Annotated in this window: 51 protein-coding genes, 1 tRNA gene and 4 pseudogenes (2 of these 56 only partly in view); 35 read left to right on the top strand and 21 right to left on the bottom strand. The window is 56.7% G+C overall.

The annotated features are described in order from the left end of the window. A protein-coding gene (dsdC, locus tag ACHH0Z_RS17765; protein WP_039267106.1) for a DNA-binding transcriptional regulator DsdC crosses the window boundary here: on the top strand, positions 1-471 show its 3' portion. The gene continues 456 nt to the left of window position 1, outside the view; the window shows 471 of its 927 coding nt (coding positions 457-927); its start codon lies off the left edge, out of view; it ends in the stop codon at positions 469-471. Between the two features lie 84 nt (positions 472-555). Beyond that, positions 556-1,644, top strand: a complete 1,089-nt coding sequence (locus ACHH0Z_RS17760; RefSeq protein WP_045372109.1) for a cellulase family glycosylhydrolase — start codon at positions 556-558, stop codon at positions 1,642-1,644. On the opposite strand, the gene emrD is transcribed toward ACHH0Z_RS17760, so the two are convergent. The 4 genes from emrD to tisB all read right to left on the bottom strand — a co-directional run bounded on the left by emrD (position 1,547) and on the right by tisB (position 4,403). Then, positions 1,547-2,731 carry a multidrug efflux MFS transporter EmrD gene (gene emrD, locus ACHH0Z_RS17755; RefSeq protein ID WP_045353354.1) on the bottom strand — a complete coding sequence of 395 codons (1,185 nt, stop codon included), beginning with the start codon at positions 2,729-2,731 and terminating at the stop codon, positions 1,547-1,549. The two genes, ACHH0Z_RS17760 and emrD, sit on opposite strands and share 98 nt — an antisense overlap. A gap of 175 nt (positions 2,732-2,906) precedes the next feature. Further along, a complete protein-coding gene (locus tag ACHH0Z_RS17750) occupies positions 2,907-3,740 on the bottom strand; it encodes an EamA family transporter (protein ID WP_045406871.1) in 834 nt (277 codons plus the stop codon). A 62-nt stretch (positions 3,741-3,802) separates the two neighbouring features. Further along, positions 3,803-4,249: a GNAT family N-acetyltransferase gene (locus ACHH0Z_RS17745; RefSeq protein ID WP_025910712.1), complete on the bottom strand. Its 447-nt coding sequence runs from the start codon at positions 4,247-4,249 to the stop codon at positions 3,803-3,805. A 64-nt stretch (positions 4,250-4,313) separates the two neighbouring features. Continuing rightward, a complete protein-coding gene (gene tisB / locus ACHH0Z_RS17740; protein WP_008500146.1) occupies positions 4,314-4,403 on the bottom strand; it encodes a type I toxin-antitoxin system toxin TisB in 90 nt (29 codons plus the stop codon). A gap of 521 nt (positions 4,404-4,924) precedes the next feature. On the opposite strand from tisB, the gene ivbL reads away from it, so the two are divergent. The 9 genes from ivbL (at position 4,925) to nepI (ending at position 14,044) form a co-directional block, all read left to right on the top strand. Beyond that, positions 4,925-5,023 (top strand): ilvB operon leader peptide IvbL, encoded by a 99-nt coding sequence (ivbL, locus tag ACHH0Z_RS17735; protein ID WP_057979964.1) that lies wholly within the window; start codon positions 4,925-4,927, stop codon positions 5,021-5,023. 106 nt (positions 5,024-5,129) lie between these two features. Next, entirely contained in the window at positions 5,130-6,818 is a 1,689-nt protein-coding gene (ilvB, locus tag ACHH0Z_RS17730) for an acetolactate synthase large subunit (protein ID WP_008500145.1), read from the top strand. A 3-nt stretch (positions 6,819-6,821) separates the two neighbouring features. After that, positions 6,822-7,109 carry an acetolactate synthase small subunit gene (ilvN, locus tag ACHH0Z_RS17725; RefSeq protein WP_008500144.1) on the top strand — a complete coding sequence of 96 codons (288 nt, stop codon included), beginning with the start codon at positions 6,822-6,824 and terminating at the stop codon, positions 7,107-7,109. 82 nt (positions 7,110-7,191) lie between these two features. After that, entirely contained in the window at positions 7,192-7,785 is a 594-nt protein-coding gene (gene uhpA / locus ACHH0Z_RS17720; RefSeq protein ID WP_008500143.1) for a transcriptional regulator UhpA, read from the top strand. Continuing rightward, a complete protein-coding gene (gene uhpB, locus ACHH0Z_RS17715) occupies positions 7,782-9,287 on the top strand; it encodes a signal transduction histidine-protein kinase/phosphatase UhpB (RefSeq protein WP_045406873.1) in 1,506 nt (501 codons plus the stop codon). Before uhpA ends, uhpB begins: the two co-directional genes overlap by 4 nt. Continuing rightward, a complete protein-coding gene (locus ACHH0Z_RS17710) occupies positions 9,280-10,599 on the top strand; it encodes an MFS transporter (RefSeq protein ID WP_045406875.1) in 1,320 nt (439 codons plus the stop codon). Before uhpB ends, ACHH0Z_RS17710 begins: the two co-directional genes overlap by 8 nt. 132 nt (positions 10,600-10,731) lie before the next feature. After that, a complete protein-coding gene (uhpT, locus tag ACHH0Z_RS17705) occupies positions 10,732-12,123 on the top strand; it encodes a hexose-6-phosphate:phosphate antiporter (protein ID WP_023345165.1) in 1,392 nt (463 codons plus the stop codon). A gap of 175 nt (positions 12,124-12,298) precedes the next feature. Continuing rightward, positions 12,299-12,751 carry a DUF1198 domain-containing protein gene (locus ACHH0Z_RS17700; RefSeq protein WP_014830062.1) on the top strand — a complete coding sequence of 151 codons (453 nt, stop codon included), beginning with the start codon at positions 12,299-12,301 and terminating at the stop codon, positions 12,749-12,751. 102 nt (positions 12,752-12,853) lie between these two features. Further along, the gene (gene nepI, locus ACHH0Z_RS17695; RefSeq protein WP_045406878.1) at positions 12,854-14,044 is read left to right on the top strand and encodes a purine ribonucleoside efflux pump NepI; all 1,191 of its coding nucleotides are present in this window, start codon (positions 12,854-12,856) and stop codon (positions 14,042-14,044) included. A 48-nt stretch (positions 14,045-14,092) separates the two neighbouring features. Here nepI and ACHH0Z_RS17690 read toward each other — a convergent pair whose 3' ends face one another. The 6 genes from ACHH0Z_RS17690 to ACHH0Z_RS17665 all read right to left on the bottom strand — a co-directional run bounded on the left by ACHH0Z_RS17690 (position 14,093) and on the right by ACHH0Z_RS17665 (position 20,007). After that, positions 14,093-14,998, bottom strand: coding sequence for a DMT family transporter (locus tag ACHH0Z_RS17690; protein WP_045406881.1), 906 nt, complete (start codon positions 14,996-14,998; stop codon positions 14,093-14,095). Positions 14,999-15,132: 134 nt separating this feature from the next. Beyond that, a complete protein-coding gene (locus ACHH0Z_RS17685) occupies positions 15,133-16,512 on the bottom strand; it encodes a carbohydrate porin (protein WP_023326394.1) in 1,380 nt (459 codons plus the stop codon). A 138-nt stretch (positions 16,513-16,650) separates the two neighbouring features. Continuing rightward, positions 16,651-16,953: a PTS lactose/cellobiose transporter subunit IIA gene (locus ACHH0Z_RS17680; RefSeq protein WP_029741865.1), complete on the bottom strand. Its 303-nt coding sequence runs from the start codon at positions 16,951-16,953 to the stop codon at positions 16,651-16,653. A gap of 5 nt (positions 16,954-16,958) precedes the next feature. Next, positions 16,959-18,335, bottom strand: coding sequence for a glycoside hydrolase family 1 protein (locus ACHH0Z_RS17675; RefSeq protein WP_021242701.1), 1,377 nt, complete (start codon positions 18,333-18,335; stop codon positions 16,959-16,961). 17 nt (positions 18,336-18,352) lie between these two features. After that, entirely contained in the window at positions 18,353-19,681 is a 1,329-nt protein-coding gene (locus ACHH0Z_RS17670; protein WP_025910681.1) for a PTS sugar transporter subunit IIC, read from the bottom strand. An 11-nt stretch (positions 19,682-19,692) separates the two neighbouring features. Then, positions 19,693-20,007, bottom strand: a complete 315-nt coding sequence (locus ACHH0Z_RS17665; RefSeq protein WP_008500132.1) for a PTS sugar transporter subunit IIB — start codon at positions 20,005-20,007, stop codon at positions 19,693-19,695. A 293-nt stretch (positions 20,008-20,300) separates the two neighbouring features. Here ACHH0Z_RS17665 and ACHH0Z_RS17660 point away from each other — a divergent pair, with 293 nt between their 5' ends. Next, entirely contained in the window at positions 20,301-21,251 is a 951-nt protein-coding gene (locus tag ACHH0Z_RS17660) for a LacI family DNA-binding transcriptional regulator (protein ID WP_023293714.1), read from the top strand. A gap of 50 nt (positions 21,252-21,301) precedes the next feature. Here ACHH0Z_RS17660 and ACHH0Z_RS17655 read toward each other — a convergent pair whose 3' ends face one another. Beyond that, on the bottom strand, positions 21,302-21,598 hold the full coding sequence (locus tag ACHH0Z_RS17655; RefSeq protein ID WP_023326396.1) for a YicS family protein: 297 nt from the start codon (positions 21,596-21,598) through the stop codon (positions 21,302-21,304). Between the two features lie 140 nt (positions 21,599-21,738). Between ACHH0Z_RS17655 and ACHH0Z_RS17650 the strand changes: the two genes are divergently transcribed. The 11 genes and pseudogenes from ACHH0Z_RS17650 to ACHH0Z_RS17600 all read left to right on the top strand — a co-directional run bounded on the left by ACHH0Z_RS17650 (position 21,739) and on the right by ACHH0Z_RS17600 (position 41,269). Beyond that, complete coding sequence (locus ACHH0Z_RS17650) at positions 21,739-22,158, top strand: GNAT family N-acetyltransferase (RefSeq protein ID WP_045406884.1); 420 nt, start codon at positions 21,739-21,741, stop codon at positions 22,156-22,158. 147 nt (positions 22,159-22,305) lie between these two features. Further along, positions 22,306-23,106 carry a lipoprotein NlpA gene (gene nlpA, locus ACHH0Z_RS17645; protein ID WP_008500128.1) on the top strand — a complete coding sequence of 267 codons (801 nt, stop codon included), beginning with the start codon at positions 22,306-22,308 and terminating at the stop codon, positions 23,104-23,106. Positions 23,107-23,228: 122 nt separating this feature from the next. Further along, the gene (locus ACHH0Z_RS17640) at positions 23,229-24,008 is read left to right on the top strand and encodes an MBL fold metallo-hydrolase (RefSeq protein ID WP_045406886.1); all 780 of its coding nucleotides are present in this window, start codon (positions 23,229-23,231) and stop codon (positions 24,006-24,008) included. A 26-nt stretch (positions 24,009-24,034) separates the two neighbouring features. After that, a complete protein-coding gene (locus ACHH0Z_RS17635) occupies positions 24,035-24,988 on the top strand; it encodes a GlxA family transcriptional regulator (protein ID WP_021242706.1) in 954 nt (317 codons plus the stop codon). A 182-nt stretch (positions 24,989-25,170) separates the two neighbouring features. After that, positions 25,171-26,868, top strand: coding sequence for a ShlB/FhaC/HecB family hemolysin secretion/activation protein (locus ACHH0Z_RS17630; RefSeq protein ID WP_239519685.1), 1,698 nt, complete (start codon positions 25,171-25,173; stop codon positions 26,866-26,868). Between the two features lie 14 nt (positions 26,869-26,882). Next, positions 26,883-27,692, top strand: a pseudogene (locus tag ACHH0Z_RS17625) (filamentous hemagglutinin N-terminal domain-containing protein); the annotation flags it as partial. A 678-nt stretch (positions 27,693-28,370) separates the two neighbouring features. Further along, positions 28,371-39,512, top strand: a complete 11,142-nt coding sequence (locus ACHH0Z_RS17620) for a hemagglutinin repeat-containing protein (RefSeq protein WP_395149557.1) — start codon at positions 28,371-28,373, stop codon at positions 39,510-39,512. Further along, complete coding sequence (locus ACHH0Z_RS17615; RefSeq protein WP_021242709.1) at positions 39,502-39,903, top strand: DUF6911 family protein; 402 nt, start codon at positions 39,502-39,504, stop codon at positions 39,901-39,903. Before ACHH0Z_RS17620 ends, ACHH0Z_RS17615 begins: the two co-directional genes overlap by 11 nt. Before the next feature lie 31 nt (positions 39,904-39,934). Continuing rightward, a pseudogene (locus ACHH0Z_RS17610) lies at positions 39,935-40,612 on the top strand (hypothetical protein); the annotation flags it as partial. Then, a complete protein-coding gene (locus ACHH0Z_RS17605; RefSeq protein ID WP_021242712.1) occupies positions 40,609-40,842 on the top strand; it encodes a hypothetical protein in 234 nt (77 codons plus the stop codon). The pseudogene ACHH0Z_RS17610 and the gene ACHH0Z_RS17605, both read left to right, overlap by 4 nt. Positions 40,843-40,972: 130 nt before the next feature. Continuing rightward, a complete protein-coding gene (locus ACHH0Z_RS17600) occupies positions 40,973-41,269 on the top strand; it encodes a hypothetical protein (protein ID WP_225828743.1) in 297 nt (98 codons plus the stop codon). Positions 41,270-41,307: 38 nt separating this feature from the next. Here the strand turns inward: ACHH0Z_RS17600 and ACHH0Z_RS17595 are convergent. Continuing rightward, positions 41,308-41,483, bottom strand: a pseudogene (locus tag ACHH0Z_RS17595) (AAA family ATPase); the annotation flags it as partial. Between the two features lie 86 nt (positions 41,484-41,569). On the opposite strand from ACHH0Z_RS17595, the pseudogene ACHH0Z_RS17590 reads away from it, so the two are divergent. From ACHH0Z_RS17590 to ACHH0Z_RS17570, 5 genes and pseudogenes are all read left to right on the top strand, one after another. Continuing rightward, positions 41,570-42,439: pseudogene (locus ACHH0Z_RS17590) on the top strand (VENN motif pre-toxin domain-containing protein); the annotation flags it as partial. A 736-nt stretch (positions 42,440-43,175) separates the two neighbouring features. Beyond that, positions 43,176-43,733: a hypothetical protein gene (locus ACHH0Z_RS17585; protein ID WP_023326410.1), complete on the top strand. Its 558-nt coding sequence runs from the start codon at positions 43,176-43,178 to the stop codon at positions 43,731-43,733. A gap of 445 nt (positions 43,734-44,178) precedes the next feature. Continuing rightward, positions 44,179-44,430: a MafI family immunity protein gene (locus tag ACHH0Z_RS17580; protein WP_023326411.1), complete on the top strand. Its 252-nt coding sequence runs from the start codon at positions 44,179-44,181 to the stop codon at positions 44,428-44,430. Positions 44,431-44,913: 483 nt separating this feature from the next. Further along, on the top strand, positions 44,914-45,285 hold the full coding sequence (locus tag ACHH0Z_RS17575; RefSeq protein WP_023326412.1) for a hypothetical protein: 372 nt from the start codon (positions 44,914-44,916) through the stop codon (positions 45,283-45,285). Positions 45,286-45,710: 425 nt separating this feature from the next. Then, on the top strand, positions 45,711-46,166 hold the full coding sequence (locus ACHH0Z_RS17570) for a hypothetical protein (protein WP_023326413.1): 456 nt from the start codon (positions 45,711-45,713) through the stop codon (positions 46,164-46,166). A gap of 38 nt (positions 46,167-46,204) precedes the next feature. Here the strand turns inward: ACHH0Z_RS17570 and ACHH0Z_RS17565 are convergent, their stop codons facing one another. The 4 genes from ACHH0Z_RS17565 to ACHH0Z_RS17550 form a co-directional block, all read right to left on the bottom strand. Beyond that, entirely contained in the window at positions 46,205-47,293 is a 1,089-nt protein-coding gene (locus tag ACHH0Z_RS17565; RefSeq protein WP_045406889.1) for an AAA family ATPase, read from the bottom strand. Between the two features lie 145 nt (positions 47,294-47,438). After that, on the bottom strand, positions 47,439-48,398 hold the full coding sequence (locus tag ACHH0Z_RS17560) for a DUF523 and DUF1722 domain-containing protein (protein ID WP_008500118.1): 960 nt from the start codon (positions 48,396-48,398) through the stop codon (positions 47,439-47,441). Between the two features lie 102 nt (positions 48,399-48,500). Beyond that, entirely contained in the window at positions 48,501-48,911 is a 411-nt protein-coding gene (gene uraH / locus ACHH0Z_RS17555) for a hydroxyisourate hydrolase (RefSeq protein WP_008500117.1), read from the bottom strand. Between the two features lie 99 nt (positions 48,912-49,010). Beyond that, complete coding sequence (locus ACHH0Z_RS17550) at positions 49,011-49,736, bottom strand: MerR family transcriptional regulator (protein WP_008500116.1); 726 nt, start codon at positions 49,734-49,736, stop codon at positions 49,011-49,013. A 117-nt stretch (positions 49,737-49,853) separates the two neighbouring features. Between ACHH0Z_RS17550 and ACHH0Z_RS17545 the strand changes: the two genes are divergently transcribed. The 3 genes from ACHH0Z_RS17545 to ACHH0Z_RS17535 all read left to right on the top strand — a co-directional run bounded on the left by ACHH0Z_RS17545 (position 49,854) and on the right by ACHH0Z_RS17535 (position 52,007). Continuing rightward, on the top strand, positions 49,854-50,378 hold the full coding sequence (locus ACHH0Z_RS17545) for a lipocalin family protein (protein ID WP_008500115.1): 525 nt from the start codon (positions 49,854-49,856) through the stop codon (positions 50,376-50,378). Between the two features lie 78 nt (positions 50,379-50,456). Then, positions 50,457-51,503 carry a class I SAM-dependent methyltransferase gene (locus ACHH0Z_RS17540; RefSeq protein WP_045406891.1) on the top strand — a complete coding sequence of 349 codons (1,047 nt, stop codon included), beginning with the start codon at positions 50,457-50,459 and terminating at the stop codon, positions 51,501-51,503. A gap of 66 nt (positions 51,504-51,569) precedes the next feature. Further along, complete coding sequence (locus ACHH0Z_RS17535; protein ID WP_045406894.1) at positions 51,570-52,007, top strand: acetyltransferase; 438 nt, start codon at positions 51,570-51,572, stop codon at positions 52,005-52,007. Between the two features lie 29 nt (positions 52,008-52,036). On the opposite strand, the gene ACHH0Z_RS17530 is transcribed toward ACHH0Z_RS17535, so the two are convergent. The 3 genes from ACHH0Z_RS17530 to ACHH0Z_RS17520 all read right to left on the bottom strand — a co-directional run bounded on the left by ACHH0Z_RS17530 (position 52,037) and on the right by ACHH0Z_RS17520 (position 53,453). Continuing rightward, a complete protein-coding gene (locus ACHH0Z_RS17530) occupies positions 52,037-52,336 on the bottom strand; it encodes a helix-turn-helix domain-containing protein (RefSeq protein WP_045352829.1) in 300 nt (99 codons plus the stop codon). Next, positions 52,333-52,644 carry a type II toxin-antitoxin system RelE/ParE family toxin gene (locus ACHH0Z_RS17525; RefSeq protein ID WP_239519699.1) on the bottom strand — a complete coding sequence of 104 codons (312 nt, stop codon included), beginning with the start codon at positions 52,642-52,644 and terminating at the stop codon, positions 52,333-52,335. The genes ACHH0Z_RS17530 and ACHH0Z_RS17525 overlap by 4 nt, the downstream gene beginning before the upstream one ends. A 467-nt stretch (positions 52,645-53,111) precedes the next feature. Further along, entirely contained in the window at positions 53,112-53,453 is a 342-nt protein-coding gene (locus ACHH0Z_RS17520) for a SymE family type I addiction module toxin (RefSeq protein WP_045406896.1), read from the bottom strand. A gap of 84 nt (positions 53,454-53,537) precedes the next feature. On the opposite strand from ACHH0Z_RS17520, the gene ACHH0Z_RS17515 reads away from it, so the two are divergent. After that, positions 53,538-53,735, top strand: coding sequence for a toxin-antitoxin system HicB family antitoxin (locus ACHH0Z_RS17515; RefSeq protein WP_045352823.1), 198 nt, complete (start codon positions 53,538-53,540; stop codon positions 53,733-53,735). Between the two features lie 12 nt (positions 53,736-53,747). Here the strand turns inward: ACHH0Z_RS17515 and ACHH0Z_RS17510 are convergent, their stop codons facing one another. Then, positions 53,748-54,605, bottom strand: a complete 858-nt coding sequence (locus ACHH0Z_RS17510) for a WYL domain-containing protein (RefSeq protein WP_045406904.1) — start codon at positions 54,603-54,605, stop codon at positions 53,748-53,750. Between the two features lie 179 nt (positions 54,606-54,784). Between ACHH0Z_RS17510 and ACHH0Z_RS17505 the strand changes: the two genes are divergently transcribed. Continuing rightward, positions 54,785-54,955, top strand: a complete 171-nt coding sequence (locus tag ACHH0Z_RS17505; RefSeq protein ID WP_164725120.1) for a hypothetical protein — start codon at positions 54,785-54,787, stop codon at positions 54,953-54,955. 360 nt (positions 54,956-55,315) lie between these two features. On the opposite strand, the gene ACHH0Z_RS17500 is transcribed toward ACHH0Z_RS17505, so the two are convergent. Beyond that, positions 55,316-55,410: transfer RNA gene (locus ACHH0Z_RS17500), tRNA-Sec, on the bottom strand. A 290-nt stretch (positions 55,411-55,700) separates the two neighbouring features. On the opposite strand from ACHH0Z_RS17500, the gene ACHH0Z_RS17495 reads away from it, so the two are divergent. Both ACHH0Z_RS17495 and yicI read left to right on the top strand, forming a co-directional pair. Further along, positions 55,701-57,092: a glycoside-pentoside-hexuronide family transporter gene (locus ACHH0Z_RS17495; protein ID WP_045406906.1), complete on the top strand. Its 1,392-nt coding sequence runs from the start codon at positions 55,701-55,703 to the stop codon at positions 57,090-57,092. 12 nt (positions 57,093-57,104) lie between these two features. Continuing rightward, a protein-coding gene (yicI, locus tag ACHH0Z_RS17490) for an alpha-xylosidase (RefSeq protein WP_045406913.1) crosses the window boundary here: on the top strand, positions 57,105-57,200 show its 5' portion. The gene runs 2,223 nt beyond the window's last position; only the first 96 of its 2,319 coding nucleotides appear in the window; its start codon is at positions 57,105-57,107; its stop codon lies beyond the right edge, outside the window.

Here is a 57,200-nt window from a genome sequence, read left to right as displayed (position 1 = left end):
GCGCTCTATTTCGACGATAAGCCGCCAAACCATCTGTCTCATCACTTCCTGATGGACGAAGAGATTTTGCCCGTCTGCTCGCCGCAGTATGCCCGCGAGCATGAGCTGCTGAAAAACCCCGATAACCTTAGCCACTGCACGCTGCTGCATGACCGTCAGGCCTGGAGCAATGATTCCGGTACGGATGAGTGGCTGAGCTGGGCGCAGCACTTTGCGGTGAATATGCCGCCATCGTCGGGCATTGGTTTCGATCGTTCGGACTTAGCGATTATTGCGGCCATCAACCACGTCGGCGTCGCGATGGGCAGAAAGCGGCTGGTGCAAAAACGGCTTGAACGGGGCGAACTGATCGCCCCGTTTGGTGACAAGACCCTGAAATGCCATCAGCACTACTATGTTTCGACGCTTTCGGGCCGACAGTGGCCGAAAATAGACGCCTTTATCGGCTGGCTGAGAGAACTGGCAGGTTGAAGAATTATTACGCTTTCGCGCTACACCAAATGTGAAAAAGCGTGCTAAATACAGGTAATGCTTTCGATTTATCCAGGGTAAACCGTGTTAAAGCCTCTTATAGCGACCGCGTTACTGATCTCTTCCGGCTGGGCCATTGCCGCTGAGCCGCCGCTGACGGCTGCCCGTTATGCGCAGCAGCTTGGCGTCGGTATGGATGTGGACTGGGCGCGCACCGAGCGCGGCATACGCGAATTCGACCCGCTGGTGGTCCGCGATTTTCGGGCTAAAGGCATTACCCACGTGCGCATCCGCGTGGCCGACGAGCCGACGGAAGCTCGGCTGATCCACCTGCGCAAGCTGGTAGAAGCCTGTGAGCAGTATGGCGTGATCCCGATAGTCGCGTATCAGGCTGATGAATATAAAAACGACCCGAAAGCCGATAACGAGAAAGAGACGGTCAACTGGTGGATTGCCGTGGCGCACTATTTCGGTCAAAGCTACCCGTTGCTGGGTTTTGATCTCATTTATGAGCCGGCCGACAAGCTCAACCACAATCTGGCGTCGCTAAACCGCGTGTATGAAAAAACCGTTAAAGCGATCCACGACATCGACCCGCAGCGCATGATCTTCATTGCGCCACGCCTGCGTGCCGCGCCGGAGGAGTTATCCAGCCTGAAGCTGCCCGCGCACAGCCAAACCTATCTGCTGGCGGAGTGGCATATTTTCCCGTGGGGGCCGCTGAAAAATGGCGGTAAATACCCGTGGACGTCCGGCACGGCGGCGGAGAAAGCGGCTATCCGTAACCGCATCAATGCCGCGCTGCACTGGCAGCAAAAAACCGGGCACGTTAGCTGGGTCGGGGGCTGGGGCGTGGGGGAGTCAAGTCGCTTAACGCCAACCGCCTCGCAAATGGCCTTTGCCACCTATATGGCCTGCGAGCTGCAAAAGGCGAAAATTCCGTATGCGCTTAACGCGGACTTCCAGTTTTACGACGGGGAAGAGGGGGCCTGGCGGCCAGCGCCAGAGCCGTTACTGCAGGCGATGATTGCGCCCGTCTGTGAAAAGCCCGGCGAGAAGCCGGGCCATCATGCGGTTAAACCGGCTGCTCGTGATGCGGGACACGCGACGCCAGCGGCAGCCAGCACAGTAAAATCAGCAGCCCCATCAGCGTCATCAGCAGGCCCAAACTAGCCTGCCCGGTCTGCGGCATCATCGCCGAGAGCCAGGCCAGCGCGCCGGAACCGATGTTCTGCAAACCGCCCACCAGCGCGCCCGCCGTACCTGCAAGGAACGGGAACGGCTCCATCGCGCCGCTGGTGGCGAGCGGGAACAGCATCCCCGCGCCAAAGAAGAACAGCGCCGCCGGGATGAGCAGCGTCCAGACGGTCATCACGCCAAACAGCCCCGGGATCCACATCATCAGACCCGCCAGCAGACAGCTGATCACCGACTGCCACATCAGGGTGGAGAAGCGTTTGTTTGGTCGACCGGCAAACCACGCGCCGAAGAACGCCGCCGGGATCGGCAGAATAAACAGAATGCTCACCACCATGCTGCTCAGGCCCAGCCCCGCGCCCAGCAGCACGCCGGAGCAGGCTTCGAACACCGCGATGCCCGCCAGGCCGCCGATGAGCATCAGCAGGTAGCAGGTAAACGCGCCGTTGCCGAACAGCGTTTTATAGCTGGCGAGCAGCTTCGTGCGCGGCGCGTCCTGCGGACGCGTTTCCGGCATCCAGCGCGCCATGCTGAAGGTGACAATGATGCACAGCACCAGCAGGAAGGCGTAGCAGGCGCGCCAGGACCACATCGTGTCCAGCAGGCCGCCGATCAGCGGGGCCAGCAGCGGGCTGACCAGAATCCCCATATTCAACAGACTGTTGGCATGACGGAGCTGGGTGCCCTGATACATATCGCGCGGTAAGGTTCGCGCCATCACCCCGCCAACGCCGGTCCCCACGCCCTGCAGGGCGCTGGCGGCAATCAGTACGGTCAGGCTGTGGGTGGTAATGGCAATTACCGTCGCCACCATGAAAATGCTCATGCCCACCAGGATCACCGGGCGACGCCCGACGCGGTCGGAGAGCGGGCCGTAGAAGAGCTGCGAAACGCCATAGGTCAGCAGGTAGGCCGCCATTACGCTCTGTACCGCGCCCTCGCGGACGTTCAATTCCTTTGCCATGTCGGCAATCGCCGGAATGTAGATGGTTTGCGCCATCTGACCGACGGCCACCAGTAACACCAGCATCAACAATAAGTTAACGTTCCGTTGCTTTTTCATGTCGCTGAATACTTTTGCCAAAAGAGAAAAATGAAGAATAAGTGACTGCGCATTCCCATAAATGCGCGAGGAATCTACCACAGAGAGATGACAATTTAAGCATTGTCGCGGTGAATGAAAAAACCGGTAAAGGCAGGATTTGTAAACAAGAACGGCAACTAATGTTGCCAGTGCTTTACGCCAGGCGCAGCAGAATGGCGCCGCCGGCGATACCCAGCGCTGCTGCAATGCGCAGGCCCGCAACCTTCTCTTTTAAAAGCAAAAAAGCGATCAGCGCGCCAAAGAGTATGGAGGTTTCACGCAGCGCCGCGACCACCGCCAGCGGCGCCTGCGTCATCGCCCACAGCGCCAGACCGTAAGAGCCCATAGTCCCCACCCCGCCAAGCAGCCCCTTTTTCCAGTGCAGACGCAGGTAGCCGGACGCCTCGCGCCGACGCGCGACCATCGCCCAGCTCAGCAGGCAGAAGCCGTTCATAAAGAAGGTCCACAGCGTATAGCCCAGCGCGGTCTCCGACAGCCGCACGCCGGTGCCGTCCACCAGCGTATATCCCGCAATAAAGCAGGCGTTCAGCAGCGCCAGCCAGATCCCCTTGCGTGACTTCATGCGCCCGTTCATTGCCATCGCCAGAATCGACAGGCAAATTACCCCGATGCCGGACCAGGCGAGCCAGGAGAGACGATCGCCAAGCGCCAGCACGCCGATCAGCGCCACCAGCAGCGGGGCGGTGCCGCGCATCAGCGGGTAGGTCTGGCTCATATCGGAAACCTGATAGGTCTTCGCGACCAGCACGGTGTAGACCACCTGTAAGGCACAGGAGACGATCAAAAACGGCCAGCTTTCGGCAGAGGGCTGGGGAGAGAAGGGGAGCAGCACCAGAGCAATCAGCGTGGCGGACCCGCTGACGCTAATCGCGGAATAGAGCTTGTCCGTTCCGGCTTTAACGATGGCATTCCAGCTGGCATGCAGCAGGGCGGCAAACAGCAAAATACAGAATACGGTGAGGGTCATGGCGTGTCGGGTGGTGAATTGTCACTCAACTGTAACATTCACGCCCTGAAGCTGCCAGCCGCTTATACCGCACAAAAAAGGCGGTGCGTCACCCGCGGTTCGTCCGAGACCAGCGTAAACCCTGCCCGGCGATAAAACCCGTAGGCAGCGTCCGGCGCATGGGTATTGAGGAAATCAAACCAGATGCTGGCATCGGCCATCACAACGGTTAAAAGCTGCTTGCCAATCCCCAGCCCGCGGCACTTCTCGCTGACGTAGAGATGGCGAATACGCCCTGCGCGCGGCTGCTGGCTGAACGGATCGCGGTTGAGGCCACACACGCCCACCAGCTTGCCGTTGAGAAACGCCCCCAGCAGCTTTTCACCCGGCGCGTTAAAGCGGTTCTCACCCCGCTGCCAGCTCTCTTCCAGCCTGCGTAGCATGTTGAAATTCAGTGCAATACTTTCCGCCTTCAGGGCGATATACCCCGGCTCATCCGGTGTGACGGGCTCAATTAACAGACGCGACATAGCATTCCCTCGTTATTAAAGAGGGGCGGTTGCCCGCCCCTCTCAGGTGCGACTTGAACCTGAATTACCGAACGAATTTCAGGACAGCATCAAGCAGTTGCAGTACAGCAACAATGAGTTTGAGGATAAGTATCACCATATCCACTACGCTCATACGCGTCTCCTTTTGGTTAAAAGGAGCACGATGCTGGCGTACCTTTCCGCCGCCTGTTGCCAGCACCTGGATTGACGTAACACAGTGTGCTCACTTCAGGGGTTAAGGCACTGACGGCACCACCCGTTTCAGCCAGGACTTCGTTGCGCCGGTAGAACTGCGGCCCCCTCGCTCACTGCGAACACCCTCAGTATAGATAAATACTGTACGTATGAACAGTATTTTGTGGACAAAATCTGGAAGGCGATCCATACTCAAAAACGTCAAAATCCGTGCCGGAATTGCGCGTTCGTCTTCGATCGCGTATACTTTTTGCGTTGACGTAACACAGTGTGTTCTGCGGCGACCAACCGCAAAACCCTGATAAAAACCTCGCTTCGGCGGGGTTTTTTGTTTTCATCCCCCAACAAACGAAACGTGATCCCTGACGCATTTTTGCGCAGATGAAAATATTTCCATTGTCACGCCCGAAAACCTGTGTTTGTATAAATTCCATCAATGATTCCAAACACAGGTCCCCAATGACTTCATCCATCTTCACTTCGACCCTACTAAAAACTGCGCAACCAGCCGCAGTGGTCGTCGTGCGTGTGGTGGTGGTCGTCGGCAATGCGCCGTAGGGACTGGATCAACACACGAATCCAAAACCCCGCCGGCGCAAACCGGGCGGGGTTTTTCGTTTAGGACCCTCCCCGGAAAGTCGGCTCAGAAGAAAAGGACTGGAGCATGGCAAGTTCGGGCACAACATCCACCAAGACGCGTTTTACCGGCGCGCAGCTGATCGTTCATCTGCTGGAGCGACAGGGCATCACCACGGTTGCGGGCATCCCTGGCGGCACGGTGCTGCCGCTGTACGATGCGTTAAGCCAAAGCACGCAGATCCGCCACGTGCTGGCGCGCCACGAGCAGGGGGCGGGGTTCATCGCTCAGGGCATGGCGCGCACGCAGGGTAAACCGGCGGTCTGTATGGCCTGCAGCGGGCCGGGCGCAACCAACCTGGTCACCGCCATCGCCGACGCGCGCCTCGACTCCATTCCGCTGATCTGCATTACCGGCCAGGTGCCGTCCTCGATGATCGGTACCGATGCGTTCCAGGAAGTGGATACCTACGGCATCTCTATCCCCATCACCAAACATAACTATTTAGTTCGCGACATCGCAGAACTTCCTCAGGTTATCAGCGATGCGTTCCGCATTGCGCAGTCCGGCCGCCCGGGCCCGGTGTGGATAGACATTCCTAAGGATGTCCAGACCGCAGAGATCGAGATCGACGTTCTGCCGGAGCCGGGCGAGCGTGCCCCCGCGCCGGAGTTCAGCGCTGAGAGCGTACGCGACGCCGCCGCCATGATTAACGCCGCCAAACGCCCGGTGCTCTATCTGGGCGGCGGGGCGATTAACGCTGCGGATGAAATCCGCCAGTTTGCGGAAAAAGCCAACCTGCCGACCACCATGACCCTGATGGCGCTGGGTATGCTGCCTAAAGCGCACCCGCTGTCCCTGGGGATGCTGGGCATGCACGGCGCGCGCAGCACCAACTACATCCTGCAAGAGGCGGATTTGCTGATTGTGATGGGCGCGCGTTTTGATGACCGGGCGATTGGCAAAACCGAGGAGTTCTGCCCGAACGCGAAAATCATTCACGTGGATATCGATCGCGCCGAGCTGGGTAAAATCAAGCAGCCGCACGTGGCGATTCAGGGGGACGTAGCCGAAGTGCTGGCGCAGCTGATCCCGCAAACCGACGCGACCGATCGCGCCGACTGGCGCCAGCTGGTGGCCGATCTGCAGCGCGAGTTCCCGGGCGCGATCCCAACTGAAGGCGATCCGCTGAGCCACTATGGCCTGATCAACGCCGTGGCCGCCTGCGTCGACGACAGCGCGATTATCACCACCGACGTGGGCCAGCACCAGATGTGGACCGCCCAGGCCTACCCGCTGAACCGTCCGCGCCAGTGGCTGACCTCAGGCGGCCTCGGCACCATGGGCTTTGGTCTGCCTGCAGCAGTAGGTGCAGCGCTGGCGAATCCGGACCGCAAGGTCATCTGCTTCTCCGGCGACGGCAGCCTGATGATGAACATTCAGGAGATGGCGACCGCAGCCGAAAACCAGTTAGACGTGAAAATCATCCTGATGAACAACGAGGCGCTGGGGCTGGTGCACCAGCAGCAGAGCCTGTTCTACAAGCAGGGCGTATTTGCGGCGACCTATCCGGGGATGATTAACTTTATGCAGATTGCCGCCGGCTTTGGCCTGCACACCTGCGATCTGAACGCGGAAGAGGATGCCCACGCGGCGCTGCAGGCGGCGATCTCGCGTCCGGGCCCGGCGCTGATCCACGTGCGTATCGACCCTGAACAAAAAGTGTATCCGATGGTGCCGCCGGGTGCGGCAAATACTGAGATGGTGGGAGAATAAGCCATGCAGAAACAACATGATAACGTCATTCTGGAACTCACCGTCCGCAACCACCCTGGCGTCATGACCCACGTCTGCGGGCTGTTTGCCCGCCGGGCGTTTAACGTGGAAGGCATTCTCTGTCTGCCGATTCAGGGCAGCGAGCACAGCCGCATCTGGCTACTGGTCAACGATGACCAGCGTCTGGAGCAGATGATGGCGCAAATCGACAAGCTGGAGGACGTCACCAACGTGGCTCGCAACCAGTCCGATCCCACCATGTTTAACAAAATTGCGGTGTTCTTCGAATAGATCGCTTAAGGTAAGCGTCTTTCGCTCTTGTAGGCCGGATAAGCGCAGCGCCATCCGGCTTTTTCAGACCGCAGGAACACACATGACCACCATCGCCCTTATCGACGACCACCTTATCGTCCGCTCTGGCTTTGCCCAGCTTCTCAACCTCGAACCGGATTTCCAGGTCGTGGCCGAGTTTGGCTCCGGCCGCGAGGCGCTGGCGGGCCTGCCGGGGCGCGGGGTGCAGGTCTGTATCTGCGACATTTCGATGCCGGATCTCTCCGGGCTGGAGCTGTTAAGCCAGCTGCCGAAAGGAATGGCGACCATTATGCTCTCGGTCCACGACAGCCCGGCGCTGGTCGAGCAGGCACTCAACGCGGGCGCACGCGGCTTCCTCTCTAAACGCTGCAGCCCGGACGAGCTGATTGCCGCCGTGCGCACCGTCTCCACCGGCGGTTGCTACCTGACGCCGGAAATCGCCATCAAGCTGGCGGCTGGACGACAGGATCCGCTCACCCGGCGCGAGCGTCAGGTGGCTGAGAAGCTCGCGCAGGGGATGTCGGTAAAAGAGATTGCCGCCGAGCTGGATCTGTCGCCGAAGACCGTGCACGTCCATCGCGCCAACCTGATGGAAAAACTCAACGTCAGCAACGACGTCGAGCTGGCGCGCTGCATGTTCGACAGCTGGCAATGAGTCCCGTCTTTTCGCGGCTGATCGCCGTCGTTGCCAGCTTTTTCATCTTCTCCGCCGCGTGGTTCTGCCTGTGGAGCATCAGCCTGCATCTGGTGGAACGTCCTGAGCTGGCGGTGCTGCTGTTTCCCTTCGGCCTGCGTCTGGGGTTAATGCTCCAGTGCCCGCGCGGCTACTGGCCCGTTTTGCTGGGCGCAGAGTGGCTGCTGCTGGTCTGGCTGGCGCAGGAAGTGGCCCTCGCGCATCTGCCCTTATTGATGACCGGAAGCCTGCTCACGCTTCTCCCGGTTGCCCTCATTTCCCGCTATCGTCACCAGCGCGACTGGCGCACGCTGCTGCGCCAGGGGGCGGCGCTGATTGCCGCCGCGCTGCTGCAGTCCCTGCCGTGGGTTGGCGATAGGGAGATGCTCAACGCCCTGCTGCTGACCCTCACCGGCGGCTTGACGCTGGCACCGACCTGCCTCGTTATCTGGCACTATCTCTCCAGCACCGTCTGGCAGCCGCTTGGTCCGGGGCTGGTGTCCCAACCGGTGAACTGGCGCGCCCGGCATCTCATCTGGTATCTGCTGCTGTTCGTGGTGAGCCTCTGGCTCCAGCTTGGTCTGCCCGCCGAGCTTTCACGCTTCACGCCGTTTTGCCTGGCGCTGCCGATTATCGCCCTGGCCTGGCACTACGGCTGGCAGGGGGCGCTGATCGCGACCCTGATGAACGCCATCGCGCTGATCGCCAGCCAGACCTGGCACGACCATCCGGTGGATCTGCTGCTCTCGCTGCTGGCCCAGAGCCTGACCGGGCTGCTGCTGGGGGCGGGCATTCAGCGCCTGCGCGAGCTGAACCAGTCCCTGCAAACCGAGCTGGCGCGCAACCGGCGTCTGGCTGAACGCCTGCTGGAGACGGAAGAGAGCGTGCGGCAGGAGGTCGCCCGCGAGCTGCACGATGACATCGGCCAGACGATCACCGCCATCCGCACCCAGGCGGGCATTGTCCAGCGCCTGGCGGCAGAAAACGCAGGCGTGAAGCAGGGCGGGGCGCATATTGAACAGCTTTCGCTGGGCGTGTATGACTCGGTGCGACGCCTGCTCGGCAGGCTGCGGCCGCGCCAGCTTGACGACCTGTCGCTGGAGCAGGCGGTACGCTCCCTGATGCGCGAGATGGAGCTGGAAAGCCGCGGCATTGTCAGCCATCTCGACTGGCGCATTAGCGAACCTGCGCTGAGCGAAGGCCAGCGCGTGACGCTGTTCCGCGTCTGTCAGGAAGGGCTGAACAATATCGTCAAGCACGCCAGCGCCAGCGCGGTCACGATCCAGGGCTGGCAGCAGGACGAGCGCCTGATGCTGGTGATTGAAGACGACGGCTGCGGCCTGCCGCCCGGCTCCGGGCAGCAGGGCTTTGGCCTGGCGGGCATGCGCGAGCGCGTGAAGGCGCTGGGCGGCACGCTGAGCCTCTCCTGCACCCACGGGACGCGCGTCAGCGTCAGTTTGCCGTTAAGGACGCATCATGTTTAAAACCCCAGCCAGCGCAGCCCCGTTAAGCAACAAAGCGGAAATCGACGCCCGCTACCGCTACTGGCGACGTCATATTCTGATTACCATCTGGCTCGGCTACGCGCTGTTCTACTTCACCCGTAAAAGTTTCAACGCCGCCGCGCCGGAAATCCTTGCCAGCGGTGTGATGACGCGCACCGACATCGGCCTGCTGGCGACGCTGTTCTACATCACCTACGGCCTTTCGAAGTTCTTCTCCGGCATCGTCAGCGATCGCTCAAATGCCCGTTATTTCATGGGCGTTGGGCTGATCGCCACCGGCGTGGTGAATATTCTGTTTGGCTTCTCCACCTCGCTGTGGGCCTTTGCCCTGCTGTGGGCGCTGAACGCCTTCTTCCAGGGCTGGGGCGCGCCGGTCTGCGCCCGCCTGCTCACCGCCTGGTACTCACGCAACGAACGCGGCGGCTGGTGGGCCGTCTGGAACACCGCGCACAACGTCGGCGGGGCGCTGATCCCGATGGTGGTGGGGGCCGCGGCGCTGCACTACGGCTGGCGCGCGGGGATGATGATTGCCGGTGGCCTGGCGATTGTTGCCGGGCTGTTCCTCTGCTGGCGCCTGCGCGACAGGCCACAAACCGTGGGCCTGCCGCCGGTGGGCGACTGGCGGCACGACGAGATGGAGATTGCCCAGCAGCAGGAGGGCGCGGGGCTGACCCGCAGGGAGATCCTCACCAAATACGTGCTGAAAAACCCGTACATCTGGCTGCTGTCGCTCTGCTACGTGCTGGTCTACGTGGTGCGCGCGGCTATCAACGACTGGGGCAATCTGTACATGTCCGAGACGCTCGGCGTGGACCTGGTGACCGCCAACTCGGCGGTGACAATGTTCGAGCTGGGCGGGTTTATCGGCGCGCTGGTGGCGGGCTGGGGCTCGGATAAGCTGTTCAACGGCAACCGCGGCCCGATGAACCTGATTTTTGCCGCCGGGATTTTGCTCTCTGTTGGCTCGCTGTGGCTGATGCCGTTCGCCAGCTACGTCATGCAGGCGGCGTGCTTCTTCACCACCGGCTTCTTCGTCTTTGGCCCGCAGATGCTGATCGGCATGGCGGCGGCGGAGTGCTCGCACAAGGAGGCGGCCGGCGCGGCGACGGGCTTTGTCGGGCTGTTTGCCTACCTCGGCGCATCGCTCTCCGGCTGGCCGCTGGCGCGGGTCATCGACATCTGGCACTGGAGTGGCTTCTTCGCGGTGATCGCCATCGCGGCGGGCATTTCCGCCCTGCTGCTGCTGCCGTTTTTACATGCGCAGGCCCCGCGTGAAGCCAGCGTGATGTGATGCGCCTCACCTTTTCACCCCGAGTGGCGCAAAACTAGGAAATTTTCCCGGTTTTACCTGGACGCTGTCTCAGGCATCTCTCCCGGCTGATTTTTACAATGCTGCAAAAATCAGCTCAGGAGTAAACCAACCATGCTGGCCTTCTTAAACCAGGTGCGCAAGCCGACTCTGGATCTGCCGCTCGACGTGCGGCGCAAGATGTGGTTCAAACCGTTCATGCAGTCCTATCTGGTGGTCTTCATCGGCTACCTGACCATGTATCTGATCCGCAAAAACTTTAACATCGCGCAGAACGACATGATCTCGACCTACGGGCTGAGCATGACGCAGCTGGGGATGATTGGCCTGGGCTTCTCCATCACCTACGGCGTGGGCAAGACCGTCGTTTCCTACTACGCGGACGGCAAAAACACCAAGCAATTCCTGCCGTTTATGCTGATCCTCTCCGCCATCTGTATGCTCGGCTTCAGCGCCAGCATGGGCGCGGGTTCCGTTAGCCTGTTCCTGATGATCGCCTTCTACGCCCTGAGCGGTTTCTTCCAGAGTACCGGCGGGTCGTGCAGCTACTCCACCATTACCAAATGGACCCCGCGCCGCAAGCGTGGTTCCTACCTCGGCATGTGGAACATCTCCCACAACCTCGGCGGGGCGGGCGCGGCTGGCGTAGCGCTGTTCGGCGCAAACTACCTGTTCGACGGCCATGTGATCGGTATGTTTATCTTCCCGTCGATTATCGCCCTGATCGTCGGCTTTATCGGCCTGCGCTACGGCAGCGACTCCCCAGAATCGTACGGCCTCGGCAAAGCCGAAGAGCTGTTCGGCGAGGAGATCAGCGAAGAGGACAAAGAGACCGAAGAGAACGAGATGTCCAAATGGCAGATCTTTGTTGAGTACGTGCTGAAAAACAAAGTGATTTGGCTGCTCTGCTTCTCAAACATCTTCCTCTACGTGGTGCGTATCGGCATTGACCAGTGGTCAACCGTGTATGCTTTCCAGGAGCTGAAGCTTTCTAAAGAAGTGGCGATTCAGGGCTTCACCCTGTTCGAAGTGGGCGCGCTGGTCGGCACGCTGCTGTGGGGCTGGCTCTCCGACCTCGCCAACGGCCGTCGCGCGCTGGTGGCCTGCATCGCGCTGGCGTTGATTATCGCCACCCTCGGCGTCTACCAGCACGCCAGCAACCAGTACGTTTACCTCGCATCCCTGTTCGCGCTCGGCTTCCTGGTGTTTGGTCCGCAGCTGCTGATCGGCGTGGCGGCAGTGGGCTTCGTACCGAAAAAAGCGATCGGCGCCGCCGATGGGATTAAAGGCACCTTCGCCTATCTGATCGGCGACAGCTTTGCCAAGCTGGGTCTGGGGATGATCGCCGACGGCACGCCAATTTTCGGCCTCACCGGCTGGGCGGGCACCTTCGCGGCGCTGGATGCGGCAGCGATCGGCTGTATCGTCCTGATGGCGATGGTCGCGGTGCTGGAAGAACGTAAAATTCGCCGTGAAAATCGCGCGCAGAAATTAAAAACAGCCTGAGTGTGCAGGTAACTTCTTTGCCCGGTGTGTGATGCCGGGCTTTTTTATTTGCGCCGACGGCGTTAATACCTGATCCCCCATTCCGCAACGTCTTTTCAGAGCACTATTCTGGTTATGCCCGCTGTTGACGCCGTGCGTTTCCCGCTATGATGAGCGGCTAGTCAAAGGAGAACGCATGGTCTGGATAATGCTGGCAACGCTTGCCGTGGTGTTTGTGGTGGGATTTCGCGTCCTGACCTCAGATTCCCGCCGCGCCATCAAACGTTTAAGCGAGCGTCTGGGCATCACCCCGATGCCGGTTGAGTCGATGATCGATCAGTTCGGTAAAACGCCGGGCAATGAGTTTATCCGCTACCTTGAACGGCCGGACGAGGCGCATCTGCAAAACGCCGCGCAGGTGCTGCTGATCTGGCAGGTCTGCATTGTCGACGGCAGCGAGGAGAACCTGCACACGTGGCACCGCATGCTGCGTAAAGCCCGCCTGGCCGCGCCCATTACCGATGCGCAAATTCGTCTGGCGCTTGGCTTTATGCGCGAGATGGAGCCCGATCCGCAGGAGCTGAACGCCTTCCAGCTACGCTATAACCAGCTCTTCCTGCCGGAAGAGGGCGTGTTTTACCTCCACTGATCCCCTCTAAAAACCACAAAAGTTGTCTAAACGTTAAATTCGTCACACTTTTGATGATAAACTGCGCGACTTTTCCGCACGTTTTTATCTTCAGGTGACGCCATGACAGAACATATCCAGCCCACGACCCGACCGCAGACCAAAGAGGTTTCACGCCCCAACTGGTCGGCGGTTTTCTCCGTGGCGTTCTGCGTCGCCTGCCTGATTACCGTTGAGTTTCTGCCGGTGAGCCTGCTGACGCCGATGGCGCAGGATCTGGGCATTTCCGAAGGCGTGGCGGGGCAGTCCGTTACCGTCACCGCCTTCGTGGCGATGTTCGCCAGCCTGTTTATCACCCAGGTGATTGGCACCATCGACCGCCGCAAGGTGGTCATTCTGTTCAGCGTGCTGCTGACGCTCTCCTGCCTGCTGGTCTCCTTCGCGGAAAGCTTCACCCTGCTGCTGCTCGGTCGCGCCTGCCTGGGGCTGGGGCTCGGCGGCTTCTGGGCGATGTCGGCCTCGCTCACTATGCGCCTGGTGCCGGCGCGTACGGTGCCGAAGGCCCTGTCCGTTATCTTCGGTGCGGTCTCCATCGCGCTGGTGATCGCCGCGCCGTTAGGCAGCTTCCTCGGCGGGATTATTGGCTGGCGTAACGTCTTCAACGCCGCGGCGGTGATGGGCCTGCTCTGCATCATTTGGGTGTGGAAAGCGCTGCCGTCCCTGCCGGGCGAAGCGGCGCACCATAAACAGAACATGTTCGCGCTGCTCAAGCGCCCCGGCGTGCTGGCGGGGATGACCGCCATCTTTATGGCCTTTGCCGGGCAGTTTGCCTTCTTTACCTATATCCGCCCGGTGTTTATGATCATGGCGGGCTTTGACGTGGACGGCCTGACGCTGGTGCTACTGAGCTTTGGTATCGCCAGCTTTGTCGGTACCTCGCTGTCGTCGCAGTTCCTGAAACGCTCCCTGAAGGTGGCGCTGGCGGGTGCGCCGCTGGTGCTGGCGGCGAGCGCCACGGTGCTGGTGCTGTGGGGCAGCGATAAGTGGGTCGCGTCTGCCATTGCGATTATCTGGGGCTTTGCCTTTGCGCTGGTGCCGGTGGGCTGGTCGACGTGGATCACCCGCTCGCTTGCCGATCAGGCGGAAAAAGCCGGGTCGATTCAGGTGGCGGTGATCCAGCTGGCGAACACCTGCGGCGCGGCCATTGGCGGCGTGGCGCTCGACCATCTGGGGCTGACGTCACCGCTGGTGATTTCCGGTACGCTGATGCTGCTGACGGCGCTGCTGGTGGCAGGGAAGGTTAAAGCGAAGTAGTGTTTTTCTCCCTCTCCCGTGGGAGAGGGTTGGGGTGAGGGCATCAGGCTACGCCGATGCCTTAACCCTTCTACGCGAATCCATCGAAATCAGCACCACCGACGACACGATCAGCAGCGTCCCCAGCCAGTCCGGCAGGGTGAACGCCACGCCCAGCAACACCACCGACAGCAGCGCGCTGCTCAGCGGCTCGGCGCAGCTCAGGATGCTCGCCTTCGGCCCGCCGATCATCTGTGCGCCTTTCAGATACAGGCTGAACGTCAGCGCGGTGCCAATCACCACCAGGTAGAAAAACGCCAGCAGCAGGCTGCCGTCGATCACGAAGGTGGTGCCGCGTCCGGCGTAGAACGGCGTCAGCATTAATCCGGCAATCAACATACTCCAGCCGACAATCGGCAGCGTGCCGTAGCGGGCAATCAGCGTTGACGGATAGGTGGTGTAAAACGCGGCGGCAAACGCCGAGGCGATGCCGAAGAACAGGGCGGCAGGCGAGATGGAGAGCGAGGTTGGGTCGCCGTGGGTGACCAGCAGGAACGTCCCGACAAGTGAGGTCACAATCGCGGACAAAACAAACACGCCGGGGCGCTTTTTCCGCGCCAGCGCGAACCATGCCACGATAATCGTTGGCGACAGAAACTGCAGCACGGTGGCCGTTGCCGCGTTGGATTTTTCAATCGTCAGCAGGAAGGTGAGCTGCACGGTGAGCGCGCCGACCAGCGAGAAAAAAAGCAGGCTGAGGGCGTCTTTGCGATGTTTGATGACCGAGAAAATCTTGTCGCCGTGAACGAAGGAGAGCGTCAGCAGGATCACGCCGGTAAACAGCAGGCGAACCATGGTCAGGTAAGGCGAAGAAATGTGGCTTTTCTCCATGATGTACTGCGCGCAAACGCCGGAACTGCCCCATAAAACGGCGGCGATCAGGACGTTCAGCATCCCTTTACGTGTGGAACCCATTTTCTCCCCTGTTATGTTGGTTTTTTTGTAGCATAACATGGGATCTTGCCGGGTGGCGCTACGCTTACCCGGCCTACAAAACCTTGTAGGCCCGTGCAAGCGCAGCGCCGCCGGGCGAAACAAACGGCGCTCTACTAGAACCACGCCTCCCACATCGCGCCGACGTTGAAGTCGTCGAGCGTCTCGTCTTTGGTGTTGTTCACGCGCGCGGTGCGTGCGTTATCCACCTTGCCGCCGGTCACGTAGAAGCGCAGCATCGGACGGAACTCCGGCCCCATGGCGATAGACATGTTCTGCGACAGGGTCAGCTTCCAGCCTTTGTTGTCGCCGCCGTTGTCGTAATCCACGTGCTGCCAGCCCGCTTCCAGCCAGGTGGAGTGAACGTCGTTCCACCAGTGCATCGGGCGCACGATGGCGTTGTAGTTCTTGCGGTTGTCGGTCTTATCACGGCTGTTGTCGTAGTCGTGGAAGGCGAGGATGTACTCCACCTGCGTGGCCTGGGTGAATTTGTACAGCCCTTCGAAGCTGGCGTAGACCGTGGTCAGGTCTTCGGTTTTATTGAACACGCTGTTGTCCGAATTATCGGAGTAGCGGGCAATCACCTTGTTCACGCCGCTGTCGTTGGTGTGGCTCAGCACCACGCCGCCCTGCCAGGCGTTCAGACGCTCGTCGCTCTCTACCGCTTTTGAATCAAAGCCGTAGTTGGCGTACAGCTCCAGATCCAGCGGACCGAGCTTCATACCGTGGATTTTAGAGGTGGCCGCGTAGTTACCTTTGTCGCCCGTGCCGGACCCGCCGGTACAGGTGATGCGTGACGGGTTCGCTTCGTCTTCCATCACTTCCGGGCTACAGGATTCCACTGCCGCCACGGCAGCGACGTCAAACTGCACGCCGCCGATATCGAAGTTCTTCACCCCGGCGCCCTGGCCGTCGTGGTTCATCCAGAAGTAATCGTTGATGCCCTGCTGCGGACGCTGGTGGAAGTCGCGACCGGCCCAGAAGTAGGCGTTCGGGTTGGAGGCCATAATGTTGGTCACCCCCGCGTAGGCTTTTTTCAGGTTAACTTCGTCGCCCCAGTGGTCGATCATCACGTTGATGTCCCAGATGGCGCCGTTTTCTCCCTTGAAGGCTTTAGAGAGCTGGAACTCGCCGCCGTTGCCTTCGTTACCCAGACGACCGATCGCGGACGCGCCGTTGTAGGAGCCATCCACCGCCACATATTTCTGATCGGCGGCCTGGAAGTGCGCGCCGTAGCGGGCGTAGCCGGTAAATTTAATCCCGAACGGAATCGCCATGTCCGGGGATTGCGCCGCGCTTTGCGGCTCGGTCACCACGTCCGCTTTTTTCGCGACGGCGGCATCCATTTTAGCCTGACGTTCGGCCAGGGCTTTATCCACCGCTTTCGCCACAATGGCGTCGATTTGCTCCTGCGTGAATTCCTGGGCGAGCACGGAAATTGGGCAAAGCGCGGCGATAACCGCCATGGTTAATGGAAGTTTTTTAATCGTATTCATGGTTATCTCAATATAGTTTAATTTTATTCAGACAATAACCATCCCGCTCCGATCTGACAGAATATGTCGCTATCATCAGAACAAGTGGATTTCTAATTTTAGGTACAGAGGTATTACAGTAATTTATTTCGCCATAGACTATCTCTGATATAAATGAATTATTTCTTCGGATAATTCACGCGCTAATAAGGAGTTCATTAAATGATCCTGCGCGTGCACCATGATTAACGTCATCGGCTGGCGGCCTTCGCCCGCATCCTGCTCGATCAGTTTGGTCTGCATCTTGTGCGCCTGGCGCGCGTAGCCGTCGGCTTCGCGCAGCAGGCTTTTGGCCTCGTCAATGTTGCCCTGACGCGCCGCGTGCAGCGCTTCAAAGCACAGGCTGCGGGACTGCCCGGCGTTGACGATAATTTCCATTACGGCTTCTTCTAGTGCGATCATCATCATTACTCTTTATCAAAGCTATTATTTAAGGCGGTGGCGGCAAACCACTCCCCGCTTTTCTTAATGGTCCGCTGCTGCGTCTTTAAATCGAGCTGGATAAATCCGTAGCGATTTTTATACGCGTTACACCACGACCAGTTATCAATAAACGTCCACATATGGTAACCAAGACAATTGCACCCTTCGCTAATACCCTTATGCAGCCAGGCTAAATGTTCGGAAATAAACTCGATGCGGTATTGATCGTTAATCTGGCCATTTTCAATAAAACGTTGTTCGTTTTCGACGCCCATGCCGTTTTCAGAAATAAAGCAGCGGGGGTTGCCGTAATTGTCGCGCAGGTTAATCAGAATATCGTAAATACCTGGCGCGTAGATTTCCCAGCCGCGGTACGGGTTCATCTTGCGGCCCGGCATCTCGTAGCTATCAAAGAACCATTCCGGCATAAACGGCGCCTGCGGGTTCACCGCGCTGTCGCGACACTTCACGCGACGCGGCTGATAGTAGTTAATGCCGAGCAGGTCGATTTTCCCTTCCGCAATCAGGAAACCGTCTTCCGGCTTGCAGGCGGGCAGCTGGTCGTAAGATTTCAGCAGCGCCACCAGATCGGCCGGGTATTCGCCGCGCAGGACCGGGTCGAGGAAGCTGCGGTTAAACATCAGATCCGCAACGTGCGCCGCCTTCACGTCTGCCGGGTTCTGCGAACGCGGATACGACGGCGTCAGGTTCAGCACGATGCCGATCTCCCCCGCGTAGTGCCCGGCGCGGTAGGCCTGAACCGCCTTCGCATGGGCCAGCACCGTGTGATACGCCACGGTGGCCGCCCGGCGGAAATCCACTACGTTGGGGTAGTGGAAGTCGTACAGATAACCGCCTTCCACCGGCACGATCGGCTCGTTGAAGGTAAACCAGTGCAGCACGCGGTCGCCGAACAGCTCGAAGCAAATCTGCGCATAGCGGGCGTACGCGTCCACTACGTCACGGTTTTCCCAGCCGCCAATTTCCTGCATCGCCATCGGCATGTCGAAATGGAACAGGGTGATAAACGGCGTGATGCCCTGTTCATTCAGCTCATCAATGACCTGATTATAAAAATCGACCGCGTCCGGGTTCACTTCACCGATACCGTCGGGGATCAGGCGCGCCCAGCTAATCGAGGTACGAAAGCTGTTGTGGTTCAGCTGTTTTAACAGCTGAATGTCCGTTTTCCAGTGCTGATAAAACGTGGAGGTGTGCTGCGGCCCCACGCCGTTGTGAAAACGGTTCGGCTCGCGGGCAAACCAGTAGTCCCACGTGGTTTCACCCTCTCGTGTCCCTTCCGTCTGGAGAGCGGAGCTTGCGCTGCCCCACCAGAAGTTATCGGGAAATGCGTATTTCATGACCCTTCCTCTTTGACTTAATTGCTTGTGGCTTCAGCGGCACCCACGGTTGCAGCCTGGGCTTTCTGCTCTTCGTTTTTAATCAGCGTACGCTCATAGGCGCGCAGGAACGGCAGGTACATCAGCGCCGACATCACCATGCAGACGAGGCACATCACCACCGGGCTCAGCGCCCAGTTCGCCGCCCACGAGGCGCCAATCGGCGCGGGCGTAGTCCACGGGGTTAACGAGACCACCTGTGCCAGCCAGCCGAGCTTGGTTGCGCCGTACGCCAGGCAGGCGTTGACCAGCGGAACAAACACAAACGGGATAAACAGCATCGGGTTCATGATGATCGGCGCGCCGAACAGAATGGGTTCATTGATGTTAAAGAAGCTTGGCACCACGCCCATTTTGCCGATGGTGCGCAGGTGGGTAACGCGGCTGCGCAGCAGCAGGAAGGCCAGCGGCAGGGTGGAACCAACGCCGCCAATCAGCAGGTAGTGATCCCAGAAACCCTGCAGATAAACGTGCGGCAGCGCCGCGCCTGCGGCCAGTGCCGCCTGGTTTGCCGAGAGGTTCGCCATCCAGAACGGGTTCATGATGCCGGTAACAATCAGCGAGCCGTGGATACCCGCGAACCAGAAGATCTGGCACAGCAGCACGGAGAGCAGAATGGCGGGCAGGGAGTCAGACGCGGACACCAGCGGCTCCAGCAGGTGCATGATCGCCTGCGGGATAATCATCCCGGTCTGCGCTTCAATGAACAGGTTCAGCGGGTGCAGCGTGCCGATCACCACCATCACCGGGATCAGGATCTCAAACGAACGCGCCACGCCGGTGGGCACTTCCTTCGGCAGGCGGATGGTGACGTTGTTCTGCTTCAGCCAGGCGTACACGCGGGTTGAGTAAATGGCGGCGATCAGCGCGGTGAAGATGCCCTGGCCGGAGAGGTACTGGGTTGAAATTTTGCCGTCGGCATACGGCGCGGCGACCAGCAGGAAGGCCATAAAGGCCAGCAGGCCGGACATCACCGGGTCGAGGTTAAACTGACGCCCCAGGCTCGCCCCAATTCCTACCGAGATGAAGAAGGTCATCACGCCCATGCTGAGGTTAAACGGCAGCATCAGCTGTTCGCGGTAGGTTTGGGAAAAATCCAGCCAGCCGCGGGCGAAGCTGTTAGTGGTATCCGCCGAGAACGGCGGGAAGATGAACACCAGCATAAACGAGCCGATGATCATAAACGGCAGCGCGGCGGTAAAGCCGTCGCGGATGGCAATCACGTACTTTTGCTGACCGAGCTTCGCGGCCAGCGGGGTAATTGACTGCTCAATCACCGCAACCATGGATTGATATAACGAACTCATGTGAACACCTTTTAGTGTGCCGCTTCGATGAGCGACAGAGCAAAGTCCAGTACTTTATCGCCACGCTGCATGCCGTAGTCCATCATGTCGATGGGCTGCACCGGAATGCCATGCGTCGCCGCCTTGTCTGAGAGTGTCTGTAACATGTATTTCACTTGCGGTCCGAGAAGTACCACCTGGTATTGCGGAAACTGCGTATCAAATTCGGAAACACCGTACGCATCAATCTTCACCGGCAAACCACGTTCTTTCGCGACATCGACCATTTTGCTGACCAACAGGCTGGTGGACATCCCGGCAGAGCAGCACAGCATAATCTTGAACATCGACAACCATCCTCTAAATGTAAAAAGTTATTGCGAGGATGATTGGACATGATACGGAAACCGGTTTCCATTGATAAAAGACAGAACTGTGACAACCATCAAGATCCAATACTTATGAGGCTAATTAACCGGATGCAGGTCACATAATTTGGCTGTTTTGACATCATTTTGAGTGGAAATGGAAAATCGGTTTCCATGGAAAACGGAAACGGATATACTCCGCTCTGGCTATAATGTGAGCCGAAGCGGTCATGGAATTTGCAGGCGCGAGGTAAGCCTGCCAGGGGAAAGAGATGTCGACAATCAATGATGTATCACGTCTTGCCGGGGTGTCTAAAGCCACGGTATCGCGAGTGTTGAGTGGGTCGCGTGGCGTAAAGGAAGCCAGCCGTCAGGCCGTTCTGAAGGCAGTGGATGAGCTTAACTACCGGCCTAATGTGATTGCCCAGTCGCTGCTGAGCCAGTCTACGGGCTGTATCGGGGTGATTTGCGCCCAGGAAAACATTAACCAGACCACCGGTTATCTCTACGCGCTGGAAAAACAGCTCAGCCAGCATCAAAAACACCTGCTGCTGCGTTTCGCGCACAGCAAAGCGGAAGTGATGCACGCTCTTGAGGAACTCTCCTGCGGGCTTTGCGATGACATCCTGGTGATTGGCGCGCGTTTCCCGCTGGACGTCGACATGGACAACGTCATTCTGGTGGACTGCATGGAGTCTGATAATTCCAACAGCATCCAGTTCGATCACGCCTTTGCCGCCGAAACCGCCTGTAACTACCTGACCAGCCAGGGGCGACGCCAGATTGCCCTGATCCATCCGCACGGCAGCGGTTTTGCTGACCAGGTGCTGCTCGGCTACAAGCACGCGCTGGAGAAAAATTTCCTGCCCTTTAATCGCAACCTTGTGTTCATGGACGCGACCTCGTCGTCCGTTGCGCTACAGGAGCTGCTGAATAACGCCAGCACGCTGAACTTCAACGCGCTGCTGGTGGCGGACGAGCAGGAAGCCCAGCGGGTGATCCCGCAGCTGCAGGCGTTTAATAAATCCGTGCCGGACGACATTATGGTCTTTAGCCTGGCCGGATCGCTGCACCTGCCGGGTATTCCGGTGATCCCGGCGATTGAATATTCTATGGATGCGATGGCGGCGCGTATCGTGAGCTGGCTGACGGAGAAAACGCAGATGCTGGGTTCGTATGTGCTGCGCGGGGATTTGATCATTCCAGACGTGCGTAAGCGTTAAAAATATTGTGTAGGCCGGGTAAGGCGCAGCCGCCACCCGGCAAGCAGCATTCAATAATCTTCCATACAATCCACCTGACCAATCGCCGCCCAGTAGGCGTCCAGGTTGTCACGCTTCACGGCGGTAACGGCATTTTTGATCAGCAGCTGATTGGCCTCTGACGACAAAATCATCGCCTGCCAGGCCTTATCGCTCTGCTTTTTCTGTGGCGTACAGGTTTTCTTAATATCTTTCAGGACCTGTTGCTTAATCTGCGCCTCTTTCGCCGGATCCTCCTTTTCCTGAGCATGGACAAACGCGGCGAACAGCAGACAAACCAGCAGGCAGACAAGGTGTGCAGCTTTCATCAACAACCCCCTTTTGACGTCACAGGCTTCCCATGAAATATATCGTTACATTCAGTGTAGCGACGCCAGCCGAAAGTATGAATTTTCTCCACGTTGCGTGTGTGAGATAGTGAAACGGCACAGATAACAAGGAGAAAAATATGCACCTGAGCATTACTCATGCGGTTACGGCGCAGGAAAAAGAAGAGTTACTCACGGGCCTGAGAGCCTACAATGCGCAGTTTCTGGATCTCTCCACATTCAGCGGGGATATTGGCGTTTACGTGCGGGACGACATCGGCACCATGCTCGGCGGGCTCATTGGGGTGCGTAAAGGCGACTGGCTGAATATCGACTTTCCCTGGGTGAGCGATGCCGTGCGCGGATCCGGCGTGGGCAGCCAGCTCATCAAAACGGCGGAAGATGAAGCCAGACGCAAAGGCTGCAAGCACGCGCTGGTGGATACCGTCAGCTTCCAGGCGCGTCCGTTCTATGAAAAACAGGGGTACCAGCTGCAGATGTCTTTGCAGGATTATCCGTACCCGGGCATGCAGCGACATTACCTGGCGAAAGCCCTTTAAGCTCTGAATCCGCAGGCCGGGTAAGCGCAGCGCCACCCGGCCATACCCGCATATAACTTATCCTTCTTATTGATTCTTTTTCGGTTTTTATTTCACCGCCTCGTTGTCGATATAGTCACTACAACATTCAGCAAAAGGAACTGTCTTGTGAAACGTCGATTGGGTGCTCTGGTACTGGCTGGCCTGCTGCTGGCCGGGTGCGATCAAAGTGGCAGCGATGCCAAACACATTAAAGTCGGCGTCATCAACGGCGCCGAGCAGGACGTGGCGGAAGTCGCCAAAAAGGTGGCGAAAGAGAAATATGGCCTGGACGTGGAGCTGGTGGGCTTCAGCGGCTCGCTGTTGCCTAACGATGCCACCAACCAGGGGGAACTGGATGCCAACGTCTTCCAGCATCGCCCGTTCCTTGCAGAGGATAATAAGGCGCATGGCTACAAGCTGGTGGCCGTGGCGAACACCTTTGTCTTCCCGATGGCCGGCTATTCCCGCAAAATCAAATCCGTCTCGGATCTGAAGGATGGGGCAACCATTGCCATTCCAAACGACCCGACCAACCTTGGCCGCGCGCTACTGCTGCTGCAAAAAGAGAAGCTCATCACCCTGAAGCCGGACACCGGGCTGCTGCCGACGGCGCTGGATATTACCGCCAACCCTAAACAGCTGAAAATCATGGAGCTCGAAGGGGCGCAGCTGCCGCGCGTGCTGGACGACCCGAAAGTGGATGTCGCCATCATCAGCACCACCTATATCCAGCAAACCGGGCTGTCGCCGGTGCATGACAGCGTCTTTATCGAAGACAAAAACTCGCCGTACGTGAACATCGTGGTGACGCGCGAAGACAACAAAGATGCCGAGAACGTGAAGGAATTTATCCAGTCGTATCAGTCGCCTGAAGTGGCGAAAGCGGCGGAGACGATCTTTAACGGCGGGGCGGTGCCGGGCTGGTAAGGAACCCGCAGAAAGCGCGGTGACGAAAATTGGCCCGATTCCATCGGTAATCGCCCTTTAACCCACAGCATGACGCGCGACGGCTGGCTATCCTCCTTATCACACCAACCGGAGGATAGCCCATGAACATCACCCACATTCGCAACGCCACCCAGCTGATTACCTACGCCGGAAAACGTTTTTTAATCGACCCGATGCTGGCTCCGCAGGGCGCTTATCCGGGCTTCCCCGGCACGGCCCATGCCGAACGCCGTAACCCGACGGTCGAACTCCCCGTAGACGTCAACACGCTGCTGGACGCCGACGCGCTGATCGTCACCCATACCCATGACGATCACTGGGATCGCGCCGCGGCGGAGCTGATCGCCAAAGACAAACCGATCTACGTGCAAAACGACCGTGATGCCGCGCTGCTGCGCAGCCAGGGGTTTAGCAACCTGACGGTCATGACCGACGCAACCACCTTTGGTGATATCCGGATAGCGAAAACCCACGGCGGTCAGCACGGTACCGATCGCGCATACGCCGTGCCCGAACTGGCGGAGCGGCTGGGCGAGGCCTGTGGCGTGGTGCTGCGTCATCCTGATGAGAAGACGCTCTACCTTGCCGGGGATACCGTCTGGCGTGACGAGGTGGCGGCCGATCTGCAAAAGCACCAGCCGGACGTGGTGGTGCTGAACGCTGGCTATGCCCACGTCATTGGTTTTGGGCCCATTATTATGGGGCAGGAAGATGTGCTTAACGTTCATTTCCTGCTGCCGCAGGCCAACATTGTGGCGAGCCATATGGAGGCCATTAACCACTGCCTGTTGACCCGCAGCGCGCTGCGTGAGTACGTAGAAGCCAACCAGGTGAGTGACGCGGTGAGTATTCCTGAGGATGGCGAAACCGTTATATTCTGAGTGTCTGAAAGGGAAAGGAGAGACAAATGTCGCTAGTCAACGTCGCGATTGTCGCAGTAGACGGGTTCAGCCCGTTCCACTACTCCGTTCCCTGCATTCTGTTTGGCGACTCGGTCTCCGGAGAAAAGCGCTTTAACGTGGCGATCTGCGCCGAAACGCCAGGGTTCCTCACCTCAAAAGACGGATTTGCCCTCAACGCCACGCAGGATTTTACCGCCATTGGGCAGGCCGATATTGTTGTCGTTCCCTACTGGCAGCACGTTCTTGAACGCCCGCCCCAGACGCTGCTCGACAGCCTGGTACAGGCGAGAGACCGCGGCGCAGAAATCGTCGGGCTGTGTCTGGGGTCGTTTGTGCTGGCCTGGGCGGGGATCCTCGACGGCAAACGTGCGGCCACCCACTGGGAGTTCGAACGTCAGTTTCAGTCGCTCTTCCCGAACGTTCGGCTGGATATTAATGCCCTTTACGTGGATGACGGCAATATCATCACCTCCGCCGGGACTGCCGCAGCCCTCGACTGCTGCCTGTATATCATTCGTCAGCGCTTTGGCAGCGTGGTTGCTAACCAGATTGCCCGCCGGATGATTGTTCCGCCCCACCGCGAGGGCGGGCAGGCGCAGTTCATCGCCCAGCCGGTGCCTAAAGATACCCGCGATGGACGCATTAACTGCCTGATCGACTACCTGCAGCAGCACATCACCGAACAACATAGTCTGGACTCGCTGGCTGAGGTGGTCTCGATGAGCCGCCGCACCCTGACCCGTCACTTTGTTAACGCTACAGGGATGAGCGTCGCCGACTGGCTGACCGCCGAACGCCTGCGGCGCAGCCAGATTTTGCTGGAAGCCGGAAATATGCCGATTGAACGCGTGGCTGAGCTGGTGGGATTTAATTCCGCCGTCACCTGGCGACAGCAGTTTAAGGCGCGTTTTGGGGTGAGTCCGGCGGAGTGGCGAAAGACGTTTCGGCTTCATGCCTAGTGTATTACGGCTAACTCAAGATTTAAGGGTGAGTTAAATCCTTTCTTATTTTCTCTTAATATCCTTCTCACTCTTCTGAAAGAACTATTAATTTTAGGTGCCCTAATTCAAATTAGATATACTCGCTTTAAGAAAACTCTTATATTACAAAAATAATCATTGCGGACATTTTTGTGGCATGGATGAATAGCGCCGAAATAAAAATTAGAATAATTTCATTAGTAAATTATGCCGTTGCTATCTTATTGTTTTCGCTTTTTTCAGCGAGGGTGAGTGCTGCACCTTTATCGCCAGCCGATCGCGATTCCATTCAACAGCAACAGCAGCAGCTTTTATTACAGAACCAGCAACAGCGTGAGGAGCTGGAGCGGAGTATTCCTCGCCCCGCGCCCGCCAGACCGCTGCCGGTTACCGGCTCCGGACCCTGTTTCACCATTCATACCATTACCCTTTCCGGTGCGACCTTAATCTCCCCGAAAACCCGGCAGACCCTTGTCGCGCCGTGGCAGGGCCGCTGTCTGGATATGGCGAAAATAACGGAACTTCTCGCCCATATTTCTGACTGGTATATCAGCCGGGGATATATCACCAGCCGCGCTTTTCTTACCGAGCAGGATCTCTCCGGCGGTCAGCTGAATATTGTTGTGCTGGAAGGCAGACTGGAAGCGATCCGTCTGGAAGGCGAAACGCCGCGTATGCTGAAAATGGCGTTTCCGGGACGGGTGGGCGGCATCCTTAATTTACGCGACATCGAACAGGGCATGGAGCAAATTAACCGTTTGCGTACCGAGCCGGTTCAGATTGAAATTCTTCCGGGAACGCAGGCCGGATATTCCATTGTTAATCTTACGGCAAAGCCGGAATTTCCCTTAAGTGCATCGGTAAGCCTGGATAATAGCGGGCAGAAGAGTACCGGCGAAGATCAGCTGAGCGGCGTGCTCACCGCGAATAATATGCTGGGGCTGGCGGATAAATGGTTTGTCAGCGGCGGGCGCAGCAGCGATTTTGCCAGCGCGTACGATGCGCAGAATTTCCAGGCGGGCGTCAGCGTGCCGTTTGGCTACGGATTACTGGACTACAGCTACGCCTGGAGTAACTACCGGACCACCATCAGTAACCAGGGATTCAACTGGCTCTCCACGGGCGATACCAAAACCCACCGCGTTAACGCGTCCTGGGTGGTCTTCCGCAACGGGGAGGTGAAAACCGGCATTGCGGCAGGCGTGGTTCAGCGATCCAGCCGCAACTGGCTCAACGACGCGCCGCTTCAGAGCAGCACGCGCAACCTCTCCAGCCTGATTCTGGGCATTACGCACACGCAAAAAATGCTGGGCGGCGTGGCGACCTTCAACCCGACCTGGAGCCACGGCATGCCGTGGTTCAATGCCGAAACCGACGAAGATAAGTCCGGGGATATGCCGCGCGCGGAATTCCGTAAATGGAGCCTGAACGCCAGCTTCCAGCGTCCAGTCGCCCGTAACGCCTGGTGGCTGACCAGCGCCTACGGCCAGTGGTCGCCCGACCGGCTGTACGGCTCCGAGCGCCTGACGCTCGGCGGCGAAAGCTCCGTACGCGGTTTTAAAGAGCAGTATCTGTCCGGGGACAACGGCGGCTACTGGCGCAACGAGCTGGGGTATTCCCTCTTCACCCTTCCGGTGATTGGCGCGGTGAGCGCAACGGTCGCCGTTGACGGCGGCTGGCTGGAAAAAGACCGTCAGGACCGCTTTGCCTCCGGCACGTTATGGGGAGGCTCGGTGGGGCTGAGCAGCGCAGGGCGCGGGTACAGCAGCCAGATTTCGGTCGGTACGCCCCTGCACTACCCCGACTGGCTCGGCCCGGATCATGTGAGCGTTAACTGGCGCATTGCCTTCATGCTTTAAGAGACTCTACGACTATGGATACCCGTCACCCACCCGTTCGTTTCTCGCAGCGTCTGATCAGCTGGATTGTCTGCGGCCTGATGGTCTGGCAGCCGATGGCACCTGCCGTCGCGGCGGCGCTTACGCCGACCGGGCAGACCACGGTCGATCGGGCGGGGAACGGGGTGCCGGTCGTCAACATCGCCACGCCCAACGGGGCGGGTATCTCGCATAACCAGTTCGGTGAGTATAACGTCGGCAAAGAGGGGCTTATCCTCAACAACGGCACGGACCGTTTAACCCGGACCCAGCTGGGCGGGCTTATCCAGAACAACCCCAACCTGCAGGCCGGGCGGGAAGCGAAAGGCATTATCAACGAAGTCACGGGGGCCAGCCGCTCGCAGCTGCAGGGCTATACGGAAGTCGCCGGTAAAGCAGCAAACGTCATGGTGGCCAACCCGTACGGCATTACCTGTAACGGGTGCGGATTTATCAACACCCCGAACGTCACCCTGACCACGGGGAAACCGCAGTTCGACGCCAGCGGTAACCTGCAGGCGCTTGAGGTGACGAAAGGCGCCATCACGGTTGAAGGCCAGGGGCTGGATGCCAGCAAGAGTGACGCGCTGTCGATTATTGCGCGCGCGACGGAAGTGAACGCCGCGATACATGCGAACGACCTGACGGTAACGGCAGGGGCGAACCGCGTGGGCGCAGACGGCAGCGTCAGGCCGATTGCCGGTGAGGGCGCCGCGCCCGTGGTGGCCGTGGATACCGGCGCGCTCGGCGGGATGTATGCCAACCGTATCCGCCTGGTCTCCAGCGAGACGGGCGTGGGGGTGAACCTCGGCAACCTTACCGCGCGCCAGGGCGATATTCAGCTGGACGCGGGCGGGAAACTGACGGTCACGAACAGCCTGGCCAGCGGATCGATTACCGCGAACGGCGCGGGAGTGGCCCTCAACGGCAGCCATCAGTCCGGTGGCGCGCTGAATGTGGCCAGCTCGCAGGATGTGGAACTCAATAACAGCACGCTCGCCAGCCAGGGCGATATGCGCCTTTCCGCTGCGGGGAAAGTGCAGACGACGGGCGGCGGGACAAACAGCGCGGGCGCGCTTGCGGTGAGCAGCGGGCAGGGGATGACGCTCAGCAATACCTCCCTGGTCTCCCGCGGCGCGGCGACGCTGGACAGTAAAGATACCCTGACCGTCAACGGCGGCGGCGTGTCGGCACAGGGCGGGGCGCTAACCGTCGCGAGCAAACAGGGAATGGCGCTTGCGGATGCGACGCTGACGGGTCAGGCCGACACCACGCTGTCCACCGACGGCAGCCTGACGCAGCGCGGCGGTAGCGTCACCAGCAAAGGCGCGCTCAGCGTGGCGGCCGGGAAAGATATCACGCTGACGAATACCCGCAGCGGTAGCGATACCCGCGCGACCCTCAGCAGCGGCGGCACGCTGTCATCCACGGCCAGTGCGGTCTCGGCAGGAGAGAATCTGGCCCTGAGCGGCGGACAGCTGGTGATGGACGGCCAGAGCCGGGCCGATGCCACGGGCGATGTCCGCCTGACGGGCAGCGCCATCAGTAATCAGGGGCAGGTGAATGCGGGGCGCGACATTGCCCTCTCCGGCGACAGGGTGTCCAGCAGCGGCCAGCTGGCGGCGAAAGGCCACCTTGACGTGAACGCGGGAGAGCTGACAAACGGCGGCACGGTGCAGGGTAACGACGTCACCCTGAAGGGGCAGACGGTCACTAACAGCGGTACCCTGCAGAGCGCAGGCAACCTGGCGCTGAGCGTTGATACCCTGGAGCAGCGGGGCACGCTGAGCGCGAAGGGCAATGCGAACGTCACGGCGCAGCAGGCCCTGCGTAACAGCGGCAGCCTGCTGGCTGACGGGGCGATGAGCGTGACGGCAGACGTGCTGGAACAGAATGGCACCCTGTCCGGCGCGACGGCGCTGACGGCGCAGACCGGCACCCTGACCAGCGGTCAGGCATCCCGCACCACCAGCCAGGGCAATGTACAGATTTCCGCGACCCGCAGCGCCAGCCTGAACGGGCAGACGGACGCGGCGGGGGCCTTAACCGTCAGCACCGGCGACCTGACCACCGGCCGGGATGCGCATCTGCAGAGCGGGCAGGGGCTTACCCTGCAGGCGCAGAATGCCGCGCTGAACGGCACGCAGGCGGCGAAGGGTGCTCTGTCGGTGACGGCGGGCACGATTGCGCACGCCGGGAAATCCACCGGTAACGCGCTGAGTTTTAACGCAACCGGCGACCTGACCAGCGGCGGAGAGCTTACCGCCAGCGCCATCGCGCTCAGCGGACAGAACATCCTCCAGTCCGGCGTCGCAAAAGCGGATCGCATGACCCTGACGGCTCCTGACCGCATCACCAGCAGCGGTACGCTGGTTGCCGGTACGCTGGCGCTGGACGCTGCCTCGGTGGAGAACAGCGGGTTGCTGCAGGGGACCACCCTGCTCGGCCTGAAGACCGGGTCACTCACAAACCTCGCGGGCGGATCGGTCTACAGCACGCAGGATTTAACGCTGAACCTTCCGGTGCTGTCTAACAGCGGGCTTATCACCACTGACGGCACATTGCGCCTCCGGGGCGACACGCTGACAAACCAGGGAGAAATCAACGGCGTCAGCCTGAGCAGCGACTACCTCAGCCTGACCAACACCGATACCGGACGCCTGCTGGCGGACGACCGGCTCACCCTGAACGGCACTGCGTTTGCTAACGCGGGCAATATTGCGGCCAGCGACCTGCACATCACGGCGGACAGCCTGCAAAACCAGGGCACCGTCGAGGGGGACTCGGCGCTGACGCTCGGCGTGGCAGACCTCACTAACCGTGGCGCGCTGCGCAGCAGCGGAACGCTGACGCTCGGTGGCGACACGCTGGCCAACAGCGGCGAGCTCAGCGCCACCGCGCTGCTGCTGAACCTGACCCGACAGGCCAGCAACGATGCCGACGGGCGGGTGATTGCCCGGAACGGCCTGACGCTGACCACCGCCAGCCTGACGAACAGCGGGCTGATGGCCGGCACCGACGCGCAGTTTAACAGCGCGTCGGTGACCAACGGCGGCACGCTGCAGGGGACACACTCCCTCACGGCGACCGGGACACAGCTCAGCAACCAGCAGGCGGGCATGCTGCTCTCCGGCGGCGCGCTCGACCTGCACCACACCACCCTGAACAACGCCGGGCTGCTGCAGGGCAACACCCTGAACCTCGCGACCGGTGAGTGGATGAACACCGGCAACGCGCTGGGGGAAGCGGGCGTGACGGCTGCGGTGGCCGGCACGCTGACCAACAGCGGCAAGGTGCTCAGCCAGCTGGCGCTGGACGTCCAGGCCGACAGGACCGATAACCGGGGCCAGCTGCTGGCAAAAGTGCTGACCCTGCGGGGCGACCTGCAGAACAGCGGCCTGCTTCAGGGCAGCAGCACGCTGGCCTGGTCCGGGAACACCTTCACGAACCAGCCTCAGGGGCAGGTGACGGGCGGCGAGACCCTGACGCTCAGCGGACAAACCCTCAGCAACGCGGGCAGCCTTCAGGGGCGCAGCGCGACGCTTGACGCCGGGAGCCTGAATAACCAGGGCAGCGTTCAGACGCTGGATGCCCTGACCCTTTCCGCGACCGGCAGGCTGGATAACACGGGCGCCCTGCTCAGCCAAAATCTGTTCACGCTGACGGCGGCGCAGCTGTTTAACGACGGCCAGCTGGCCGGGAAAGCCCTCACGGTGAAGGCTGCGCAGCTGAACAACACCGGGATCCTTCAGGGTAACGACACGCTGGCGCTGACCACCCGTGCGCTGAGCAACGGCGCCACCGGGCAGCTGGTGAGCGGCAGTCCTCTGAACGTATCCCTCGACACGCTCGATAACGCCGGCCTGCTGCTGGTGAAGGGCGGATTCACCCTGCGGGGCAGCGACCTGACGAACCGGGGCGATATTCAGGCGCAGAGCCTGGATTTGGGCCTGAGCAATGCCCTGACCAACACGGGGAACATCATTGCCACCGACGATGCCGCGCTTAACGCGACGACGCTGACCAGCAGCGGCACGGTGGCGGGCAAAACGCTGACAGCAGGCGGTACTGAGCTGCGCAACAGCGGCCTGATGCAGGGCAGCAACGCGGTTAACGCCACCGCCGACCGCTTTATCAACGAGCTGAACGGTAAATGGCTCTCCGGCGGCGGCTTCACGCTGGCGGGCGGACAGCTGACCAACGCCGGTACGCTGCAGGGCGCCACGCTGGGCATGACCGGCACCACCCTCACCAACAGCGGCACGGTGAACGGGCAGACGGGACTCAGCGGCACGCTCAGCGGAGCGTTAACCAATACCGGGCTGCTGCAGAGCGGCGGCGCGACCGCCTTCACCGCGGACACCCTGGCGAACCCGGGGCGCATCACGGGCGGTACGCTGTCCCTCACCGCCCGCGATATGAACAACGGCGGGCTGATGCAGGGAACGAACGGCCTGGCGCTCACCGGCACCACGCTGACCACGGGCGCGACCTCGCGCACCCTCTCCGGCGGCATGCTGACGCTGGATGCAGGCCAGCTGACCACGCAGGGCACGCTGCAGGGGAACGGTGCAGACATCAGCGCCAGCGACTGGGCGCACGGCGGGTCTCTGCTCAGCCAGGGAACGCTGACGGCCACGACCGGCGGCACGCTGACCTCAACCGGCTCGCTGATGAGCCAGGGCCGGGCGGATATCACCGCACAGACGCTGGATAACCGCGGGCAGCTCCTCAGCGAGGGCGATGTGACGCTCGGCGGCAGCACGCTTAAAAACAGCGGCACCGTGCAGGGGAACACCCTCGCGCTGCATCAGAACAGCATTAACAACCAGGGCACCTTAACCGGTCTGCAGAGCCTGACCGTTCAGGGGCAGCAGCGGCTGATGGCGCGCATGGCGATGGCCGCGCCGCAGCAGGAGCTGATTAACGGCGCAGGCGGTAAGCTTCTCACCCAGGGTACTCTGACGATTGCGTCCGGCGCGGTGACCAACGCCGGCAGCTGGCAGGCACAGAATATTCTGCTTAACGCCCGGTCGCTCACCAACAGCGGCGCGGTGCAGAGCGCCGGTGCGTTGCAGATGACGCTGGCCGATACGCTCACCGGAGCCGCAGGCAGCAGGATCACCGCGCTGGGGGCGGCAACGCTGCAGGCCGCGACGCTGGCGAACCAGGGCCAGTGGGCGGCGAAAAACCTGACGCTGACAGGCGGCACGCTCAGCAACAGCGGCGCCATCAGCGGCGTGAATGGCCTGACCCTCAGCCAGACCGGCGCGGTCAGCCAGCAGTCTGGCGGCACCCTGCTGTCCGGCGGGGCGCTGAACGTCACGGCGGCCTCCGTCACCAGCGACGGCAAAATGCAGGGGGGCACGCTCGGCATCACCACCGGGGCGCTCACCAACAACGGACGTCTGCAGGGCGATAACGGCGCGACGCTGGCCCTCAGCGGGACGCTGACCAACAACAGCGGAGGCGAAATCGTCAGCCGCGATGCGCTGACGCTGACCACGCCCGCGCTGTTTAACTACGGCCTGATCCAGGGCGGCGGCGAGACGCGCGTGACCGCCTCCTCGCAGGCGCGTAACGACGGCAGGCTGCTCTCCGGCGCGCGCCTGACGCTCGGCACGCCGCAGTTCACCGGCACCGGCTGGCTGCAGGCCACCGACCTGATCCTCAATGCGGCAAACGCCACCAACGGCGGCACGTGGATGGCCGATCGCGCCACCCTGACCGGCACCACCTTCGCCAGCCAGGGCACCACCCAGGCGGGACAGCTGACGGTTAACTACGGCCAGCTGAACAACAGCGGCACGCTGCTCGGCAATGCGCAGCTGAACATTAATGCCGACCAGGTAACCCAGAGCGCGGGCGGCAAGCTGCTGAGCGGCGGCAACCTGTGGCTGCAGAGCCGGGGGCTGGACCTGACCGGCCAGCTGGTGTCCCTGGGGGACTTAACGCTGCAGCTGACGAACGCGTTTACCAGCAGAACCGCCGTGGCGGCAGGCAGAACCCTCACCATCAACAGCGGCGGCGACATCGATAACCGCAGCGTGCTGCAGGGGCAGGCGGTCAACCTGAACGCGGGCGGGCAGCTCAGCAACAACGGACAAATCACCACCGGCGGCGGCGCGAGTACGCTCTCCGGCAGCAGCGTGGCGCTGAACGGCGCGGGCTCGGTGCAGGGCGGAGGTGACATCACCGTGGCCAGCCGGAGCAATATTACCGTGGACGGCTTCACCGGCACGCGCGGCTCGCTGACACTGAGCGCGCCGGGCGCCATCGTCAACACCGCGCTGTTGTACGCGGCGAATAATCTGGCGCTGTTTGCCGACAGCATCATCAACCAGCGCGGCGACATCATGGCGGGGAACAACCTGTGGATGCAGCGGGATGCGGCGGAAAATGCGAACAGCCAGGTGGTGAACACGTCGGGGAATATTGAGACGCAGAATGGTGATATTACGGTTAAGACTGCCAACCTGTTAAATCGCAGGGATGGTTTAACTGCTTCGACGACAACAAAAAATGTGGCCTCTACAGCGGAACCAAAGATTGTCGTTAATATTGATGATATGCCTGAAGGTAGCGTAGGTGTCTATTACGACTACCGGTATGTCCATGGCGGAGGGGGGTGTGCTGAGGGACCCTGTGAATCTTATTATACATTTTATTATGCGCCATTTGAGGATTATCTCTCCCGAAAAATTATACTTTCTGAGTCGGTAACAAGCGTAACCAGTCAAGGTGGAGCGGGGCGAATTGTCTCTGGACGCGATATAACCATAAGTGCTGGCTCATTAAATAATGAAGCCAGTAATATTCTTGCTAATCGGGATATCAATCTTTCCGGAGGAAGTTTAAATAACCAATCATGGCAGGATGGGGCAAGTACAGAATATTTAATTTATACCTTTAAGGGAAAGGTGGCTACCGACCCTGTTAGTTATATGGATCACCCATCCGGCGGTGGTGGCGTCGACGTATACGTCACTCGTCCCAGTAATAATGACCTGACTTTTACATTGACAGGCCATAATACTGAATCGCAAGCTGGTGCAATCTACCGCGCCGTCATCCAGGCGGGCGGCAACGTTACCGCAAACTTCACCAGCAACATCAGCAACACTAATACCACCGCCAATGCTGGTGGCGTCAGCAACGTCATCTCCACGCCGTCGCTGAACACCCTCAGCAACCAGAGCGTCGGCAGCGGCGTGCAAAAACAGGGGCTGAACACGACCGGCACCGTGGCGGTGAACTCGCCGCAGTGGAACGATCAGCTCCAGGGTGCGCTACAGCAGCTTAACGGCGGCGGCGCGCTGGAAAACGGCGGCGCGTCCGGCACGCCTCTCAGCAACATTGGCACCACGCAGAAAGGCAACGCGAACCTCGGCCAACTGGGTGCGCTGGCGAACGCCGGGGTCACCACGGCCGATCTCAGAACCGCTCAGGGCGGCGCCGTCGGGCATTATCAGGGCCAGCGCGTCGATACCAGCGCTTACCCACTTCCGTCGTGCAACAACGGCTATTTCGTCTTCTCCGATAACCCGAAAAGCCCGTACCTGATCGGCATCAACCCGAAACTGAACGGTCTCGGACAGCTCGATCCCGCCCTGTTTGCCGACCTGAACGCAATGCTCGGGGTCAAACCGTCGTCCACGGCGCCGCAGGAGACGCGGCTGGCGTTTACCGACGAGAAGCAGTTCCTCGGCTCGTCTTACATGCTCGGCCGCCTCAACCTGAACCCGGATTACGACTACCGCTTCCTCGGTGATGCGGCGTTCGATACCCGCTATGTCTCCAACGTGGTGCTCAACCAGACCGGTAACCGCTACCTGAACGGCATCGGTTCCGATCTGGATCAGATGCGCTATCTGATGGACAACGCCGCGGCGGCGCAGCAGTCGCTGGGCCTGCAGTTTGGCGTCTCGCTGACCGTCGATCAGATTGCCGCGCTCGACCACAGCCTGCTGTGGTGGGAGAAAGCCACCGTCAACGGCGAAACCGTGATGGTGCCGAAACTCTACCTGTCGCCGAAGGACGTCACCGTCAATAACGGTAGCGTGATCGCGGGTAACAACGTCACCCTGAAGGGCGGCGACATCACCAACAGCGGTAGCTCGCTGCTGGCGAAAAACAGCCTGACGCTCGATAGCCAGAACAGCATCAGCAACCTCAACAACGGCCTGATGAAAGCGGGCGGCGACCTGAACCTGAGCGCCATCGGCGATATCAATAACATCAGCTCCACCATCAGCGGCAAAACGGTCGCGCTGGAGAGCCTGGACGGCAGCATCAACAACCTGACCCAGGTTGAGCAGATTGATATCAACGCCGGAGGGAAGTACGGCAAGATCGGCCTGAAAGACACCCTGCTGGGCAACACGGCGTCGATTACCGCGCAGGATGGCCTGTCGCTTGAGGCGGGGAAAAACATCACCGTTACCGGGGCGAACCTGGCCTCCGGCGGCGATATGCTGCTGAACGCGTGGGGCGATATTGCCGTCAACGCGAATCAGATCAACGACGCATTCAGCTCCAGCCGGGCGAAAACCAGCCGTTCGTCCGTCACGTATCAGGGCAGTAACGTCACCGCGGGCGGCAATCTGCTGGTGAACGCCGGGCACAACCTTGACGTGACCGCCAGCGACGTGAAGGCGGGCGGCAGCGCGGGGCTGAGCGCGGGCAACGATCTCAATCTGAACGCGGCACAGACCAGCGAAAGCAGCCGTAAAGGGAAAAGCGAGTCCCACAGCACCGGGCTCGACCGCACCACGATTTCCGCAGGCGATAACCTGGTCCTGAAGGCCGGACAGGATATCAACGCTCAGGCCGCCGCGCTGGCGGCGGAGAAAAGCGTCGGGCTGCAGGCGGGTCGCGACGTGAATCTGGCTGCGGAAGAGACCACGCAGGGCGATAGCTATAGGTCAGGCAAGAAAACCGTCATCAACGAATCGGTACGCCAGCAGGGAACCGAGATCGCCAGCGGGGCGAATACCCAGATCCTCGCCGGACGCGATGTCACCACCGAAGCCGCGCAGGTGACGGCGAAGGGCGATATCGGCGTGGCGGCGGGCCGTGACGTCAATCTCAATACCGCAACCGAGAGCGATTATCACTACAAAGAGCAGACCAAAACCAAAAAAGGGTTCCTGAGCAAGAAAACCACCCACACCATCGAGGAGAACAGCGCGACGCGTGAATCCGGCTCTTTGCTGAGCGGCGATAACGTGCAGGTGGTGGCGGGCAATAACCTGCTGGTGAACGGTTCCGCCGTGGCGGGCGACGGCGACGTGAAGCTTAAGGCGGGCAACAACGTCGATATCGTGGCAGCGACGAACAGCGATACCTCCTGGCGCTTTAAGGAAGAGAAAAAATCCGGCCTGATGGGCTCGGGCGGGATTGGTTTCACCATCGGCAGCAGCAAAAGCACGCACGATCTTCGTGAGAAAGGCACCACCCAGAGTCAGAGCTTCAGTACGGTGGGCTCGACGGGGGGTAACGTCGCGATTTCTGCCGGAAACCAGGCCCATATCGGCGGCGCGGATCTTATCGCCGGGAAAGATTTAAGCCTCAGCGGCGACAGCGTCATCATCGAGCCGGGGCACGACAAGCGCACCCGGGATGAAACCTTCGAGCAGAAGAAAAGCGGGCTCACCGTGGCGCTCTCCGGCACCGTCGGTAGCGCTATTAACAATGCCGTGAGCGCGGCGCAGGAGACCAAAGAGCAAAGTGATGGCCGTCTGAAAGCCCTTCAGGCCACCAAAACGGTGCTGTCCGGCGTGCAGGCCGGGCAGGCAGCGGATATGGCGGCAACCACCGGTGACCCGAACGCAATGGGTGTGAGCCTCTCGCTGACGACCCAGAAGTCGAAATCACAGCAGCATGCTGAGAGTGATGCGGTGGCAGGCAGCACGCTGAACGCAGGCAACAATCTTGCCATCACCGCGAACGGTAAAAACAAAGGCGCGAACAGCGGCGACATCGTGATTGCGGGCAGCCAGCTGAAAGCCGGGGGCGACACCACGCTGGATGCACAGAACGACATTCTGCTGTCCGGCGCGGCGAATACCCAAAGAACCAGCGGCAAGAACAGCAGCAGCGGTGGCGGCATTGGCGTGAGCATCGGTGCCGGCGGCAACGGTGCGGGTATCAGCGTGTTTGCCAACGTCAACGCCGCGCATGGCAAGGATAAAGGCAACGGTACCGACTGGACCGAAACCACCATCGACAGCGGCAAAAACGTCATCCTAAAAAGCGGGCACGACACCGTGCTTGATGGCGCTCAGGTTAACGGCAATAAAATCGTGGCAGATGTTGGTCACGACCTGCTGATGCGCAGCCAGCAGAACAACAGCGACTACGACAGCAAGCAGACCAGCGTTGCGGCGGGTGGCAGCTTCACCTTCGGCACTATGTCCGGTTCAGGCTATATCAACGCCAGCCAGGACAAGATGAAGAGCCGCTTTGATTCGGTGGCCGAACAAACCGGGCTGTATGCCGGGGACGGCGGCTTCGATATCACCGTGGGGCATCATACCCAGCTTGATGGAGCGGTTATCGCCTCTACCGCCACGCCGGACAAAAACAGCCTCGATACCGGGACGCTGGGCTTCAGCGATATCCACAACGAAGCGGACTTTAAAACCTCGCACTCCGGTATCAGCCTGAGCGGCGGCGGCAGCTTCGGGGATAAATTCCAGGGTAACCTGCCGGGCGGCATGATCTCCGCTGCGGGTAATAAAGGCCATAAGGAAGGCACCACGCATGCCGCCGTGGCAGAGGGCTCCCTCACTATCCGCGACAAAGCAAACCAGAAGCAGGACGTGGCCGATCTGAGCCGCGACACCGAACATGCCAACGACAGCATCAGCCCAATCTTCGACAAGGAGAAAGAGCAGAACCGCCTGAACGCAGTTGGGATGATCAGCGACATTGGTAGCCAGGTGGCGGATATTGCCAGGACGCAGGGTGATCTTAACGGGCTGAAGGCGGCCCAGAAAGAAACCGGCGCAACACTCCCCGCAAATGCGACAGAAAAAGAGCGCCAGAACTATCTTGCGAAACTGCGTGATACCCAGGCATACAAAAACGTGATGGTGACCTACGGAACCGGCAGCGCCATGCAGCGCGGCATCCAGGCGGCTACGGCAGCGCTGCAGGGACTGGCGGGCGGCAATATCGGAGGGGCGCTGGCGGGCGCGTCAGCACCGGAGCTGGCGAACATCATCGGCCATCATGCAGGCATTGATGACGATACGGCGGCAAAAGCGATTGCCCATGCCATCCTCGGCGGCGTAACCGCAGCCCTTCAGGGCAACAGTGCCGCAGCGGGTGCTGTGGGGGCCGCATCCGGCGAACTGATTGCGACAGCGATTGCCAAACAGTTCTATCCCGATACTGACCCGTCGAAGCTGACGGAAGAGCAGAAGCAGACCGTGAGTACGCTGGCATCTGTTTCAGCGGGCATAGCTGGCGGGATTGCCGGGGGAAATACGGCTGGTGCGGCGGCTGGAGCCAGTGCAGGAAAGAATACTGTGGAGAATAACTTCCTTAGCGCTTCAAAAAATGATGCACTTAATAAAGCGCTTGAAGATCAAAAAAATGGTAAGAACCTTCTTCAGGCATCACAGGATATTGTTCGTCTGACCAATGAGGACAAAGCCAATAATGGGCTTCTGAATAAATACCAGAATGGTCAGCTGAATGATGCAGAAAAGCAAGAACTTGCCGGGTTACTTAATCAGTATGGCTATGAACTCCAGACTGTTTACGGTTACTCAGAGCAGCAAGCGGCACAAGCGATACAGTCCCTGGCGAAGGGCGGAGCTTTTGTGGCATCGGCAGCTGATGCCAAAGCCTATAATGAGGCGCTGAGCTATCTGAAAATGCACGGTGTTCAGTCAGGTCAAGCCGCAGTGGGTACAGATGCTTTGATGGTCCTTCCTGGAGCCCCTGGTACTCTGGTGCGTGGAGTTGTGGCTGCGGGAGGTGCATACCAGACAGGTACGGGGATAGGTCAGATTGCTGATGGTAACTATAGTAACGGAGCTCTGAATGTTGGTCTCGGAACGGCTGCTATATTTGGTGGCGCAGCAGGGAACAGCGTTATCACCAAAACTGAAACAGGTATTGTTTCTCCAAATAAAGGTGCTGGCTGGACAGAGAATTCTCAGTCTATTGATAAAAATGCCCATTCTTCTATTCCCAAAGTTACTGCTGAATTGACAGATCCTCAGACAGGAAAAGTCTTCACGGATACGAATCAGGGGAACAGAGCTGATTTCTTCTTGGGGGATGCCAGCAAGCCAACGCTTATCAATGATGTAGTGCAGGCAAAAGTAATTAACCAACCGGATAAAAATTTCCCAAATGGAAATATGGCTACCGCTCATGCAGAAGTTGGTACTATCCAACAAGCCTACGAGCAGGGTATGACAACGGGTCGTAGCATGGAAATGAAAGTATCTGGTAAGCCAGTTTGCGGTTACTGTCTCAGCGATATAAAAAGTATGGCTGAAAAATCTGGCTTGAAATCGCTTACTATTTTTGAAGAGAAAAGCGGAGATACTTTGTATTGGGAAAAAGGGATGAAAAAATTCACCAGGAACGAAACTTATGAAAGATGAGTTTGAAGTCGATTTCTATCTGTACACCAGAAACTCTTTTTCACGGGTTCGTGCCCCCAAGTGGAATGATGTAGAAGAATTCCTGATGAAATTGAGGGGGAATACTGGCGGTGTAAGACTCCGCATTGTCCCCGAACCTGATATTGGGCCGATGAATTTAGCAGTATCTACAGATGATGGCTTCTATCTCTTGACGTTACTAGAGTGCTCGGAATCTGATTTAACGGTTCGTTCCTATTGGGATAAATCGAAATCTGGTATGGAGAAAAAAATACAGATTTATGGGGATTACTGGCCTGAACGACAACTGACAAAAGATTTTGATCTTGTTGTCAGGGTCTTTAAAGAGTTCTTCGATATTGGCAACGTATCAACGAAACTTCTTAATTGATGTATAAATCCCAGACTACAGCATCACTTGTGGTGCTGTAGTTGTTGAGAATAATTTCCTTGGAACGGAAATCGATCAGGTTAAGGCAGCTCAAGCACATGGAGCTGATGTACTTTCATGCACCGATGCTCCAGGTGGTGAAGCCTGTAAGCGAGGCGAAGCCGTTAATAAAGCTTATGCTGGGGCATTAGCGACAGGTACTGTTGCTTTGCTGCCAGGTAGCGCTCAGGCCTTATGGGGATTAGGCGCAGGTGCTAATGCCGGTATCAACTATCTGTCTGATGGAACTATAGACCCAACAACAGCTGTTATCGGTGGCTGGGTTAACGTGATCAGTGCCGGGAATAGTATTGCAGGAACGATTGGCTGGAATGCGGCTGGAGGTGCATTAGGAAACTGGCTTGAAGGGAAAGACCCAATTTCTGGTGCGGTAGTAAATGGCGCAGGTTCTCTTGTGGGTTATGGCGTTGGCAACGGCCTTAAATGGGGAGTTAATGCTGGCGCTAACTGGTGGAAAGGTGGCTGGGATCCCAAGTTTAACGCCGAGTTGAGACAGTTTACTGAAGTAAAAGGAGATTATGGTCTTTCAAAAGAAATGAAACCAAGCAATGTCCCAAGCTCGATTGGTGACATTGGTGGTAGTATCTCGTCAGAACTTGGAGGTAAGTATACAGAGTATAAAATGAAGCAAGCAGGAGATGGCAAATGAAAATACTAAAATACACTCTTCCTTTGGTTTTTTTTATAGCATTTAGTATGGTTTCGATTTTTCTGACAGGGATCGTTTTATATGCATGTGGGGAGGTTTTTTTCTTAGCATATAAAGGAATACCAATGTCTTTTTCATCGGATATTGTTTTGTTTTTAGGTAAAATAAGTATATGTATTGGTATTTTCGCCGGTGTAATGTTATGGATCGCCAATTTGCTAAAAAAATGACCGTCGCATTTTTCGTCGGAACGGTCGTTTTTTCCGTTTTAGTAAAGCGACGGGAAAAAGCGTCCAGTCACCGTTTACCCCGATGTTTTTCTTTGACGCACTCTTTTTTGGTCTGGGTAGTAAGCGAGACATGAACATTGCAGCATGTTCATTTATCGTCTTTTTAGTCAGTATCTGGGGATTAATTTATTTAAAATTAAGCACTCATTTTTGGGGAAGTCGCGAAAGTTATTTTGGTTTTGCGATCGCCGGAATTTTATTTCTGATTATGCATTGCCGCTATTGTGCAAAAAATGTCGTTATAAAAAATGATGGCCTGGCCCCCATGAGAGAGTTGATTAATATCCGGCGATCCGGCCTTACCAGCCCCTTTATATGGTTAAGCAGGGCCGGGTATCTGGGGTTCTTTATTGGCATGCTTCACTGAAGCGAGATGCGAAAAAACTGCCTCCGTGCCCATTGAGACTACCCCAGCCTCTCCACCCGCGTCTCCCCCTCCGCCATCGAAGCTGATACAGCGAAAACGATCGCTGCTTCTCAATCAACGTCGCCAGCTCCGGCGAGTGGCTGGTGAGCCAGATCTGCGAGTAGCGGCTGGCCTCGGCGATTAAGCTCGCCAGGGCGGGTAGCATCTGTGGGTACCTTCGGATAACTCCGCCGGTGTTGTCGCTGTAAAACACGCAGATGGGGAAGGCCAGGTCAAGGATACGTATCAGCTTTAGCGGCTGCGGCCACGCAGTCAGCGGTAGCCGACGGTGCTATCATTGTTCGCGACCAGGCTAACCAGAAGCAGGACGTCAGCACGCTCAGCCGTGACACTGACCATGCCAACGGCAGCCTCGACCCGATCTTTAACAAAGAGAAAGAGCAGAAACGCCTGCAAACCGCGCAAATGATTGGCGAGATCGGCAATCAGGTTGCGGATATTGCGCGCACCAACGGCAAGATTGCGGCCACGGAAGCGGCCAACGAGAAGATGAAAACCGCGGGCAGCGATGCGCGTAACGCCGCCATCAGCCAGCTGAAAAAAGACGGTAAAGAGGTTACCGATCAGGCGATTCATGACCAGATGTACCAGACCTTCTATAACGAAGCGTTTAACCAGTCTGGCATGGGAACGGGGCCGAGCACCCAGCGCGCCATCACGGCAGCAACGGCGGCCATTCAGGCGCTGGCAGGTGGTGACATTAAAGCTGCGATTGCGGGCGGTGCCGCGCCGTATATCGCCAATGCCATCGCGAATGCCATCCCGGAGAAGGATCTTAAGGGACGCGTGCTGGCCCATGCGGTTGTCAACGCCGCACTTGCAGCCGCTTCCGGCAGAGATGCGGCGTCGGCCGCAACCGGTGCAGCGGTGGGTGAGCTGGCTGGTAAGATTGCGGTTGACGGTTTTGGCAAACAGGTCAGCGAACTGAGCGAGGAAGAAAAACAGACGGTATCTGCGCTGGCGACACTGGCTTCTGGCCTGGCTGGCGGGCTTGTCGGAGACAGCAGCGCGAATGCGGCAGCGGCGGCTCAGGCGGGCAAAACGACGGTTGAGAATAACTTTCTCTCTGGTGATATGTATGCGCTCGACAGAAAAGTGAAGGCAGCGAAAGAGAAAGGTGAAGATATAGAACCTATTCTGGAAGATGCCCGGAAACAGTCCCAAAAAGACAGGGATAAAATTAAGGCTTCTTGTAAAGCCAACCCTGATACTTGTGGGTTCTCGCGTGATGCGGCTAATGATGCTCAAAGTGAAATACTGGAGAATGGTCCATTCCTGAATATAGATCCCGATGTAGCAAAACTGGTTGCTCAGGAAACAGCGAAAGACAATGCGGTTATCAGTCAGAATACGAGCGAGTTTGGCAAAGGACTAGTGGTTGCTTCAGAAGGATTGTCAATCATTGCGGGTATGGGCACCAGTGCTGCGTTGAATGTGCTAAAGACCGGCGGGGCAATCAGAGATCCGAAAACAGGTTCTACAGTCACTGTATATCGGGTTGAAGGTGTCCCTAACACACGCGTTCTGATCGGTGAAAAAGGCCAAGTCACAATAACAGGCGAAACAACCTTATATTTGAATTTTGGTGACAAAGCGCGCGCCCAAGAATTTTTGCAAAAACGTATTTCGCAAAACATGGAAGGTGCTACAATAAAAACATTTGATGTGCCTACATCTGTTCTAAATGATTTAAGAAACTCTGCGGTTAAGGAAAATGTAGCTCGGTTGCCAGAAAATAAAGGTAAACCTGTTATTGCTGATCCGACAAAAGCGGATGATCAATATGGTATAAGGCCTGAAAAATTAAAAGATCTGCAAGATAAAATTATCCGGGGGTCAGGAAAAGATGAGTATAAGCGCTGAAATGGAAAGACAAATCTTACTTGAACGGGAAAGGTTAACTTTTCCTCCATTGCCAACACAAAAAGCAACAGGTGTAGGTATCGCTAGATTTATAGTGTCATGTGATTCTAATGCTTTTTTTGTTTTGCAATTGGCAAAAGAAGTCATATTAATTGTAAATAAACATTCACTTGAAGCATGGCCGTCACTTGAGTATTGGAATAAAATTCTTCCTTCGCAGTTTGTAAGTAACTGCCTTGCAGAATTAACAAAGCAAGAAAAAATAGAAGCCCAGATAAGATGGGAGCAGCTTGCATATAATGAAAAAATAAAAGAAGCAGCGCAAGATGAGCGTTGGACTTTATCAAGCTGGTTATCGTGGTTAGAACCTGAGGAACGGGAATGGTTTTGGTGGAATGCCATTCAGTTTGAACCACCGTTAGAAAACACTCATTTTGTAATAGAAGTAACATCACTTGACTCACCTTTTATGTCCGGCTCATTGAAATGGTTATTTAAAGCCTGTGGAGCTGTAGATGTAATTTCTGAAGATGATTTGTAGTATAGAATAACTCGCTGAGTGTCGTTATACAGGGCGGTAAACTGGCTGCGCAGGGATGTCTGAAAACTTCTACTTGCCGTGATCGGCTGGTTGCCAGTGGTCTGGGGGCCTAACTGGGGATTGGTGCATCCACATCAGCAATGTGTACATTGTCACAACAAGATGAGCAATTGTATCTCATCTATGTGGCCTCGCTCTATGATCTTTCCCAGCTCAGTTAGTTAAACGATGCCCAGAAAGCGGCCTATGAGTCCCTGCGAGGACCAGTACTTGCGGTACGTATATAAACGCAGTAAGGCCAGCAAGGTGGTTTGCTTGGGAAGAACGAGATAGTGTAAGAGTTCGTGTAGTATACGAACCCGCTAGAGGAAAATTGTAACAGCGTTTCCGGAAAGAAATCCTACCCCTCCAACTTTAAAACCTATTAAGAAATAGCGTAGGTGAAATGGATATTAATGACGAAATTAGATATTTTGGCGAAGGGTTAAAAGGTCGTCTTGAACCTTCGTTAGTTGACTTTGCTCTTGATTATCTTGGCTTTTCAGAAATTGTATTGGCTTTCGAAACGTTATGCGATCATATTGCTGATAATGATGTTGCGATCAGTAAAGAGGAATACTTGCAAGTACTTAAAATAAGTAATGACCTTGGTCTAAAGATTGATAGTAGGTATACTTATATCAATCCAGAAAAATAGTTTTAAAAATGTAGAAATGCTTCTAACACCAACGTCGGGAGCATTTTTAAAATACCTCACAATCTGCAAAAAATTCTTAGTAAGTGCAGACGAAAAACGTGTCAGGGAAAAATATTCCCGGACCGACAGTATAGTAGGTGAAAGCAATTGTCGCTCACCGAAAGTACAAGGGAAAAGCGGGTAGAGACAAGAATCCGCATAGGAAAGAGTTGTTGTTGAGAATAATTCTCTGGATTATATCGCCGGGCTGTTTGCTTTGGGACTATCTACTTGCTGCGTAAAAATAGCGCATTATGCATGGAACGGCGGAAGTTTTTGCAGCGGGTGGTCGGTTGGCGAGTCGATTATGATTCTGTAAAAGGCACCCATATTAATAGATTGGATTATAGCAAGGGACAGGAAAGGTGTTAAGAAAGTGATATCATTTGAGGATAATGAAAACGCCTTTAAGACTATATTGAAACAATTGAACAGGTAGATCTTATGACTTTATTTGAAGAGTGTAGTGAAGCTCTTAGTGCTGATTTCACTATTATTGATAAAGAAGAAGATGCGAGAGTAACTGCTATTCTGGAAGGATACCCCTTTGTTAGCGGAAACATTTCTTGGTCTGAATTAAGCTTTAGAGACTTTGAAACCAGTGATGAGTTACTCTGTCAATCCAGGTTAAAAAATGAAGATGTTTATGTCATTGCAGACGATGCAAATATACCTTTATTCAGAACTAATTTGAGATTAGTGCTTGAAAATATTTATGATGTCGCGGCGTTGTCACCAAAAATGTTCATTTTTAATGAAAGTATGATTTTGCAGCCACTATTTCCAACCGATGCATTTCGGCTCGGGACAAGATAGCGTTGTGGCACCGTAAACCAATTACCAGTAATAGCAGGTGCTACAGTAGGTGGCTATCTATCTGAGAGAGCAGGAAAAGAAGGCGAAGATTTTGCCAGGGGAAAACTGAAATGAAAAAATACAAATTATAGGACTTGGTTGTTGTTGATAATCGGTTTTTGGGTGATAAGGATATCACAACCTTCACTGCAAAATACGCAAGTGAGAAGGCTGAGGCCGAGATATATCAGCTTCTGTCTAAACTGAAAAAGCAGGACGCAGATGAGCAAAAATAATCGCTTAATTGATTTTGGTTAGTATAAAATATCGCACTAAGCAGGATTGAAGAAAGTTTTTTACAGTATTTGCTGAGCCATTTCTCTCAAAACCTAACGGCTCTAACAGTCCCGACCTCATATCCTGGCCCTTCAAAAAGGACTAATTAAATGATTTATCTGCTATTAGGAGTTGCGCTTTTCGCATTTTTCATCGGAACTGTCGTGTTTGTCCGTTTTAGTAAAATGACGGGAAGAAGCGTTCAGTCACCTCTTACCACGATGTTTTTCTTTGATGCGCTTTTTTTTGGTCTGGGTAGTAAGCGAGACATGAACATCGCAGCATCTTCATTTATCGTCTTTCTAGTCAGTATCTGGGGATTAACCTATTTAAAATTAAGCACCCATTTTTGGGGAAGTCGCGAAAGTTATATTGGTTTTGCGATCGCCGGAATTTTATTTCTGATTATGCATTGCCGCTATTGTGCAAAAAATGTCGTTATCAAAAATGATGGCCTGGCCCCCATGAGAGAGTTGATTAATATCCGGCGCTCCGGCCTTACCAGCCCCTTTATATGGTTAAGCAGGGCCGGGTATCTGGGGTTCTTTATTGGCATGCTTCACTGAAGCGAGATGCGAAAAAACAGCCTCCGTGCCCATTGAGACTACCCCAGCCTCTCCACCCGCGTCTCCCCCTCCGTCATCGACAGCTGATACAGCGAAAACGATCGCTGCTTCTCAATCAACGTCGCCAGCTCCGGCGAGTGGCTGGTGAGCCAGATCTGCGAGTAGCGGCTGGCCTCGGCGATTAAGCTCGCCAGCGCGGGCAGCATCTGCGGGTGCAGGCTGTTTTCCGGTTCGTTCAACGCGATAAACGCAGGCGGACGCGGGCTTAACAGCGCCACCGCCAGGCACAGAAAGCGCAGGGTGCCGTCGGAGAACTCCGCCGGTTCCAGCGGTCTGCTCAGCCCCTCGCGCTGCATCATCATGCGAAAACGTCCGCCGGTGTTGTCGCTGTAAAACACGCAGCCGGGGAAGGCCTGATCGAGGATGCGCATCAGCAGCAGCTCGTCGCCAATTTCGACGATGGTCTGAAACGCGGCCGCCAGGTTAGCGCCGTCGCTGGCCAGCACCGGGGAGCGGAAACCGACCTGCGGGGCGCGCATCGCCGAGCCGATTGATACAGAAAACTCATGATAAAAGCGCCAGTTACGCAGGGACTCGCGCATCTGCGACACTTCCGGGTAAAGATGCGGTTCGTCGAGCTGTCCGAATACCGATTCGTTCTCGTACAGCGTGCCGCTGTGGGTCACCTTCTCGTGATGCACGTTGTTCAGAAACACCGCCTGGTTCTTACGCTTCATCAGCTGCGACGAGGGGCGGCGGTGCTGGCCGCTCAGCCAGAGAGATTCTTCTTTGATCACCGGATCGAGCTGAAACTGCGAGGGATAGGGCAGCTTCTCCACAAACCCGACCTGCAGCTCGTATTCGTAGCTCTCTGTTTCCACCGCGAGGTTCATCCGCCGCAGCTGGTCGCTACGGGTTTTACCTGCCCAGAACACCTTCAGAATGCCGCCCTCGTTCGCCAGCGCCTGGGAAAACTGCCCTTGCGCGGCGCTGTGCATCAGGTGTATCGCCTTGTAGATATTGGATTTTCCGGTACCGTTCGGCCCAAAGACGATATTGAGCTGCTCCAGCTCCAGCGACATCTCGCGGATGGAGCGGTAGTTTTGAATGTGCAGGGTGTGGATCACAGGCAGGCCCCTTTCGCAGAATAAGCCTGTATATAATCACAGTCTTTGAGATGAAATGCAAAAAAGAGACGACAGTGAGGATGTCGTCTAAACGGGGTACTGCTTTGGGCCTCTACGGGTCAATGGGGCCTTCGCATTTTTTTCATCACTTGACTGCCAGACGCAGACCCAAATCATCAGGATAGGGATCAAAGTAGTTTTGCGTCATCAGATACCGGTCGGGGTATTCGGCCAGGTAGTGCTTCAGCAGCGTGATCGGGGCGAGGATAGGCAACTGTCCGTTGCGATAATGCAGGATCACGTCGCGCAGTTCGCCGCGCTGGCGGGTGTTCAGCTGGTTACGAAAATACCCCTGAATATGCATCAGCACGTTGGTGTGATTCTTCCGCGAAGCGGGTTTTTTTAGGATGGTCATCAGCTTTTCCCGGTACGCCACAAAGAAGGCGTCCAGGTCTTCCCACTCGTGCAGCGAGGCAACGAACGGGCCGATTTCACGGTAACCCGCCTGATGGTGCGCCAGCAGCTGGAGTTTGTAACGGCTGTGGAAGTCCAGCAGCGCGCGGCGCGTGAGGCCATTTTTACGCAGCGTGTTCAGTTCGTGCAGGGCAAAAACACGTTCGACAAAGTTTTCCCGCAGCACCGGATCGTGCAGGCGTCCGTCCTCTTCCACGGGCAGCCACGGCCAGGTTTCAAGGAGGGCGGCGGTGAACAGCCCGACCCCCTCCTTGCGGCCCCGGTTGCCGTTTTCATCATACAGGCGCACGCGTTCCATGCCGCAGCTTGGAGATTTAGCGCAGACGATAAACCCGGCGAGATCGCCGATTTTCGGCAAAAAATCTGCCGTAAAGTCCGCCATTTTCTGCGTAACGTCTTCGTGAGGCGCGTGGCTAAAGCGCATCTGCGTTTCACCGCTGGTAGTCATAATCAAACGCAGCGCAGGGCGAGGCGTCGGCAGGCCGATGGCCATTTCCGGACAGACGGGCCTGAAGTTCACCCACTGGGCCAGCTCATCCATGACGAAGCTCATACGCTTGTGTCCGCCGTCAAAGCGAACGGCGGATCCGGTCAAACATCCGCTAATACCGAGCACAGGTTTCGTTGTCATGGTGTGGTCCTCCCGTTCATATAATTAAAACTTATACAACATGACTAATTTGTCCAAGTATTCGCGGAACTATTTTTTTTATTCCTTTAGAATCAATGCGTCTTAGCTGCCCTTATAGGTCGAGTAACCGTACTGGCTCAGCAGAAGTGGGATGTGCAGCTTCTCGTTGGTGCGCGTCACGGTAAACAGCACCGGGATCTCCGGGAAGAAGGAGTCCAGCTTTTTGCCGTGGAAGTACTCTGCGGTTTTGAAGGTCACTTTATACACGCCAGGCTGCATGTCCTGATCCTGCGGATAGAGCGATTTGATGCGTCCGTCATGGTCGGTTTTACCGCTGGCAATCGGGGTCCATTTGTCCTGCTGCTGCTTCTCCAGCGTAACGCTCACGTCTGATGGCGGCATCCCGGTTTGCTGGTCGAGAATGTGGACGCTCAGCGTACCGGCAGGGGCGCTAAAGGCGGCAGGGGCAAAGGCCATTGAGGCCAGGATCAGCAGAGGGGCAGTTTTTTTCATGGTGTTTTCCTGTGGAGTTATTCGTCACAGGAAAACGTTAGCATTTGCGGCGCGGGAAAATATTCAACTTTTCGTGAAGATTCCCGCAGGAGAAAATGATCAGAGGATAATCACTTCAAGCGATACCTGCTGCTGCCACTGCTCCACCTGCTTTTTCCGCCCGGCGGTGAGTTTACCGCTGGTGACCAGCAGCCATTTTCGCTCCGGGAAAATGTCCGGAGCCAGGGCGTCTGGCGGAACTGGCAGAATGTCGATGCGGTGGCCCTGCCCGGTGCGCGTTAGGGCTTCGAGCCAGATCTCGCACGGGTCGTTCAGGTGCCAGCCGCTAAGCAGAATGTTATCGCCCGGCGCTTTTTTATCGCCTTCGAGGCAAAACGAGGTATAGGCGATGATGATGCCGTCGAGGATCGCGCGCAGGGTCATGGCGGCGGCCACGTTAGCTGAGACCTGGCGGCGCAGCGGGCGCAGCACGTTCGCGACCAGTTCGGGTCTTGGGTACTCGCGTCCGGCGTCGTAAATCATCTGGCGCAGGGACTCGACTTTGCCGTCCTGCAGGCGTTGCAGCATGTTCTGCTGCAGGGTTTGCCAGTTGTTGGTTCGGCCCGGCGTCGGGCGTTCCAGCAGCGGTTTGACCTGGCCGATCGGGACACCTTTTTTTACCCAGTCGAGGATTTTGAGCGCCTGCTGGACGTCCTCATCGCTGTACTGGCGATGGCCGCCTTCCGTGCGCTGTGGCTTGAGTAAACCATAGCGACGCTGCCACGCCCGCAGGGTGGTGGCGGTGATGCCGCTGAGTCTGGCGAATTCGCCGATGGAGTAAGCCATGTCCGTGTCCAGAGTGGAGGAATACTCTCAATATACTACGAATTTTCCCGAACGGGATGAAGCGCCGAAACGGTGCACTACACTTAACATCCAACCGTGCAAATGAAAGGAATTCTCATGAAGCTATGGCCTGTTGTGACCGGTGTTGCGATTGCTTTGACGCTGGTCGCCTGTAAATCCCCCACGCCGCCGAAAGGCGTGCAGCCTATTACCAACTTCGAAGCCAGCCGCTATCTCGGCAAATGGTACGAAGTCGCCCGTCTGGAAAACCGCTTCGAACGCGGCCTGGAGCAGGTGACGGCGACCTACGGCAAGCGCAGCGACGGCGGTATCAGCGTGCTTAACCGGGGCTACGATCCGGTGAAGAATAAGTGGAACGAGAGCGAGGGGAAAGCGTACTTTACCGGCGAACCGACCACGGCCGCGCTGAAGGTCTCCTTCTTCGGCCCGTTCTACGGCGGCTATAACGTGATCAGACTGGATGACAAGTACCAGTACGCGCTGGTCAGCGGCCCGAACCGCGATTACCTGTGGATCCTGTCGCGCACGCCGACCATCCCGGATGCGGTGAAGCAGGATTACCTGAACACCGCGCGCAGTCTGGGCTTCCGGGTTGACCAGCTGGTGTGGGTGAAGCAATAAAAATCGTGCTTTCTTCCTGGGGCATTACTGGCTGGCCTGGATAGACTTCCGTTAAAAGCCTAACGGGGAGAAGACGACATGAACTGGCAGCCTTTTCGCGGCGATGCGCCGGAAAATATGACGATTTTCAGCGCGTCATTTCCCGACGTCAGCGACCAGTGGCCGATGAAAGACGATGCTGCCCGTGAGATCGCCTCCCTTGACCGCGCCCTGAAAGCCGAGCCAGCGCTCCGTCCGCCGCGGGTGGAATACGACGAGGGCGGGCAGGCCGTGCTTGTCACCCAGAACCGCTATTCCGAACAGGCCTTCCGTAACCGCCCGGCCCTCACCGCGTGGCGCACCCGGCTGGTCCCCTCCGCGCTGGCGCTGTTTGTGGTGCAAAACCCGCTGGAGGACCGCCTGCCCGACGGCACAAAAATGGACAGCGACAGCCGCCAGTGGTTTATCCACGCTAACGATGCGATTGGCGTGCGCTCCCGCGCCCGGGTGCTGGCCGCGCTGGTGGATAAGTACATTCATAATGAAAGCGAGAACAACTGGGTCAGTCTCGCGAGCGGCGCCGCCATTCCGGTGCTGGAGGCGCTGCGCGAAGCAAAGCTCGACGGTCAGCAGGTGTATCTCATCCTGGTGGACAAAGACCCCGTAGCGCTGAGCTGGGCGGAAACCATGGCGGCGCAGGAAGGCATTGTGGTGGGCGAACAGCTGACGCTGCTCAGGCGTAACCTGCTCCATACGCTGGTGCGTAACGAGGACCTGCTGCTGGAGCTGGGGGAGCATCAGGCCGAACTGGTCGACGCGCTGGGGATTTTCGAATACTTCAATGATACCGACGCGGTGATTTTTCTCCAGCGCGCGCTGCGGCTGGTCAAACCCGGCGGGGCGGTGATTGTGTCGAACATGCTCACCAGCAGCCCGCAGATTGACTTTGTGCTGCGCGGTATCGGCTGGGAGGATATTCACCCGAGGTCGTTACAGCAGCTGCAGGACATCCACCTCGCGGCGGGCGTGCCGGTGGAAAACGTCACCGTGGTGGTGCCGAAGGACGGGGTGTATGCGGTGATGGAGATCAGGGTAGGGGATGAAAAACCGCACGGTCAGTTCCCTCTCCCTGTGGGAGAGGGTTAGGGTGAGGGGGAACAGGCCGCATAGCGTGATTTGCATTAGTAGGATTTTCCAATCATGATCTCCCCCATGAAAATTGAAACCGCACTCCCCACACACTTCGAGCGTCTGGTCGCGATCTGGGAATCCTCCGTCCGCGCCACCCATCACTTTTTACAGGAAAGCGATATTGCGGCGCTGCGCCCGCTATTGCTCAACGCGTATTTGCCAAACCTCACCGTCGTGATGGCCCGCGATGACGCAGGCGTTATTCACGGCTTTTTAGGCGTGGATGAAAACCGCATTGAAATGCTGTTTGTTGACGATGCGAGCCGGGGGAAGGGCGTCGGGAAATTGCTGCTGCAGTACGCCATCGCCGAGTTTGGCGCGAACGAAGTGGATGTTAATGAGCAGAATCCGCAGGGCGTGGGATTTTATCGCCATATGGGGTTTGAGCAGGTCGGACGCTCGGAAGTGGACGGGCAAGAGAATCCGTTTCCGTTGCTGCATTTGCGGTTGGCTAAGTGAATATTCACTTAACGCAGGAATCACGCTTGTTAGATATGAAATGCAACGCGTTTTCCTGTGGGAAGTTCAACGTCGATACAGAGTTTCCCACCCATTGCCTCGATGTAACGCTTAAGCGTGGCAATTTTTAGTTCATTTCCACGTTGCTCTATCTGAGTTACTGCGGGCTGGCTCACCCCCATCAGGTCAGCAACTTTTTTTTGCGAAAGCCTGAGCTCTTCGCGTAAAAGTTGCAGACCCGTTTCGAGGATCATTTCCTCTGCCATCTCTTTAATACGTTGTTGGCTTTCCGGTGAACGTGACGCAATCACTTCATTTAAGGTTTTCACTTGGCTGCCTCTTGGCTTGTCAGATGAAGGGAAAATTCGGCATCTGCGATGCGAATCATTTTTTCATAAAAGGTTTTGTCGTTACTCTTATCGCCCGCGCAAAGCACAATGGCCTGACGTACAGGATCAAATGCGAAGAAAGCACGAACAGGACGACCAGCATATTGAATACATAATTCTTTCATATGCTTATACCGTGAGCCTTTAACCGTATCTGCATAGGGACGAGGAAGACGTGGCCCATAGTGTTGCAGATTTAGCAGGTTTGCCAGTACCTTATCCTGTAATCCTTCTTCTTGTTCAAACAACCACTACTCGAACACCTTTCCGAACCGAACCGTCCACATGCTTTCGTCCATGATAAGCTGTAGCTTATAAACAGAATATAAGCTGTAGTTAATAAATGCAATGGCAGTCATCGACAGCCAAGCTGTTAGTGGCAGGAGTATGACAAAGAGGGGATTTCAAACGGATCGTGCAATTAAGAAATTGCGAGGCGCTTTCCAGCGTTTTCTCATTCATGCTGGAGAGTGAGGCTGGCGTTCGTTCGTGACGAACCTTTTGATCTGGTATTACTGGGGCGTTTGAGGGTTCCTGGTGAAACTGGGCGCCCCGGGAGAGCGGTACCCGTTATGGTTAACTATCTTTCTGAAAACCTGATGTTTCCCTTCAGGCGAACTATCCGGGATTTCCGGATAGTAGAATGTTAATCATTTTCTCCTGCCGGATAATGGATGACATCATTATCAGTAATGCCGCCTCCATATTCTCAACGTTAAGCTCGGTGGTTTGCACTCACGTTTGCGAGCCGCTTTCCAGGACGCGGAGTTTGAATCGCCGCAAGCACGTCCTCTATCTCAATGAGCTTTGCCTTCGTCCGTTTATAATCGTCCTGCAAACGCTGCTCCTGCTCGTTATACGCCACCAGAACGATGCATCCTTTCATGACCTTTACCGTGACCTGCTGTCCGGTATCAAAACCCGCCGCGCGCAGCCACTTGCCGGAAAGGATGATTTTCGGCGTGGATTTGTCGAAAACATTCGGGCGGTATCCCACAATTAACGAACGCTCGGTTCCGGATTGGTCGGTGTCTGGGGTAGAATGCGAATCAGCCATAATCAACTCTTTGATAGTTGGTGAGGTTTGACGCTCCGGTTGTGTTCCCGCACATCGAGGCGTTGCTAATACAGGGGGGTTTAGGTGACCTTATGTCGATTATATCGCGCGAAAAAAACAAAAGGCGGCGGGCAGACTCCGCAGTTTAAGATGCGTATTGATCCGGCATTGAAGGAGCAGTTGGATGCTGTGGCGGCTGAGGAAGGGGTGAGTCTCGCCAGTTGGTTGAAGGAACTGGCGAGGGAGGCTTTGCGTGCGAAAGGAATAAAACCTTTAGGCTAGTTAAAACCTAATTCATTCTGTAGGAGCCAGAAACATGAAATCTTTTTTAGCATATTGAGCATGATTTTTTAGATGCAATTGGTAGATCTCAGGATTTAATATTGCATCAAAAGAACAGTCAACGTTCCATGCTCTTAGATAGAATCCTGCCGTCGCTTCTCGTACTTTCACAATTAAAGAGCCCCTAATCATTCTGTATTCATATTCGATCGTATCTTTGAATTTTATTCTTGGGTGTGGAACTATTTCTAGTTCAAGAATATTATTCCACTCAATGTCATCACCTATGGTTTCACCTTTTCCAGCCATAACATTCAATAAGTTAGCTTTAGTTATTCGAGATGGGGAGAGACTAATGAACTTCTTATATTTACTATCATAAGCTCGCACATATATTTTTAAGCCATCATCGAACAGACTATGGGGGGTAATAATTCTTTTTGATTTTCCACTCGTAACAGAAAGATACTCAATCTCTACTTTCTTTTTTTGTGTAATAGCTCTAGTTATTGGAGAAAATGCTTCTTTACTAGGTATATTAAGACGCTGACATCTATAAATATAATTAATATCTGTTTTTTCTATTTTTTCAGATTTTATCCAGCAAAGGACATCAATATCGCTTAAGTTATAATATGGAGAAAAGATCTCATCATTTATAATATGTTTTTTTGTTTTTGAATCGAAGTAACTGTTTTTACCTTCAGTAATCTCATTATATTTATTAATATCTCTTGTGGCTGATGCTTCTTTTATATTGAAGGCCTCCATTAATGAAGAGCGGGACACCTCACCTTTATATATTAAGGAAAATTCAATGTATCTCAGCCGATCACTATCGTGCGGTATAAAAGTTGATATCGGATTCATGCTACCCTCCGTAGAATGTGTTATGCTAGCAATCTACTACATATGGTGTCTATGATAGAGCAAAGATCAGATTGATGCCATGGGTGCGATCAAAATGATCTCACTTCTGCTTGATCCTTCGATGATCCAGGGTATAATCCTAAAAGCTGGCAAAAAGTCAGTATTTTGAGGAAATGAAAATGGCAGTTAATAAACCATACGGTGATGGCAAGCGAATCGGTGCTGTACGTGAGCGTAGCCAGTGTCAAACTCCAAGCGGGCATTGGGTCAAGCGTGATACAGAAACTGGGCGTTTTATGGATGTGAAGGCAGACAAAACTCCGTTTAAAGGAGTCCGAAAAGAAAAATAGCCGTTACCGGTGGAACGATAACAGCTACTGTGGTGCTAGTCACTAAAGGTGGTGGAACACCTTAGTGAGGATGCTATACGGGAGGTCTCCATCCCGGAGCATAATTCTAAAGCTAAAAAATTATACTCTTTTAGCACCATTTTATCCAGAGATCCCTCCCTAACATACTTGGGAGATTTTGATGAATCGTTCAAAAATTGTTCGTGTTTGCGCTTACGTCCGTTTTCGTTTAGGTCGTTTTGAGCATGTGTGTGCGCATTGGCGTTCATTGCCACATTAAAGTAATGGGAAAGGGAGGAGAGAAATCTCTTCCTTTTTTATCAGTAAAGAAAAAAAAGATTTCTAAAAAGAGTGAGTCATTGGCGGAAGATCACAGGAGTCGAACCTGCCCGGGAACGCTGGCGTCCCCAACTGGATTTGAAGTCCAGCCACCTCACCGGAGATGACGATCTTCCGCGCCTGCATTGCTACATGGAGGCGGGGCGCATTATAGCTACTTTCAGGCATTTACCACATACCCCACACCACTTTTTTCACCTCTCTTTTGACCTGCACCCCCCTGTTTCAGTTAATTCTTAAGAAAATCCTCAGGTTAACCTTTCGTGCTCTCCAGTATTTACCGCGATCACAAAAAACAAGAAACGTAATCTGCTAACCAGAAAACGCAATACCCGCTCAAGAAACAATGGTTTAAAAACACTGTAACCGGTCTCAGCGCCCCCTATAGCGTGAAGGATAAAAAAAGATGAGCGAAGTATTGTCAGTAAAAGAGAAGATTGGCTACGGCATGGGAGACGCCGCCAGCCACATCATTTTTGATAACGTCATGTTGTACATGATGTTTTTCTACACCGACATTTTCGGCATTCCCGCCGGGTTCGTCGGCACCATGTTCCTGCTGGCCCGCGCGCTGGATGCGATCTCCGACCCGTGCATGGGGCTGATTGCCGACCGCACCCGCAGCCGCTGGGGCAAGTTCCGCCCGTGGATTTTGTTCGGCGCGATCCCGTTCGGCATCGTCTGCGTGCTGGCCTACACCACGCCGGACCTCAGCCTTAACGGCAAAATGGTTTACGCCGCCGTTACCTACACCCTGCTGACCCTGCTCTATACCGTGGTCAACATTCCTTACTGCGCGCTGGGCGGCGTGATCACCAGTGACCCGACGCAGCGTATCTCCCTTCAGTCCTGGCGCTTTGTGCTGGCGACGGCGGGCGGCATGCTCTCCACGGTGCTGATGATGCCGCTGGTGAAGCTGATTGGCGGCGACGATAAGGCGTTCGGCTTCCAGGGCGGGATTGCCGTGCTGTCGGTGGTCGCGTTCCTGATGCTGGCGTTCTGCTTCTTCACCACCAAAGAGCGCATCCAGGTGCCGCCGAGCACCACCTCCATACGGGAAGACCTGCGCGACATCTGGCACAACGACCAGTGGCGCATCGTCGGCGTGCTGACCATCCTCAACATCCTCGCCGTCTGCGTGCGCGGCGGCGCGATGATGTACTACTGCACCTGGATCATGGGCTCGCCGGAAGTGTTCGTCGCGTTCCTGACCACCTACTGCGTCGGCAACTTGATTGGCTCCGCGCTGGCGAAACCGCTCACCGACTGGAAGTGCAAGGTCAGCATTTTCTGGTGGACCAACGCCGCGCTGGCGGTGGTCAGCGTGGCGATGTTCTTCGTCCCGATGCATGCCACCGTGGTGATGTTCGCCTTTATCTTCGTCATCGGCGTGCTGCACCAGCTGGTGACGCCGATCCAGTGGGTCATGATGTCCGATACCGTCGACTACGGTGAATGGACTAACGGCAAGCGCCTGACCGGCATCAGCTTTGCGGGCACGCTGTTCGTGCTGAAGCTCGGCTTGGCGCTGGGCGGAGCGATGATCGGCTGGATGCTGGCAGGCGGCGGCTACGATGCGGCGGCCAAAACCCAGAACAGCGCGACCATCAGCATCATTATCGGCCTGTTTACCCTGGCCCCGGCGGTCTGCTACGTGCTGAGCGCCATCATCGCCAAACGCTACTACACGCTGAAAACCCCCTTCCTGACCAAAATCCTGGGCGAGCTGGCGCGGGGCGCACGCCGCAATCAGCAGGAGTTTGAAAACCTGTCGGTCAGCAAAGAATTGCAGAACTAAGAGGACGAAAGCATGAAAATCAGTGATGGAAACTGGCTTATTCAACCGGGCCTGAACGTGACGTATCCGGTGCAGGTGTTTGACGTGGAGCAGCAGGGGAATGACCTG

This window comes from Enterobacter cloacae complex sp. 2024EL-00227, from assembly GCF_043945315.1.
GTDB classification, from domain to species: domain Bacteria; phylum Pseudomonadota; class Gammaproteobacteria; order Enterobacterales; family Enterobacteriaceae; genus Enterobacter; species Enterobacter roggenkampii.
The sequence above is the reverse complement of the archived record's forward strand: the minus strand, read 5'-3'. Positions and strand labels throughout refer to the sequence as shown.

What these genes read in the sequence shown, in the direction of transcription:
- emrD (WP_045353354.1), bottom strand. Translation starts at nt 2,731, where the DNA reads ATGAAAAAGCAACGGAACGTTAACTTATTGTTGATGCTGGTGTTACTG.
- ACHH0Z_RS17750 (WP_045406871.1), bottom strand. Translation starts at nt 3,740, where the DNA reads ATGACCCTCACCGTATTCTGTATTTTGCTGTTTGCCGCCCTGCTGCAT.
- ACHH0Z_RS17745 (WP_025910712.1), bottom strand. Translation starts at nt 4,249, where the DNA reads ATGTCGCGTCTGTTAATTGAGCCCGTCACACCGGATGAGCCGGGGTAT.
- tisB (WP_008500146.1), bottom strand. Translation starts at nt 4,403, where the DNA reads ATGAGCGTAGTGGATATGGTGATACTTATCCTCAAACTCATTGTTGCT.
- ivbL (WP_057979964.1), top strand. Translation starts at nt 4,925, where the DNA reads ATGACTTCATCCATCTTCACTTCGACCCTACTAAAAACTGCGCAACCA.
- ilvB (WP_008500145.1), top strand. Translation starts at nt 5,130, where the DNA reads ATGGCAAGTTCGGGCACAACATCCACCAAGACGCGTTTTACCGGCGCG.
- ilvN (WP_008500144.1), top strand. Translation starts at nt 6,822, where the DNA reads ATGCAGAAACAACATGATAACGTCATTCTGGAACTCACCGTCCGCAAC.
- uhpA (WP_008500143.1), top strand. Translation starts at nt 7,192, where the DNA reads ATGACCACCATCGCCCTTATCGACGACCACCTTATCGTCCGCTCTGGC.
- uhpB (WP_045406873.1), top strand. Translation starts at nt 7,782, where the DNA reads ATGAGTCCCGTCTTTTCGCGGCTGATCGCCGTCGTTGCCAGCTTTTTC.
- ACHH0Z_RS17710 (WP_045406875.1), top strand. Translation starts at nt 9,280, where the DNA reads ATGTTTAAAACCCCAGCCAGCGCAGCCCCGTTAAGCAACAAAGCGGAA.
- uhpT (WP_023345165.1), top strand. Translation starts at nt 10,732, where the DNA reads ATGCTGGCCTTCTTAAACCAGGTGCGCAAGCCGACTCTGGATCTGCCG.
- ACHH0Z_RS17700 (WP_014830062.1), top strand. Translation starts at nt 12,299, where the DNA reads ATGGTCTGGATAATGCTGGCAACGCTTGCCGTGGTGTTTGTGGTGGGA.
- nepI (WP_045406878.1), top strand. Translation starts at nt 12,854, where the DNA reads ATGACAGAACATATCCAGCCCACGACCCGACCGCAGACCAAAGAGGTT.
- ACHH0Z_RS17690 (WP_045406881.1), bottom strand. Translation starts at nt 14,998, where the DNA reads ATGGGTTCCACACGTAAAGGGATGCTGAACGTCCTGATCGCCGCCGTT.
- ACHH0Z_RS17685 (WP_023326394.1), bottom strand. Translation starts at nt 16,512, where the DNA reads ATGAATACGATTAAAAAACTTCCATTAACCATGGCGGTTATCGCCGCG.
- ACHH0Z_RS17680 (WP_029741865.1), bottom strand. Translation starts at nt 16,953, where the DNA reads ATGATCGCACTAGAAGAAGCCGTAATGGAAATTATCGTCAACGCCGGG.
- ACHH0Z_RS17675 (WP_021242701.1), bottom strand. Translation starts at nt 18,335, where the DNA reads ATGAAATACGCATTTCCCGATAACTTCTGGTGGGGCAGCGCAAGCTCC.
- ACHH0Z_RS17670 (WP_025910681.1), bottom strand. Translation starts at nt 19,681, where the DNA reads ATGAGTTCGTTATATCAATCCATGGTTGCGGTGATTGAGCAGTCAATT.
- ACHH0Z_RS17665 (WP_008500132.1), bottom strand. Translation starts at nt 20,007, where the DNA reads ATGTTCAAGATTATGCTGTGCTGCTCTGCCGGGATGTCCACCAGCCTG.
- ACHH0Z_RS17660 (WP_023293714.1), top strand. Translation starts at nt 20,301, where the DNA reads ATGTCGACAATCAATGATGTATCACGTCTTGCCGGGGTGTCTAAAGCC.
- ACHH0Z_RS17655 (WP_023326396.1), bottom strand. Translation starts at nt 21,598, where the DNA reads ATGAAAGCTGCACACCTTGTCTGCCTGCTGGTTTGTCTGCTGTTCGCC.
- ACHH0Z_RS17650 (WP_045406884.1), top strand. Translation starts at nt 21,739, where the DNA reads ATGCACCTGAGCATTACTCATGCGGTTACGGCGCAGGAAAAAGAAGAG.
- ACHH0Z_RS17640 (WP_045406886.1), top strand. Translation starts at nt 23,229, where the DNA reads ATGAACATCACCCACATTCGCAACGCCACCCAGCTGATTACCTACGCC.
- ACHH0Z_RS17635 (WP_021242706.1), top strand. Translation starts at nt 24,035, where the DNA reads ATGTCGCTAGTCAACGTCGCGATTGTCGCAGTAGACGGGTTCAGCCCG.
- ACHH0Z_RS17630 (WP_239519685.1), top strand. Translation starts at nt 25,171, where the DNA reads ATGAATAGCGCCGAAATAAAAATTAGAATAATTTCATTAGTAAATTAT.
- ACHH0Z_RS17620 (WP_395149557.1), top strand. Translation starts at nt 28,371, where the DNA reads ATGGACGGCCAGAGCCGGGCCGATGCCACGGGCGATGTCCGCCTGACG.
- ACHH0Z_RS17615 (WP_021242709.1), top strand. Translation starts at nt 39,502, where the DNA reads ATGAAAGATGAGTTTGAAGTCGATTTCTATCTGTACACCAGAAACTCT.
- ACHH0Z_RS17605 (WP_021242712.1), top strand. Translation starts at nt 40,609, where the DNA reads ATGAAAATACTAAAATACACTCTTCCTTTGGTTTTTTTTATAGCATTT.
- ACHH0Z_RS17600 (WP_225828743.1), top strand. Translation starts at nt 40,973, where the DNA reads ATGAACATTGCAGCATGTTCATTTATCGTCTTTTTAGTCAGTATCTGG.
- ACHH0Z_RS17585 (WP_023326410.1), top strand. Translation starts at nt 43,176, where the DNA reads ATGAGTATAAGCGCTGAAATGGAAAGACAAATCTTACTTGAACGGGAA.
- ACHH0Z_RS17580 (WP_023326411.1), top strand. Translation starts at nt 44,179, where the DNA reads ATGGATATTAATGACGAAATTAGATATTTTGGCGAAGGGTTAAAAGGT.
- ACHH0Z_RS17575 (WP_023326412.1), top strand. Translation starts at nt 44,914, where the DNA reads ATGACTTTATTTGAAGAGTGTAGTGAAGCTCTTAGTGCTGATTTCACT.
- ACHH0Z_RS17570 (WP_023326413.1), top strand. Translation starts at nt 45,711, where the DNA reads ATGATTTATCTGCTATTAGGAGTTGCGCTTTTCGCATTTTTCATCGGA.
- ACHH0Z_RS17560 (WP_008500118.1), bottom strand. Translation starts at nt 48,398, where the DNA reads ATGACAACGAAACCTGTGCTCGGTATTAGCGGATGTTTGACCGGATCC.
- uraH (WP_008500117.1), bottom strand. Translation starts at nt 48,911, where the DNA reads ATGAAAAAAACTGCCCCTCTGCTGATCCTGGCCTCAATGGCCTTTGCC.
- ACHH0Z_RS17550 (WP_008500116.1), bottom strand. Translation starts at nt 49,736, where the DNA reads ATGGCTTACTCCATCGGCGAATTCGCCAGACTCAGCGGCATCACCGCC.
- ACHH0Z_RS17545 (WP_008500115.1), top strand. Translation starts at nt 49,854, where the DNA reads ATGAAGCTATGGCCTGTTGTGACCGGTGTTGCGATTGCTTTGACGCTG.
- ACHH0Z_RS17540 (WP_045406891.1), top strand. Translation starts at nt 50,457, where the DNA reads ATGAACTGGCAGCCTTTTCGCGGCGATGCGCCGGAAAATATGACGATT.
- ACHH0Z_RS17535 (WP_045406894.1), top strand. Translation starts at nt 51,570, where the DNA reads ATGAAAATTGAAACCGCACTCCCCACACACTTCGAGCGTCTGGTCGCG.
- ACHH0Z_RS17520 (WP_045406896.1), bottom strand. Translation starts at nt 53,453, where the DNA reads ATGGCTGATTCGCATTCTACCCCAGACACCGACCAATCCGGAACCGAG.
- ACHH0Z_RS17510 (WP_045406904.1), bottom strand. Translation starts at nt 54,605, where the DNA reads ATGAATCCGATATCAACTTTTATACCGCACGATAGTGATCGGCTGAGA.
- ACHH0Z_RS17505 (WP_164725120.1), top strand. Translation starts at nt 54,785, where the DNA reads ATGGCAGTTAATAAACCATACGGTGATGGCAAGCGAATCGGTGCTGTA.
- ACHH0Z_RS17495 (WP_045406906.1), top strand. Translation starts at nt 55,701, where the DNA reads ATGAGCGAAGTATTGTCAGTAAAAGAGAAGATTGGCTACGGCATGGGA.